At 68.3% G+C, this 52,301-nt stretch carries 65 protein-coding genes (2 of these 65 cut by a window edge); 36 read left to right on the top strand and 29 right to left on the bottom strand.

Features of this window, described 5'->3' with window-relative positions:
• Window positions 1-793 carry the 5' portion of an ABC transporter ATP-binding protein gene (locus ACXC9Q_RS12555; protein WP_457056647.1) on the bottom strand. The gene continues 287 nt to the left of window position 1, outside the view, so 793 of the gene's 1,080 nt are visible here — the first part of the coding sequence; it begins with the start codon at window positions 791-793; the stop codon falls past the left edge of the window.
• 195 nt (window positions 794-988) lie between these two features.
• Here ACXC9Q_RS12555 and ACXC9Q_RS12550 point away from each other — a divergent pair, with 195 nt between their 5' ends.
• Window positions 989-1,552, top strand: coding sequence for an ArsR/SmtB family transcription factor (locus ACXC9Q_RS12550; protein ID WP_328524749.1), 564 nt, complete (start codon window positions 989-991; stop codon window positions 1,550-1,552).
• Entirely contained in the window at window positions 1,545-2,378 is an 834-nt protein-coding gene (locus tag ACXC9Q_RS12545) for an SRPBCC domain-containing protein (RefSeq protein WP_457056646.1), read from the top strand. The genes ACXC9Q_RS12550 and ACXC9Q_RS12545 overlap by 8 nt, the downstream gene beginning before the upstream one ends.
• On the opposite strand, the gene ACXC9Q_RS12540 is transcribed toward ACXC9Q_RS12545, so the two are convergent.
• A complete protein-coding gene (locus ACXC9Q_RS12540) occupies window positions 2,375-3,277 on the bottom strand; it encodes a LysR family transcriptional regulator (RefSeq protein ID WP_457056645.1) in 903 nt (300 codons plus the stop codon). The two genes, ACXC9Q_RS12545 and ACXC9Q_RS12540, sit on opposite strands and share 4 nt — an antisense overlap.
• Before the next feature lie 81 nt (window positions 3,278-3,358).
• On the opposite strand from ACXC9Q_RS12540, the gene ACXC9Q_RS12535 reads away from it, so the two are divergent.
• The 4 genes from ACXC9Q_RS12535 to ACXC9Q_RS12520 all read left to right on the top strand — a co-directional run bounded on the left by ACXC9Q_RS12535 (window position 3,359) and on the right by ACXC9Q_RS12520 (window position 6,931).
• Window positions 3,359-4,588 (top strand): MFS transporter, encoded by a 1,230-nt coding sequence (locus tag ACXC9Q_RS12535; RefSeq protein WP_457056644.1) that lies wholly within the window; start codon window positions 3,359-3,361, stop codon window positions 4,586-4,588.
• Between the two features lie 453 nt (window positions 4,589-5,041).
• On the top strand, window positions 5,042-5,656 hold the full coding sequence (locus tag ACXC9Q_RS12530) for a hypothetical protein (protein ID WP_457056643.1): 615 nt from the start codon (window positions 5,042-5,044) through the stop codon (window positions 5,654-5,656).
• Entirely contained in the window at window positions 5,653-6,420 is a 768-nt protein-coding gene (locus tag ACXC9Q_RS12525) for a coenzyme F420-0:L-glutamate ligase (protein ID WP_457056642.1), read from the top strand. The genes ACXC9Q_RS12530 and ACXC9Q_RS12525 overlap by 4 nt, the downstream gene beginning before the upstream one ends.
• Window positions 6,401-6,931 carry a hypothetical protein gene (locus ACXC9Q_RS12520; protein WP_457056641.1) on the top strand — a complete coding sequence of 177 codons (531 nt, stop codon included), beginning with the start codon at window positions 6,401-6,403 and terminating at the stop codon, window positions 6,929-6,931. Before ACXC9Q_RS12525 ends, ACXC9Q_RS12520 begins: the two co-directional genes overlap by 20 nt.
• Before the next feature lie 22 nt (window positions 6,932-6,953).
• Here ACXC9Q_RS12520 and ACXC9Q_RS12515 read toward each other — a convergent pair whose 3' ends face one another.
• From ACXC9Q_RS12515 to ACXC9Q_RS12505, 3 genes are read right to left on the bottom strand one after another with little or no spacing between them, the layout of a single operon-like run.
• The gene (locus ACXC9Q_RS12515) at window positions 6,954-7,364 is read right to left on the bottom strand and encodes a VOC family protein (protein ID WP_457056640.1); all 411 of its coding nucleotides are present in this window, start codon (window positions 7,362-7,364) and stop codon (window positions 6,954-6,956) included.
• A gap of 13 nt (window positions 7,365-7,377) precedes the next feature.
• The gene (gene helR, locus ACXC9Q_RS12510) at window positions 7,378-9,546 is read right to left on the bottom strand and encodes an RNA polymerase recycling motor ATPase HelR (RefSeq protein WP_457056639.1); all 2,169 of its coding nucleotides are present in this window, start codon (window positions 9,544-9,546) and stop codon (window positions 7,378-7,380) included.
• Window position 9,547: 1 nt separating this feature from the next.
• The gene (locus ACXC9Q_RS12505; protein ID WP_457056638.1) at window positions 9,548-10,750 is read right to left on the bottom strand and encodes a glycosyltransferase; all 1,203 of its coding nucleotides are present in this window, start codon (window positions 10,748-10,750) and stop codon (window positions 9,548-9,550) included.
• A gap of 152 nt (window positions 10,751-10,902) precedes the next feature.
• Here ACXC9Q_RS12505 and ACXC9Q_RS12500 point away from each other — a divergent pair, with 152 nt between their 5' ends.
• Window positions 10,903-11,763, top strand: a complete 861-nt coding sequence (locus ACXC9Q_RS12500) for a phosphotransferase (protein WP_457056637.1) — start codon at window positions 10,903-10,905, stop codon at window positions 11,761-11,763.
• Between the two features lie 9 nt (window positions 11,764-11,772).
• Window positions 11,773-12,462, top strand: coding sequence for a dienelactone hydrolase family protein (locus tag ACXC9Q_RS12495; protein WP_457056636.1), 690 nt, complete (start codon window positions 11,773-11,775; stop codon window positions 12,460-12,462).
• A gap of 21 nt (window positions 12,463-12,483) precedes the next feature.
• Here ACXC9Q_RS12495 and ACXC9Q_RS12490 read toward each other — a convergent pair whose 3' ends face one another.
• Window positions 12,484-13,416, bottom strand: a complete 933-nt coding sequence (locus ACXC9Q_RS12490) for an AraC family transcriptional regulator (protein ID WP_457056635.1) — start codon at window positions 13,414-13,416, stop codon at window positions 12,484-12,486.
• Window positions 13,417-13,506: 90 nt separating this feature from the next.
• Here ACXC9Q_RS12490 and ACXC9Q_RS12485 point away from each other — a divergent pair, with 90 nt between their 5' ends.
• Entirely contained in the window at window positions 13,507-14,352 is an 846-nt protein-coding gene (locus ACXC9Q_RS12485) for an NAD(P)H-binding protein (RefSeq protein ID WP_457056634.1), read from the top strand.
• Window positions 14,353-14,535: 183 nt separating this feature from the next.
• Here ACXC9Q_RS12485 and ACXC9Q_RS12480 read toward each other — a convergent pair whose 3' ends face one another.
• The gene (locus tag ACXC9Q_RS12480) at window positions 14,536-15,348 is read right to left on the bottom strand and encodes an ABC transporter permease (RefSeq protein WP_457056633.1); all 813 of its coding nucleotides are present in this window, start codon (window positions 15,346-15,348) and stop codon (window positions 14,536-14,538) included.
• Window positions 15,348-16,316 (bottom strand): ATP-binding cassette domain-containing protein, encoded by a 969-nt coding sequence (locus tag ACXC9Q_RS12475; protein WP_457056632.1) that lies wholly within the window; start codon window positions 16,314-16,316, stop codon window positions 15,348-15,350. The genes ACXC9Q_RS12480 and ACXC9Q_RS12475 overlap by 1 nt, the downstream gene beginning before the upstream one ends.
• 88 nt (window positions 16,317-16,404) lie before the next feature.
• Here ACXC9Q_RS12475 and ACXC9Q_RS12470 point away from each other — a divergent pair, with 88 nt between their 5' ends.
• Window positions 16,405-17,370, top strand: coding sequence for a helix-turn-helix transcriptional regulator (locus tag ACXC9Q_RS12470; protein WP_457056631.1), 966 nt, complete (start codon window positions 16,405-16,407; stop codon window positions 17,368-17,370).
• Window positions 17,367-17,951, top strand: coding sequence for a YdeI/OmpD-associated family protein (locus tag ACXC9Q_RS12465; protein WP_457056630.1), 585 nt, complete (start codon window positions 17,367-17,369; stop codon window positions 17,949-17,951). Before ACXC9Q_RS12470 ends, ACXC9Q_RS12465 begins: the two co-directional genes overlap by 4 nt.
• Here the strand turns inward: ACXC9Q_RS12465 and ACXC9Q_RS12460 are convergent, their stop codons facing one another.
• The 3 genes from ACXC9Q_RS12460 to ACXC9Q_RS12450 form a co-directional block, all read right to left on the bottom strand.
• Window positions 17,952-18,794 carry a phytanoyl-CoA dioxygenase family protein gene (locus ACXC9Q_RS12460; protein WP_457056629.1) on the bottom strand — a complete coding sequence of 281 codons (843 nt, stop codon included), beginning with the start codon at window positions 18,792-18,794 and terminating at the stop codon, window positions 17,952-17,954.
• A 63-nt stretch (window positions 18,795-18,857) separates the two neighbouring features.
• The gene (pip, locus tag ACXC9Q_RS12455) at window positions 18,858-19,823 is read right to left on the bottom strand and encodes a prolyl aminopeptidase (protein WP_457056628.1); all 966 of its coding nucleotides are present in this window, start codon (window positions 19,821-19,823) and stop codon (window positions 18,858-18,860) included.
• A 52-nt stretch (window positions 19,824-19,875) separates the two neighbouring features.
• Window positions 19,876-20,415 carry a UbiA family prenyltransferase gene (locus ACXC9Q_RS12450; protein ID WP_457056627.1) on the bottom strand — a complete coding sequence of 180 codons (540 nt, stop codon included), beginning with the start codon at window positions 20,413-20,415 and terminating at the stop codon, window positions 19,876-19,878.
• Here ACXC9Q_RS12450 and ACXC9Q_RS12445 point away from each other — a divergent pair.
• Both ACXC9Q_RS12445 and ACXC9Q_RS12440 read left to right on the top strand, forming a co-directional pair.
• Window positions 20,363-20,905 carry a TetR/AcrR family transcriptional regulator gene (locus ACXC9Q_RS12445; protein ID WP_457056626.1) on the top strand — a complete coding sequence of 181 codons (543 nt, stop codon included), beginning with the start codon at window positions 20,363-20,365 and terminating at the stop codon, window positions 20,903-20,905. The genes ACXC9Q_RS12450 and ACXC9Q_RS12445 overlap by 53 nt on opposite strands.
• Window positions 20,906-20,920: 15 nt before the next feature.
• The gene (locus ACXC9Q_RS12440) at window positions 20,921-21,688 is read left to right on the top strand and encodes an SDR family NAD(P)-dependent oxidoreductase (RefSeq protein ID WP_457056625.1); all 768 of its coding nucleotides are present in this window, start codon (window positions 20,921-20,923) and stop codon (window positions 21,686-21,688) included.
• A 31-nt stretch (window positions 21,689-21,719) separates the two neighbouring features.
• On the opposite strand, the gene ACXC9Q_RS12435 is transcribed toward ACXC9Q_RS12440, so the two are convergent.
• The 3 genes from ACXC9Q_RS12435 to ACXC9Q_RS12425 form a co-directional block, all read right to left on the bottom strand.
• Window positions 21,720-22,292, bottom strand: coding sequence for a PIN domain-containing protein (locus ACXC9Q_RS12435; protein ID WP_457056624.1), 573 nt, complete (start codon window positions 22,290-22,292; stop codon window positions 21,720-21,722).
• An 11-nt stretch (window positions 22,293-22,303) separates the two neighbouring features.
• Window positions 22,304-22,834, bottom strand: coding sequence for a helix-turn-helix domain-containing protein (locus tag ACXC9Q_RS12430; protein WP_457056623.1), 531 nt, complete (start codon window positions 22,832-22,834; stop codon window positions 22,304-22,306).
• A gap of 85 nt (window positions 22,835-22,919) precedes the next feature.
• A complete protein-coding gene (locus tag ACXC9Q_RS12425) occupies window positions 22,920-24,440 on the bottom strand; it encodes an LCP family protein (RefSeq protein ID WP_457056622.1) in 1,521 nt (506 codons plus the stop codon).
• Between the two features lie 102 nt (window positions 24,441-24,542).
• On the opposite strand from ACXC9Q_RS12425, the gene ACXC9Q_RS12420 reads away from it, so the two are divergent.
• Window positions 24,543-25,022, top strand: a complete 480-nt coding sequence (locus ACXC9Q_RS12420) for a GNAT family N-acetyltransferase (RefSeq protein ID WP_329482990.1) — start codon at window positions 24,543-24,545, stop codon at window positions 25,020-25,022.
• A 112-nt stretch (window positions 25,023-25,134) separates the two neighbouring features.
• The gene (locus ACXC9Q_RS12415; RefSeq protein ID WP_457056621.1) at window positions 25,135-25,962 is read left to right on the top strand and encodes a DUF3152 domain-containing protein; all 828 of its coding nucleotides are present in this window, start codon (window positions 25,135-25,137) and stop codon (window positions 25,960-25,962) included.
• Here the strand turns inward: ACXC9Q_RS12415 and ACXC9Q_RS12410 are convergent.
• On the bottom strand, window positions 25,953-26,318 hold the full coding sequence (locus ACXC9Q_RS12410) for a VOC family protein (RefSeq protein ID WP_328524724.1): 366 nt from the start codon (window positions 26,316-26,318) through the stop codon (window positions 25,953-25,955). The two genes, ACXC9Q_RS12415 and ACXC9Q_RS12410, sit on opposite strands and share 10 nt — an antisense overlap.
• 61 nt (window positions 26,319-26,379) lie before the next feature.
• A complete protein-coding gene (locus ACXC9Q_RS12405; protein WP_457056620.1) occupies window positions 26,380-26,604 on the bottom strand; it encodes a hypothetical protein in 225 nt (74 codons plus the stop codon).
• Here ACXC9Q_RS12405 and ACXC9Q_RS12400 point away from each other — a divergent pair.
• From ACXC9Q_RS12400 to ACXC9Q_RS12390, 3 genes are all read left to right on the top strand, one after another.
• Complete coding sequence (locus ACXC9Q_RS12400) at window positions 26,603-26,992, top strand: hypothetical protein (protein ID WP_457056619.1); 390 nt, start codon at window positions 26,603-26,605, stop codon at window positions 26,990-26,992. The genes ACXC9Q_RS12405 and ACXC9Q_RS12400 overlap by 2 nt on opposite strands.
• A 46-nt stretch (window positions 26,993-27,038) precedes the next feature.
• Window positions 27,039-27,800, top strand: a complete 762-nt coding sequence (locus ACXC9Q_RS12395; RefSeq protein WP_457056618.1) for an SDR family NAD(P)-dependent oxidoreductase — start codon at window positions 27,039-27,041, stop codon at window positions 27,798-27,800.
• 211 nt (window positions 27,801-28,011) lie between these two features.
• Entirely contained in the window at window positions 28,012-28,242 is a 231-nt protein-coding gene (locus ACXC9Q_RS12390; protein ID WP_012924486.1) for a hypothetical protein, read from the top strand.
• Window positions 28,243-28,470: 228 nt separating this feature from the next.
• On the opposite strand, the gene ACXC9Q_RS12385 is transcribed toward ACXC9Q_RS12390, so the two are convergent.
• The 3 genes from ACXC9Q_RS12385 to ACXC9Q_RS12375 form a co-directional block, all read right to left on the bottom strand.
• Window positions 28,471-28,836 carry a VOC family protein gene (locus tag ACXC9Q_RS12385; protein WP_457056617.1) on the bottom strand — a complete coding sequence of 122 codons (366 nt, stop codon included), beginning with the start codon at window positions 28,834-28,836 and terminating at the stop codon, window positions 28,471-28,473.
• Window positions 28,837-29,024: 188 nt separating this feature from the next.
• A complete protein-coding gene (locus ACXC9Q_RS12380) occupies window positions 29,025-29,546 on the bottom strand; it encodes a BTAD domain-containing putative transcriptional regulator (protein WP_457056773.1) in 522 nt (173 codons plus the stop codon).
• A complete protein-coding gene (locus ACXC9Q_RS12375; protein WP_457056616.1) occupies window positions 29,489-29,953 on the bottom strand; it encodes an AfsR/SARP family transcriptional regulator in 465 nt (154 codons plus the stop codon). Before ACXC9Q_RS12375 ends, ACXC9Q_RS12380 begins: the two co-directional genes overlap by 58 nt.
• Before the next feature lie 76 nt (window positions 29,954-30,029).
• On the opposite strand from ACXC9Q_RS12375, the gene ACXC9Q_RS12370 reads away from it, so the two are divergent.
• The 5 genes from ACXC9Q_RS12370 to ACXC9Q_RS12350 are packed head-to-tail and all read left to right on the top strand — an operon-like array spanning window position 30,030 to window position 32,957.
• Window positions 30,030-30,971: a DUF1905 domain-containing protein gene (locus ACXC9Q_RS12370; protein ID WP_457056615.1), complete on the top strand. Its 942-nt coding sequence runs from the start codon at window positions 30,030-30,032 to the stop codon at window positions 30,969-30,971.
• A 42-nt stretch (window positions 30,972-31,013) separates the two neighbouring features.
• On the top strand, window positions 31,014-31,205 hold the full coding sequence (locus tag ACXC9Q_RS12365) for a hypothetical protein (RefSeq protein ID WP_457056614.1): 192 nt from the start codon (window positions 31,014-31,016) through the stop codon (window positions 31,203-31,205).
• A complete protein-coding gene (locus ACXC9Q_RS12360) occupies window positions 31,202-31,651 on the top strand; it encodes a YdeI/OmpD-associated family protein (RefSeq protein ID WP_457056613.1) in 450 nt (149 codons plus the stop codon). The genes ACXC9Q_RS12365 and ACXC9Q_RS12360 overlap by 4 nt, the downstream gene beginning before the upstream one ends.
• Window positions 31,651-32,007, top strand: coding sequence for a YciI family protein (locus tag ACXC9Q_RS12355; RefSeq protein WP_457056612.1), 357 nt, complete (start codon window positions 31,651-31,653; stop codon window positions 32,005-32,007). Before ACXC9Q_RS12360 ends, ACXC9Q_RS12355 begins: the two co-directional genes overlap by 1 nt.
• Window positions 32,007-32,957, top strand: a complete 951-nt coding sequence (locus tag ACXC9Q_RS12350; protein WP_457056611.1) for a GNAT family N-acetyltransferase — start codon at window positions 32,007-32,009, stop codon at window positions 32,955-32,957. Before ACXC9Q_RS12355 ends, ACXC9Q_RS12350 begins: the two co-directional genes overlap by 1 nt.
• 64 nt (window positions 32,958-33,021) lie before the next feature.
• On the opposite strand, the gene ACXC9Q_RS12345 is transcribed toward ACXC9Q_RS12350, so the two are convergent.
• Window positions 33,022-33,471, bottom strand: coding sequence for a M23 family metallopeptidase (locus ACXC9Q_RS12345; RefSeq protein WP_457056610.1), 450 nt, complete (start codon window positions 33,469-33,471; stop codon window positions 33,022-33,024).
• A 317-nt stretch (window positions 33,472-33,788) separates the two neighbouring features.
• Window positions 33,789-34,457 (bottom strand): excalibur calcium-binding domain-containing protein, encoded by a 669-nt coding sequence (locus ACXC9Q_RS12340; RefSeq protein WP_457056609.1) that lies wholly within the window; start codon window positions 34,455-34,457, stop codon window positions 33,789-33,791.
• Between the two features lie 96 nt (window positions 34,458-34,553).
• On the opposite strand from ACXC9Q_RS12340, the gene ACXC9Q_RS12335 reads away from it, so the two are divergent.
• Window positions 34,554-34,751: a DUF5808 domain-containing protein gene (locus ACXC9Q_RS12335; RefSeq protein WP_457056608.1), complete on the top strand. Its 198-nt coding sequence runs from the start codon at window positions 34,554-34,556 to the stop codon at window positions 34,749-34,751.
• Here ACXC9Q_RS12335 and ACXC9Q_RS12330 read toward each other — a convergent pair.
• Window positions 34,734-36,977, bottom strand: a complete 2,244-nt coding sequence (locus ACXC9Q_RS12330; protein ID WP_457056607.1) for a HelD family protein — start codon at window positions 36,975-36,977, stop codon at window positions 34,734-34,736. The two genes, ACXC9Q_RS12335 and ACXC9Q_RS12330, sit on opposite strands and share 18 nt — an antisense overlap.
• 147 nt (window positions 36,978-37,124) lie before the next feature.
• Here ACXC9Q_RS12330 and ACXC9Q_RS12325 point away from each other — a divergent pair, with 147 nt between their 5' ends.
• The 3 genes from ACXC9Q_RS12325 (at window position 37,125) to ACXC9Q_RS12315 (ending at window position 40,107) form a co-directional block, all read left to right on the top strand.
• Window positions 37,125-38,348 carry a M4 family metallopeptidase gene (locus tag ACXC9Q_RS12325; protein ID WP_457056606.1) on the top strand — a complete coding sequence of 408 codons (1,224 nt, stop codon included), beginning with the start codon at window positions 37,125-37,127 and terminating at the stop codon, window positions 38,346-38,348.
• Between the two features lie 77 nt (window positions 38,349-38,425).
• Window positions 38,426-38,953, top strand: a complete 528-nt coding sequence (locus ACXC9Q_RS12320; protein ID WP_457056605.1) for an NADPH-dependent FMN reductase — start codon at window positions 38,426-38,428, stop codon at window positions 38,951-38,953.
• A gap of 149 nt (window positions 38,954-39,102) precedes the next feature.
• Window positions 39,103-40,107 carry an LLM class flavin-dependent oxidoreductase gene (locus ACXC9Q_RS12315; protein WP_457056604.1) on the top strand — a complete coding sequence of 335 codons (1,005 nt, stop codon included), beginning with the start codon at window positions 39,103-39,105 and terminating at the stop codon, window positions 40,105-40,107.
• A gap of 2 nt (window positions 40,108-40,109) precedes the next feature.
• Here ACXC9Q_RS12315 and ACXC9Q_RS12310 read toward each other — a convergent pair whose 3' ends face one another.
• Window positions 40,110-40,619, bottom strand: a complete 510-nt coding sequence (locus ACXC9Q_RS12310) for an Lrp/AsnC family transcriptional regulator (RefSeq protein WP_457056603.1) — start codon at window positions 40,617-40,619, stop codon at window positions 40,110-40,112.
• A 138-nt stretch (window positions 40,620-40,757) separates the two neighbouring features.
• On the opposite strand from ACXC9Q_RS12310, the gene ACXC9Q_RS12305 reads away from it, so the two are divergent.
• Window positions 40,758-41,912: a trans-sulfuration enzyme family protein gene (locus ACXC9Q_RS12305; protein ID WP_457056602.1), complete on the top strand. Its 1,155-nt coding sequence runs from the start codon at window positions 40,758-40,760 to the stop codon at window positions 41,910-41,912.
• Window positions 41,913-41,981: 69 nt separating this feature from the next.
• Here the strand turns inward: ACXC9Q_RS12305 and ACXC9Q_RS12300 are convergent, their stop codons facing one another.
• On the bottom strand, window positions 41,982-42,554 hold the full coding sequence (locus ACXC9Q_RS12300) for a ClpP family protease (RefSeq protein WP_329482969.1): 573 nt from the start codon (window positions 42,552-42,554) through the stop codon (window positions 41,982-41,984).
• Window positions 42,555-42,679: 125 nt separating this feature from the next.
• On the opposite strand from ACXC9Q_RS12300, the gene ACXC9Q_RS12295 reads away from it, so the two are divergent.
• The 4 genes from ACXC9Q_RS12295 to ACXC9Q_RS12280 are packed head-to-tail and all read left to right on the top strand — an operon-like array spanning window position 42,680 to window position 44,864.
• Complete coding sequence (locus ACXC9Q_RS12295) at window positions 42,680-43,033, top strand: helix-turn-helix domain-containing protein (protein WP_329482968.1); 354 nt, start codon at window positions 42,680-42,682, stop codon at window positions 43,031-43,033.
• On the top strand, window positions 43,034-44,023 hold the full coding sequence (locus tag ACXC9Q_RS12290) for a pyridoxal-phosphate dependent enzyme (protein WP_457056601.1): 990 nt from the start codon (window positions 43,034-43,036) through the stop codon (window positions 44,021-44,023).
• A gap of 41 nt (window positions 44,024-44,064) precedes the next feature.
• Window positions 44,065-44,469: a hypothetical protein gene (locus ACXC9Q_RS12285; protein ID WP_457056600.1), complete on the top strand. Its 405-nt coding sequence runs from the start codon at window positions 44,065-44,067 to the stop codon at window positions 44,467-44,469.
• A complete protein-coding gene (locus ACXC9Q_RS12280) occupies window positions 44,466-44,864 on the top strand; it encodes a GNAT family N-acetyltransferase (protein WP_457056599.1) in 399 nt (132 codons plus the stop codon). The genes ACXC9Q_RS12285 and ACXC9Q_RS12280 overlap by 4 nt, the downstream gene beginning before the upstream one ends.
• Here the strand turns inward: ACXC9Q_RS12280 and ACXC9Q_RS12275 are convergent.
• A complete protein-coding gene (locus ACXC9Q_RS12275) occupies window positions 44,851-45,726 on the bottom strand; it encodes a hypothetical protein (RefSeq protein ID WP_457056598.1) in 876 nt (291 codons plus the stop codon). The two genes, ACXC9Q_RS12280 and ACXC9Q_RS12275, sit on opposite strands and share 14 nt — an antisense overlap.
• Window positions 45,727-45,825: 99 nt before the next feature.
• Here ACXC9Q_RS12275 and ACXC9Q_RS12270 point away from each other — a divergent pair, with 99 nt between their 5' ends.
• The 3 genes from ACXC9Q_RS12270 to ACXC9Q_RS12260 all read left to right on the top strand — a co-directional run bounded on the left by ACXC9Q_RS12270 (window position 45,826) and on the right by ACXC9Q_RS12260 (window position 48,636).
• The gene (locus ACXC9Q_RS12270) at window positions 45,826-46,395 is read left to right on the top strand and encodes a DUF4865 family protein (RefSeq protein ID WP_457056772.1); all 570 of its coding nucleotides are present in this window, start codon (window positions 45,826-45,828) and stop codon (window positions 46,393-46,395) included.
• 69 nt (window positions 46,396-46,464) lie between these two features.
• Window positions 46,465-47,694: an MFS transporter gene (locus ACXC9Q_RS12265; RefSeq protein WP_457056771.1), complete on the top strand. Its 1,230-nt coding sequence runs from the start codon at window positions 46,465-46,467 to the stop codon at window positions 47,692-47,694.
• A gap of 9 nt (window positions 47,695-47,703) precedes the next feature.
• Window positions 47,704-48,636 (top strand): DMT family transporter, encoded by a 933-nt coding sequence (locus tag ACXC9Q_RS12260; RefSeq protein ID WP_457056597.1) that lies wholly within the window; start codon window positions 47,704-47,706, stop codon window positions 48,634-48,636.
• Here the strand turns inward: ACXC9Q_RS12260 and ACXC9Q_RS12255 are convergent.
• On the bottom strand, window positions 48,555-49,250 hold the full coding sequence (locus ACXC9Q_RS12255; protein WP_457056596.1) for a TetR/AcrR family transcriptional regulator: 696 nt from the start codon (window positions 49,248-49,250) through the stop codon (window positions 48,555-48,557). The genes ACXC9Q_RS12260 and ACXC9Q_RS12255 overlap by 82 nt on opposite strands.
• A gap of 48 nt (window positions 49,251-49,298) precedes the next feature.
• Here ACXC9Q_RS12255 and ACXC9Q_RS12250 point away from each other — a divergent pair, with 48 nt between their 5' ends.
• Entirely contained in the window at window positions 49,299-50,210 is a 912-nt protein-coding gene (locus tag ACXC9Q_RS12250; protein WP_457056595.1) for an SDR family oxidoreductase, read from the top strand.
• Between the two features lie 3 nt (window positions 50,211-50,213).
• Here the strand turns inward: ACXC9Q_RS12250 and ACXC9Q_RS12245 are convergent, their stop codons facing one another.
• The 3 genes from ACXC9Q_RS12245 to ACXC9Q_RS12235 all read right to left on the bottom strand — a co-directional run.
• Complete coding sequence (locus tag ACXC9Q_RS12245; RefSeq protein WP_457056594.1) at window positions 50,214-50,855, bottom strand: MBL fold metallo-hydrolase; 642 nt, start codon at window positions 50,853-50,855, stop codon at window positions 50,214-50,216.
• Between the two features lie 149 nt (window positions 50,856-51,004).
• Window positions 51,005-51,991, bottom strand: a complete 987-nt coding sequence (locus tag ACXC9Q_RS12240; RefSeq protein WP_457056593.1) for an Abi family protein — start codon at window positions 51,989-51,991, stop codon at window positions 51,005-51,007.
• Between the two features lie 299 nt (window positions 51,992-52,290).
• Window positions 52,291-52,301, bottom strand: partial view of a LysE/ArgO family amino acid transporter gene (locus tag ACXC9Q_RS12235; RefSeq protein ID WP_457056592.1) — the 3' portion only. It continues 586 nt past the right edge of the window; the window shows 11 of its 597 coding nt (coding positions 587-597); its start codon lies off the right edge, out of view; it ends in the stop codon at window positions 52,291-52,293.

Here is a 52,301-nt window from a genome sequence, read left to right as displayed (position 1 = left end):
TGCGTTCGATCGGTACGACGTAGTCGCCGATCTTGGCGCCACCGTCGGTGATCTCGGCCTCGATCAGGTTCATCGAGGGCGAGCCGATGAAGCCGGCCACGAACTTGTTCTTCGGCCGGTCGTAGAGGTTCAGCGGGGTGTCGACCTGCTGGAGCAGACCGTCCTTCAGGACGGCGACCCGGTCGCCCATCGTCATGGCCTCGACCTGGTCGTGGGTGACGTAGACGGTGGTGACGCCGAGGCGGTGCTGGAGTTCGGCGATCTGGGTGCGGGTCTGGACGCGGAGTTTGGCGTCGAGGTTGGACAGCGGCTCGTCCATCAGGAAGACCTGCGGGTTACGGACGATGGCGCGGCCCATGGCGACGCGCTGGCGCTGGCCGCCGGACAGGGCCTTCGGCTTGCGGTCGAGGTACTCCTCGAGGCCGAGCAGTTTGGCGGCTTCCAGGACGCGCTTGGCCCGGTCGTCCTTGTGGATGCCCTGCATCTTGAGGGCGAAGCCCATGTTGTCCGCGACGCTCATATGTGGGTACAGCGCGTAGTTCTGGAACACCATCGCGATGTCGCGTTCCTTCGGCGGGCTGTTGGTCACGTCGCGGTCGCCGATGTAGATCGAGCCCTCGTTCACCTCTTCGAGCCCGGCCAGCATCCGCAGCGCCGTCGACTTGCCGGAGCCCGACGGTCCGACGAGCACCATGAACTCGCCGTCGGAGATGTCGAGATCGAGCCTGTCCACAGCGGGGGTGTCGGTGCCCGGGTACACCCGGGTGGCTCCCTTGAACGAGACAGTTGCCATGTCGCGCTTCCTTTCCTCCGCCGGCAGGAACGTGCCGAACGATCCTTAGCAAAGGCGCCCAGGGCTGGGTGTCTTGCTTCGGTGATCCATCACCAAAGCACTAGGTACAACGGCCGGGCGCCGATTTACATTCCCGGGTGATGGAACTCGCGCTCATTGACAAGTCGAATTTTTATGTACAAACTTTTTTGTGTGATGCGAGACGTGATGCACCTGGAGCAGCTCGAGCAGGCCGAGGCGCTGTTCAAGCCGCAGCGGATCGAGGTGCTGCGGCGGCTCGCGGAGCCGCACACCTGTGGTGAGGTGGCCGAGCAGCTCGGGCAGACTCCGCAGCGCGTCTACTACCACGTGAAGCGCCTCGTCGACGCCGGGCTGGTGACGCTCGTGGAAGAGCGCAAGGTGCGCGGCGTCCACGAGGGCATCTACCAGGCGACCGCCCGCACGTACTGGCTGTCGCCCCGGCTCGTCGGCCGGATCGGCGGCCTCCGCCGGGCCCGCGACGAGCTGAGCCTCGGCTACCTGCTGGACCTGATGGAAGAAGTCCAGACCGACATCGCCGCGCTGGACCGGGCAGCTCCGGAGCTGCCGTCCATCGGGGTCTCCGGTGAGATCCGGGTCCCACCGGACCAACGGCGGGAGTTCTTCCAGGACCTGCGCACCACGCTGCAGGACCTCTTCGAGCGCTACGGCGGCGCCGAGGGCGACGCCTTCAAGCTGGCCGTGGCCTGTTACCCCAAGGGAGACCAAGATCATGACTGAACCGCTCATTCTGCAAGCCCGCGCACGGGCCGGCATCGACGACGTCCGGCAGGCGCTGACCGACCCCAAGGCCCTCAACGTCTGGCTCGGTGAGCACTCGACCGTCGACCTGCCCGGGACCTTCGAGTTCTGGGGCCGCTACATCCCGGAGGGCGACGCGCCGCACCAGCGAGTCCTGGCGTACGACGACCGCACGCTGCGGTTGGCGTGGTTGCTCGACGGTGTGGAGACCACGACCGAGATCATGCTGATCCCCGAGGGCGACGACTCCACCGTCGTCCGGCTGTCCCAGAGTCACTTCGACTTCGCGGACGCGATCAGTGGCGCGACCATTCGCGGCGTACTGCAGACCTTCTGGTCGCTCACCCTCGCCAACCTGGTCGACTACCTGGACGGGCGCGAGCTGACCACGCGGCCGGACTTCACCTCGCCCGTGTTCACCGGCGAGGCACTGATCGACGCACCACTGGCGCAGGTGTACGCGTCGCTGACCGAGTCCGAGAAGGCGTCCGCCTGGTTCGGCTTCCCGATCGGGATCGAGCCGTACGCCGGTGGCCGGTTCGCGATGGGCGGATTCGACGCCGGCCCGGGCGCGACGGTGGTCGAGGTGGTCGAGGGCCGCACGATGTCGGTCGACTGGGGACCGGCCGGGATCAGCACCTGGGAGCTGGCCGAGTCCGACGGCAAGACCCGGCTCACCTTCGTGATGAGCGGGTTCGACGAGTCCAACCCGCCGTACGGCGCCTGGATCGGCTGGCTCAGCGGGGTCGCGTCACTGCGCCGCTTCAACGAGCAGAAGGACTGGCAGTCGATCTGGGTTTCCTAGAAGTACGGGCCGCCGGGGCGGATCGAGTCCGTCAGGAGATCGAGCAGGGCGGTCACCGCTCTGCTCGATCGCCGGCCGCTGGCCGTGACCACGGACAACGTCCAGGTCAGGTCGGTCCCGGCGATCGGGAGCTGGGTGACACCGGGCGCATTGGCCGGCTCCAGTTCCGGTACGACGGCGACACCGAGGCCGGCACGGACGTAGTCGGGGATCGTGGTCAGCTCCGGCACCTCGACCTGGACCCGCCGCGGGATGCCGGCGTTCTCGAAGGTCCGGTCGACCATGCTGCGGTTCCCGAACCCGAGCGGCATGTCGACGAACCGCTCACCGGCCAGCTCCTCGAGCCGCACGTCCGGCTCCTTCGCGAGCGGGTGCGACGACGGCAGCAGTACGACGAACGGCACCGTGGCGAGATCGCGAATCTCGAGTCCGTACAGCTCCGGCTTCGCCAGGCCGACCAGGGCCACATCGAGTCGACCATGACGTACGTCGTCCGCCAGGCCACTCGATCCGGTCGGCGACGTCGCCACCTGAACGTTGACCAGCGGGTACCTCTGGTGGAACGCCCCCAGCAGCTCGGCGAGGTTGACCAGGTTCAGTCGCGCCAGCGTGCCGATCCGGATGTTGCCGCGGAGACCGGTCGACGCCTCCTCGACCACCGCCCGCGCCCGGTCCAGCGCCTCCAGCGCAGCCTTTGCCTCCGGCAACAAAGCCTCGCCGGCCGCGGACAGTGTCACGCGCCGGGTCGAGCGGTCGAACAACGTGGTCTTCAGGTCCGTCTCGAGGGCGCGGACGGCGGCCGACACCGTGGACTGGACCGTGAACATCCGGTGCGCCGCCCGGGTGAAGCTCAGCTCCTCGGCGACGGCGACGAAGTACTCGAGCTGCCGGCTGTCCACGGGTTAATTATCGAACCTCTCGATAAGAGTGTGCAAGAATTTTCGTTGGATTCGATAGATGAGGCGAGCGATGCTGGGGACATGTCCACCTTGACTGGTTCGCGTGCGCTGGTGTCGACTTCACGCGTGCGGTTCGCTCACGGGCCCGGTTTCTGGGTGATCGCCGCGGCCTTCCTGATCACGATGGCGTTCTCCACGGTCCCGACTCCGCTCTACGCGATCTACCAGCAGCGCGACGGCTTCCCGACGTACATGATCACCGTGATCTTCGCGAGCTACGCGGTCGGCGTAATGGCGTCGCTGTACCTCGCCGGCCACGTCAGCGACTGGCTCGGCCGTCGCCGGGTCGCGCTGGTCGCCGTACTTGTGGAGGCGGTGGCGGCGGCCGTCTTCCTGCTCTGGCAGGACGTGCCCGGTTTGCTGCTCGCGCGCTTCATCTGCGGGGTCGGTGTCGGTGTGCTGACCGCGACCGCCACCGCGCACCTGTCCGAGCTGCGGCAGATCGCGCGCCCCGAGGAGGATCCGAGCCGGTCGGCGCTGATCTCGAGCACGGTGAACCTCGGCGGGCTCGCGTTCGGTCCGCTGGTGGGTGGGTTGCTGGCTGCGTACGTCGCATCTCCGCTCGAGCGCCCGTACGAGATCTTCCTGGTGTTGCTGCTACTGAGTGCGGTGGGGATCGCGTTGGTGCCCGAGACTGTGGAGCGGCTGGAGGAGCGGCCCGCGTACCGGCCGCAGCGGGTGGCGTTGCCATCGTCGGCGAGGCCGCTGTTCTTCGCGTCGGCGATCGGGGCGTTTGCGGCCTTCGCGATCTTCGGGCTGTTCACGTCGCTGGCGCCGACGTTCCTGGCCGGGACGTTGCATCACACCTCGCGGGTGCTTGCCGGTGTGGTCACCTTCGCGGTCTTCATCGCAGGCGCCGCCAGTCAGGTCGTGTTCGTCCGCCTCACCCGCCGGCACCAGCTGCGCCTCGGTCTGGCGGCAATGTCGGTAGGCCTGGTCGGCGTGGCCGTTGGCGGTCTGCTCCCCAGCCTGTGGACCTTCATCCTCGGCGGCGTCATCGCCGGCGCCGGCGTAGGCCTCGTCTTCCGCGGCGCCGTAGCCACCGCCGCCTCACTCGCCGACCCCGGCTCCCGCGGCGAAGTCCTCGCCGCGCTCTTCCTGATCGCGTACGCCGGGCTGGCCATCCCCGTCCTCGCCATCGGCCTGGGCATAGCCCTCCTCCCCGCCGAAGTAGCCCTCCTCCTCTTCACCGCCCTCATCCTCATCCTGGTCAACACAGCAGTCCTCCGCATGCTCGCCGCCAACAAGTAGTCCCGCGTATGGGAAGGTGGTGCCCCCTCGCGGCCTGCTACGCGCGCTCCTGTCGTCGCGTGCTGCGCAGTCCGCCCCACCCGCCCGTCTTTGCGCGGCTCCGCCGCTTCATCGACCACCTGTCGCCAACCGTCCGTTGGTCGGCGAACTGTTGTCGGGGTCGGCGGTGATTCGACGGGTACTGTCGTCCGGCGCTCCATGTCGACGCCGTAGGCGATCTCGGCCAGATCGTGTTGGCTGGACGCCTGAGTGCTCGTGGCCCGGTAGGCATCGACACGCCTGCGGACTCTAGGGGTAGACGAGCGCCAGAGTTCAGGTCAAGCTTGGCGACGGGGTTGGGCGAGATCCGTGGCGGGACGGATCTTGGGACCATCAGGCTGGGGGCAAATTTGGCTGACTTGGGCGTCTGCGTGACCGAAGGGCGTGTGCAGGTCTCAGCTCATGGGTCTGGCAATGCATGAGCAGTTGATCAGCGCGTTGATCGGTTCGGTTTCGGGCATAGCGACGAGCTATCTGGTGTGGTGGTACGTGGCCCGCAGGTTGGTGTCGAAGATCTTGTTCAGCGACGCCATCAGCGTCAGGCCCGACTTCTCGGCACAGGGGATCGCGGAAGGCCTGGTCAAGTACCGGGTGAAGATCCACAATTCCGGACGACGAGCTGCGATCGATCTCACCATTCACGCCATGATCCGGTCGGCTTCGCGGGATCCGGATGCCCCGGACAACGTTCAGTTGATCTCGCTGGGTGTGGCGACCGTACCCGCGCCTCGCCTGGACGCGAAGCGAGGACGCACGATGAACCTCAAGACCGAACTGATCCCTGAGGCTCATCGCCGCCATCTCTCGGAGGCCCACCGGGAAGCGCTCCAGAATGGCAAGCGCGTCCCCCTGGAGGAGATTCTCCAGTGGCTGGGACCAGGCGCCATTGTGCGCATCTGGGTCAGTTGCTATGACGAATTCAGCGGATCCCGGCGGGTGTTCGTGTCCAAGGACTACTCAGAGGCGGACTTCACCTCCCGTCAGTTTGAGAGCAATGGCGTCAAAGTTGCGCTCGGTGGTCCACGGTGACGGCGGACGAAATTGTCCGGCACGAATTGCTCAACCAGGCCCTGAAGGGCCTGTTGGCTGGCCTCGGGCATGGGTCCGGTGCCACGCGAAAGGGATCGCCGATCTCTTTGCGCTCGCCGGTGGAGATAGGGGACGACTTGGTGCGCCCCGAACTGCTGGAGGCGATGGCCGGACGACCGCCAGGGTCGTACCTGGTGGTTGCCTCGAAGGTCGTTTCGCTCGCCGAGCGAAGAGTGATCACCATTCCGCGAAACCCCTTGCCGCCGCGCCGTGCGCCGGAGGTCTTGCTCGAGCGCCTACGAATGGTCGCGATCACTCAGGGAACTGAGGTCACAGTACGCGACGCCATCGGGGCCGACCTTCTAGACGATGATGGGGAGCACTTGACCTTCGCGCTGCTGCCGAGTAATCCGAACCGATCGGCTCATGAATTGGCCGCTGCCATTTGGCGGGAGACGTCGGTTAGCTGCGACGTGATCGTCACCGACACCTCGGCCGGGTGGGCCAAAGGTGTGGACCTGATCGGCATTCCGACCTTTCTTGCGACACCGATCGGCCTGACAGGCGGGTGCGATCTCTACTACGCGCAGCGGCTGGCCGCGACTGCCGAAGTCATTCGGAACGAGGTCCCGCTGACTCCTTTCGTGGTCGTCGATCCGCCGACCGACCGGTCGCGCCTTCGTGATCGCACGGGGACCTTCGTCGGTGATGGCTTCTTCGACTCCAAGGGAACGGAGGTCTACCTTGACAGATCGCGGCCCTGAGCAGATCGAGCTGTTGCGCGACAAGTACGCAATGATCGGCTACCTGCGTGATCAAGGTGTGCGCGAGATGGCAGACATCGACGCGATCGACATCTCGGGAGCGGTGCTGGCCAGCCCGGAGTGGGCCGCCTTCGCGTGGTCGCTCGAGCGCCGTCCGGCGATCTGGAGGTTGATGCTGCTCCGGCCAGGTTCGGAGGGAGCACGGATCAGGGCCGGTGAATCGACGGTGTGGCGCGGGAACCAGGAACTGCTCGAGGACGCGATCAGAACGCGCGCGAATCAGATCCGGATGCTCGCGAAGGAGGTTTCCGCCGAGCTGGAGATCCGCTGGTACGACGGCACACCTGTCTCACGCTATGTCCGGTTCGACGAGCATTTGTTCCAGTCCTACTATCCGGCCGACCGCACCGGGCAGGACCTGCCGCTCGCCATCCTCGGGAGCGGATCGATCCTTGGTGAGCGGGCGCGGAAGGAGTTCACAGTTCGTTGGTCGGAGTCCGCGGTGGCTTGAGCAGAGGACAGTGACAGCTTTGTCAGGGGGTGGCCGGTCGGACATCGGTGACTGCGCCGTCGGGGGTGGTGGTGTAGAGGCCCTCGGAGAGGTCTACGAGGATCAGGGTGTTGCCGAAGGGGTCTTGGACGACCGCGGCTCGGCCTACGGGGATGTCCAGGGGGCCGGTGAGGACGGTGCCGCCGTGGGTGGTGATGTGGGTGAGGGCTGTCGGGACGTCGTCGACCAGCCAGTTGGGTTCGTACGGGCGGGTCGTGGTCAGGACCAACTCGCTGTCGCCGTCGGGTAGTGCCAGGCCGGCTTGGCCGATGGCGTCGTTTCGCCAGAGGAGCCGGTGGCCGAGGGCCTCGCCGTAGAAGGCGAGACCCTCGGCCAGGCTGGGGACTGGAACCTGTACAGCGTCTACTCGTCGCAGAAGACCGTCGCTAGGCATACCCCAGCATCCGTCATGAAGGGCTGGTGAGGATGACTAGTTGTTGGGTGGCTCGGGTCATGGCGACGTAGCGGTCCACTGCGCCTTCGATGCCTTCGCCGAAGGACTCGGGGTTGATGAGGATGACCAGGTCGAACTCGAGGCCCTTGGAGAGTTCCGGGGTCAGGGATCGGACTCGGGCCGTGTCCTGCACGGTCGGGTCGCCGATGACGCAGGCGATGCCTTCGGTGTGGTCGGCGAGCCAGGTGTCGAGGATCGAGTTCAGGTCCGCGGTGCATCCATGGATGACCGGGGCGTCGCCGGTACGGATGGAGGTGGGGACGTTGGCGTCAGGGAGGACGGCCCGGATGACCGGCTCGGCTTCGGTCATGATCTGTTCTGGCGTCCGGTAGTTGATGGTCAGGGACGCCAGGTTGATCCGGTCGAGGCCGACTCGCTCGAGGCGTTCCTGCCAGGATTCCGTGAAGCCGTGCCGGGCCTGGGCCCGGTCGCCGACGATGGTGAAGCTGCGGGACGGGCAGCGGAGCAGCAGCATCTGCCATTCCGCGTCGGTGAGTTCCTGAGCCTCGTCCACGACGATGTGCGCGAACGGGCCGGCGAGCAGGTCCGGGTCCGCGGTGGGGAGCGCGGACACGTCGACCAGGGCTTCCTGGATGTCTTGGCCGCGCAACATCGGCGCCCAGGCGTCGTCCGCGTCGGCGGACTCGAGGATGTGGTCGATGACGTCGGTCATGCGTTCGCGTTCGACTGCGGCAGCGGCCTTCTGCCGGCGCTGTCGCCGAGAGGCCTCGGGGTCGCCGAGTCGCTGCCGCGCCGCGTCCAGGAGCGGCAGGTCGGACACCGTCCATGCTTGCGGGTCCGCGCGCTGCAGCTTCTTGACCTCCTCGGGGTTGAGCCACGGAGCGCACATGCGCAGGTACGCCGGCACCGACCACAGATCTCCGACGAGATCGGTCGGTTCGATCAGCGGCCACGCTCTGCCGAACGCGTCGACCAGATCCTCGTTCCGCTCGAGGGATCTGCGCACCAGGTCGATCGAGACATCGTCGTCCTCGTACTCCTCCTCGTGCTTGTCCAGCAGGATCGTGAGCAGTTCTTCCCAGACCTGGTCGCGCGCCTCGTTGTGTGGCGTCGCGGGGTCCGCTGCTCCGAACGCATCGGCCCAGTCGGCGGGGCTGAGCCGGAGGTCGGACCAGTGGGTCTCGACCGTCATCGCCTTGGTGGGTACCTCTTCGTAAAGCTTCACGGCCGGTTCGATCGCCCTCACCATGTCCGCGGACGCCTTCAGCCGGGCGACGTCAGGATGGGCCTCGTCCGGTGCGGTGGGGCCCTCGGGGAGGAGGTCCCGCAGGGTGCAGGTCTGCACGCCTTCCTCGCCGAGGCTGGGGAGTACGTCGGAGACGTACGCCAGATAAGGCTGATGCGGACCGACGAACAGTACGCCGCCACGCCGATGGCCGAGGCGTGGATCGGAGTACAGAAGGTACGCCGTACGGTGCAGAGCGACGACTGTCTTACCGGTACCGGGACCACCGTCGACGACGAGCGCGCCGCGAGAACCCGCGCGGATGATCGCGTCCTGATCGGCCTGGATGGTGCCCAGTACGTCGCGCATCCGGGGCGACCGGTTGCTGCCCAGGCTGGCGATGAATGCGGACTGGTCGTCGAGCGCCGCCGCGTGCCCGTCGAACCCGTCCGAGGTGAACACCTCGTCCCAGTAGTCGCTGATCCGGCCGCGGGTCCAGCGGTACCGGCGGCGGTTGGCCAGCCCCATCGGGTTGGCGTGCGTCGCTCCGAAGAATGGCTCGGCGGCGGGGGAACGCCAGTCGATCAGCAGCCGGCGACCGGTGCTGTCGGTGAGGCCGAGGCGTCCGACGTACAAGGCCTCGGAGTTGTCCGCGCTGACCATGTGTCCGAGGCAAAGGTCCAGGCCGAAGCGGCGCAGGGTGCGCAGGCGAGTGGTCAGTCGGTGGATCTCCAGGTCCCGGTCCAGGGCCTCCTGTCCCTCGCCGCCCGGCGCCTTGCGGGTGGCGTCGAGGCGGTCGGACAGGTCGGCGATCGTCTGCTCGAGGCTCTCCGCGATGGCCGCGAAGTGCTGCTCGTCGGCGCCGATCAGTCTCGGGTCGGACTTGGCGGCGAGAGTGTCGGGAAGGTCGAACGCACTCGTAGTAACAGGGTTCACGTCAGCAGCTCCGATCTAGCAGCAGCTTCGCGGCCACCGCCGCTCCGTCGGTTCGGATGGTGGCGGCCACAGCGGTGGCTCGTGCGTGGGTGTCGGGGGTCAGCGCCGTCTTCAGCGCGACGGACAGGGATTCGGTGGTCGGAGTCGGTCCCTCGTGGGCCGCCCCGATACCCAGGTCGGCCACTCGGCCGGCCCAGTAGGACTGGTCTCCTGCTTGCGGTACGACGACTTGCGGCGCGCCGGCCAGGGCAGCGGTGGTCGTCGTACCCGCGCCGCCGTGGTGCACGACAGCCGCTACTCGGCCGAACAACTGCTGCTGGTTGACCTCGCCGATGACGAAGCAGTCGTCCTGGTCGTCGACCAGGCCGAGGTTCGCCCAGCCGCGCCCGACGACTGCGCGACGGCCCTGCGCGCGGATCGCCTCGATGGCCACCCCGGCGATGTCCTCCGAGACCTGGCGCATGCTGCCGAAGCCGACGTACACAGGCGGCTCGCCGGCGTCCAGGAAGGCCGTCAGCTCAGCCGGCAGCGGCCGCTCGTCCGGCAGGATCCACGCTCCCGTGTGTACGACGTCCACCTCCGAGGTCTCCTGCCACGGGCCCAGGATCGGGTCCGTGGCCAGCCATGGCTGGTCGGTGAAGGTGAACGTGCGCACGTCGTCCACCAGCGGCAGGCCGATCGAAGCCCGGTGGGCATTGAGCGCCTCGCCGTGCATCTCGTTGAACTGCTTGGCGTTCAGCTCCCACAGCACCCGGTTGTCGGTCACCCCCGGTGGGAAGGTCTGGCCCGGCATCAGCAGCGGGGGCGGCGCGTGATGCGGCGACGGCAGTAGGAACGGACAGAAGGTCACATACACGTACGGGATGCCCAACTTCTCGGCCACCGACCGCGAGGCGAAGTACGCGAACCCGGTCGCCAGGACCAGGTCACACCCCGCGGCAGCCTCGGCGACCGTGTCGAACATCGCGGCGAACTCGGATACCCGCTCCGACGTCCCCGATGCCGTCGACGGCCGCACCATCGAACCCATCCGCGGCCCGACCGGCGTCAGCGGTACACCGGCCCGCGCCAACAGCTCCGCGAAGACCTCGTCCGGCGGCGCGCACACCCGCACTTCCGCGCCGAGCTCCCGCAACTGCACCGCAAGCGCCACCACCGGTTCGACGTCGCCTCGCGATCCATACGTCGACAACACAACACGCACTGCGCAAACCCCCAAGATGTCGATCAATTCCGTCTACGGCCAGCGATTGTCCGGCACAACTGGGGGCTTGCGGCAAGCCCCCCAGTGCGCTATAAGTTAGATATGGCAAGGAGAGACTTCTCCCTGCCTTTCTTCTTGTCACGATCAAGGGGATGAATCGGGTGGTCCAGCCCGCGGATCTCGCGCGGGACTTCGGGGTGCGGGCCGGCGTACTGCGGCCGCATGCAGGCGGGTATGAGAGTGACTGCTGGGTGGCGGACGACGCCTGGTTCGTCAAGCTCTGGAAGCAGCAGGGCCATCCCCGCGGACTGAGTGTGTTGCAGGACCTGCAGGATCTCGGTCTACCGGTGCCGGCGCCGATTCCGGCGCTGTCGGGTGCGCTCTACGCCATCCTGCGTGGAAGGCCGTACGCCGTTTTCCCTTATATTCAAGGGCGTACGGCGAACCACGACGACTGGCGGGTCACAGCACGGGCGCTCCGCCAGGTCCATGAGCTCGGTGACCATCCGGACCTACCGCACGCCACCCTCGACGAGCCTGAGATTCGCGCGTTGGGTGAGCAGCTCGATCATCCCTGGATCGTCGAGCGGCGAGACGAAGTGGCCGCCGCGAGTCACCGGCTGGACGAGACGATCGAGCGGGTGCGGTCGAGGGCGGTGCGTGAGGTCGTCTGTCATCGCGACTTCGGCGGCCTCAACCTGATCCTGGACGAGGACGGCAACGTCGCGGCCATGCTCGACTGGGACCAGGCGGTCATCGGCCCGCGCGAGCACGACGTGTGGATCGCCGCCGAAGGTCCCCACCTCGAACCGTTCCTCGCGGAGTACGGCGCGCGCGACCTCGACCTCGATCACCTCGAGTACGCCCTCCTCGCCCGAGCCCTCCGCGACATGGCTGCCCGCGTTCTGGACGAGGTCGACCGCCCCGGAGTCGGCACGTGGGGCTTCGATCGCCTCGCCCGACTGGACAACGACCTCGAGGTCTTCGGCGCCTACTGCACTGCGGGCTCATAGGATGCGGGCATGGGCGTGACTGTGGCGGTTGGGGAGCAGACGGCGTACTTGGCCCGAGTCGGGCACGCTGGGGTGTTGCTGTTGCCGATGATCACCGGGATCGGGGAACAGATCCGGGAGTGGGCCGACGAGTTGGCCGGGGAGGGGATCACGGCGCTGGTGTGGGATCCCTTCAAGGGCCGGAGCACCGACAACTCGACGCGGGAAGAGCTCAGCGGGCTGTTGCGGAAGATGGACGACGACACCGCGCTGGCCGAGCAGACCGAGTTGCTGGACTACCTGACCGGTGAGCTCGGGTGCAGCAAGGTCGGTGTGATCGGCTGGTGCCTGGGTGGGCGGTTCGCGTTCCTGCTCGGTGCGCGGGATCAGCGGCTGGCGAGTGTTGTCGCGTTCCACCCGACCGTGCCGTCGAAAATGCCGCCGCATCACACGTACGACGCGATCGCGGAAGCCGCCGGGATCACCGCGCCGGTGCTGGTGAGCTATCCGAGCGCGGACACCGCCGTACCGAACGCCGACTTCGAGGCGCTCCAGACGATCCTGCAGGCTCGTCAGACCGGCGCGACGTTCACGCAGTACTTCCCCGGTGCGGACCACGGCTTCTCGGACAAGTCGCGGCACGACAAGGTCGTCAACGCGGACGCGTTCCGGCTGGCGTGGCCGCAGGCGCTCGCCTTCATGAGGTCGACAGTCAGCTAACTGCGCACACGCGTTGAGGGTTCATGCCGCCTGGCGGTGAGCGGTCGGTGTCGTCCCGCGGACCCGCTTGAAGGCGACGCTCAACGCGAACGCGTTCGCGTACCCGACCCGCCGGGCGATCGTCTCGACGGTGTCCCTGGTGGCCCGCAGCTGGTCGGCGGCCAGCGTGATGCGCCACCCGGTGAGGTAGCTCATCGGCGCCTCACCGACGAGCGCGGTGAACCGGCGTGCGAGCGAGGCCCGCGACGCGCCCACCCGGTCAGCGAGCTCGGTGACGTTCCACGGGTACGCCGGATCCTCGTGCAGCAAGCGCAATGCCGTGCCGGCGATCGGATCGGACTGCGCCTGGTACCACCCCGGCGCCTGTGACTCCGGCCGGTCGAACCACGCCCGCAGCGTCGTGATCAACGCCAGGTCGAGCCATCGATCCAGCACGCTCTGCTGCCCCGCCGCGTCCCGCTGGATCTCACTCGACACCATGTCCATCACCGAGCCCGCGACGTCGGCGGCCGGTACGACGAGCACCGGCGGGAGCGCCGTGACGAGCCGGCGGCTGACGTCGCCCGCCACCTGATAGGTGCCGCTGGCAACCATCACGGCTCCCGACGCGCGGCCGCCGTACGTCCGCACCCCGAGCCGGGCGCTGTAGTCGACCGGTGCCCCAGGCAACGGTTCGCACACGCCGCCCGGGTGGATCCGCAACTGTGGCGCCGTCTCGACGCTGTCCCCGACGACGTACGGCGAGGGTCCGGTGAAGATCGCGACGTCACCCTCGGCCATCCGCACCGGCGGGATCCCGCCGCGGGACACCCAGCCCGATCCGCGGACCAGGGTCGCCAGCGCGAGCGGTGCCTCGTCGCGGATCTCCACCGCCCACGGCGGATCCATGATCGTCAGGTTGAAGACGCCGTCCCGGGCGCGGGTCCCGGCCAGCAGGTCGTCGAGCACATCCATGACCCAACCCTACCTTGGCTGAGCGTCTCGAACATTGAATTGCGGCAAACAACCATGGTTCGTCTCATCGGATGCCGGTGGACTAGACCCATGACAACGACACCGATTCTGATCCTGAGTGGTAAAGGCAAGACCGGCCGCCGCGTCGCCGCACAGCTCGAGGCACGGGGCGTCCCGTTCCGGCTCGCGTCCCGGTCCAGCGAGCAGCGCTTCGACTGGTACGACGAGAGCACCTGGTCCGCAACGATCGCCGGCGCCGACACCGCGTACCTGGCACCTCCGGTCGGCCCGAGCGGACTGGCGCAGGCCGGCCGGTTCATCCAGCAAGCGGTCGCCGAAGGTCTTCGCCGGGTGGTCCTGCTGTCCGGCCGCGGCGTCGGCAGCCCCGGTCGCGAGTTCGCCGTGTACGACGGCACGCTCGATCTGGAGCACGCGGTCCAGGCGAGTGGCGCTAACTGGACCATCGTTCAGCCGGCCTGGTTCGCCCAGGGGTTCAGTGAGGACTTCCTGCGGTACCACGTGCTCGCCGGTGAGATCCGGTTGTCCGCCGGCACCGGAGCCGAGGCGTGGATCGACACCAACGACGTGGGAGACGTGATGACGGCGGCGCTGCTCGACGAGGCGTACACCGGCCAGGTCATCGCGATCTCGGGCCCGCGCCCGCTCACGATGGCCGAGGTCGCCGATGCGCTCTCGACCGCAACCGGCCGACCGATCACGTACGTCGACCTCGAGCCCGAGAAGCATGTCGGTGAGCTGCTCGAGCAAGGTCTCACTCAGGAGGACGCCGAGGCCGTCCGCGACTTGTTCGCCGTCATCCGCAACCACCGGTCCGAGTACGTCTCCGACGGAGTCCGGCAGGTCCTCGGCCGCCCGCCGCGCGACTTCGCGGACTGGGCCCGCGAGACCGCGACGACCGGAGTCTGGGCGGCGTAGCGGACGCCAGGCACTCATCAATTGCGGTTTCGCCCACGCTCAGGCACTCGGCCTGAGGGGCATTGATGAGTGCTGGGAGTCCGCCTCCCCGCGCCACCTGAGCGCGGGGGGCGGTGCATCGCTGTCCACTCGTGGTGGGTCAGCTCGTGCGGGCCCAGAAAGAAGAGCCGCTGGCCCAATGGGTCAGGCGGCCGAGCGGAGCATGGACCGGATGCCGACGGTCAGTCCGGCGGCCGCGGTCACGGTCGCGGCGACCCAGCCCCACAGCACCGCACTCGAGAGCACGTCACCGGAGAACAGCGTCCGCTCGGCGTCGACGATGTAGGACAGCGGGTTGAACTTGGCCGCGATCCGCATCCACTCCGGCCCGGTCTCCAGCGGCAGCAGCATCCCGGACAGGATCATCAGCGGGAACAGGAACGTCTGCTGCACCATCCAGAACATCCAGTCCTGCTTGCGGACCGCGATCGCCAGCGCGTAGCTGAACGAACCCAGCCCGATCCCGAACACCGCGAGCAGCGCCAGCCCGACCAGCGCGCCCCCGACATGCAGGTCGAACGCGAACGGCGTCATCACGGCGATCACGATCACCGCCTGGCCGAACAGCGGGACCATTTCCTTCAGCGCCCGGCCGATCAGCAGCGACGACCGCGCCAGCGGCGTGACCAGCATCCGCTCGTGCGCTCCGGTCTGGAACTCGAACAGCAGGTTCGCACCGGTGGTCGACGTACCGAACAGCGTCGTCATCACCAGGATCGCCGGCACGAACCACTGCCAGACCCCGCTGCCGAGCGAACCACCCATCGATCCAGACAGCAGGGGGCCGAACAGTGCGAGAAACACCAGTGGCTGGATCATGCCGAACAGCAAGGTGAACGGATCCCGGAGAACCGGCTTCAGTTCGCGCGTCATCACGACCCGGATGTCGCGCAGCAGGTTCCGAGACGGCTGCTCCGCGGTGACGGTCGCAGTGGTGGAAACAGTGAGGGTCGTCATCAGGCTGCCTTTCCGTTCGAGTCTTCCCGCAGGCTGCGGCCGGTCAGGTTGAGGAACACGTCGTCGAGGGTCGGGCGATGCACCTGCGCCGCCGCGACCGGTACGCCGGTCTGCTGAGCGGCGGTGATCAACAAGGGCAGCGTCGCCGGACCGTCCGCGACCCGGACACTGAGCTCGTCGCCGACGGCAACCACCTCGCGAGCCCCGGGCAACTTCTCCGCCATCGCGGCGAGTTGGGGAAGATTGCCGGGAGCAACAGTCAATGCGAGCCGATCTCCGGCCAGCTTGGTCTTCAGGGTCTCGGCGGTGTCGTCCGCGATCACCTGACCGTTGTCGACGACAACCACCCGCTCGGCCATCGAGTCGGCCTCGTCCAGGTAGTGCGTGGTCAGCACGATCGTCATCGCGTACTGCTCGCGCATCCGCAGGATGTGGTCCCACAGGTTCGCGCGGTTCTGCGGGTCGAGGCCGGTCGACGGCTCGTCCAGGAACAGCAGCGACGGCGCGTGCACCAGCCCCATCGCGACATCCAGCCGCCGCCGCTGACCGCCGGACAGCTCCGACACCTTGCGGTTGACGAGCTCGGTCAGCTCGAGCGCCTCCACCAGTTCGGCGGTACGGCGCTTCGCCGCCCGTCGGTCGAGTCCGTAGATCACGCCCTGGCCGACGAGCTCGTCGCCGACCCGTTGCGAGTGACCCGCGCCGTTGCCCTGACCGACGTACCCGATCCGGCGGCGGACCTGGCTGGGCTGTGCGGTCACGTCGTACCCGGCGACCGTCGCCGTACCGGACGAGGGGGTGATCAGAGTGGTGAGCATGCGCAGGGTGGTCGTCTTGCCGGCGCCGTTCGGGCCGAGAACGGCGACCAGTTCGCCGGGCTCGACGTCCAGGCTGATGCCGCGGACCGCGTGCACGGTCTCGGTACGGCTCACCACGAAGTCCCGGGTGAGCTCTCGCGTGCTGATCACGATGTCTCCTTCAGTCTTGGCTTGATATCGGCGACATTTCCAGCAGAAGAGGACAGGTTCTGGCCGTTACCCGTGGCAATCTGAAGACATGTCCGAGACCTCAGCACGACTCCTTTCGCTGCTGTCCTTGCTCCAGGCCCGCCGCGACTGGCCCGGTGCGCTGTTGGCGGAACGTCTCGAGGTCAGCCCGCGCACGGTTCGCCGCGACGTCGACCGGCTGCGTGACCTCGGCTATCCCGTGCGTGCGACCAAGGGACCGGATGGCGGCTACCGCCTTGACGCGGGGGCGGACCTGCCCCCGCTGCTGTTCGACGACGACCAGGCGATCGCGGTCGCGGTCGCTCTGCAGACCGCGACCACCACAGTCACCGGGATCGAGGAGGGTGCGTTGCGCGCGCTCGCCACGGTCCGCCAGGTGATGCCGGCGCGCCTGCGCCAACGGGTTGACGCACTACAGGTCACGACCGTCGATCGGTACACCGACAGACGCCGTACGACCGTGGACTCGGACCAACTGATCGCGGTCGGGATGGCGGTCCGGGCGCATGAGGTACTGCGCTTCGACTACGCGTCACCGGGTGCGTCGGACGAGTGGGTGCCGCCGCGGAAGGTCGAGCCGCATCACCTGGTGACGTGGGGTGGGCGGTGGTACCTGGTCGCGTGGGACCTGGATCGCAAGGACTGGCGGACGTTCCGGGTGGATCGGATGACGCCGAAGTCACCGAGTGGTCCGCGGTTCACTCCGCGGGAGTTGCCGGCGCCCGACGTCGCGACGTACATCTCGTCGCGCTTCAAGGGGCAGGACCAGACGCCGTACCGCGGCGAGGCGATCCTGCAGGCGAAGGCGTCCGACATCGTCCAATGGACCGGACGCGATGCGATCGTCGAGGAGATCACCCCGACGAGCTGCCGCCTGGTGCTCAGCGCGTGGTCCTGGACCGGACTGGCCGCGACCTTCGGAATGTTCGAGTGCGACCTGGAGTTCGTCGGTCCCCAGGAACTCAAGGACGCCGCCGCCCAGTTGGCTGCCCGCTACCAGGTAGCCGCATCATGACGGCCGAACTGATCGTCGTGGACGCGGAGGCGTGGCGGGTCTGGCTCGGCGAGCACCATCAGTCGTCGGACGGCGTCTGGCTGGTGCTCGCGAAGAAGAACGTGACCACGCCGACGAGTCTCTCCTACGACCAGGCGCTGGAGGAGGCCTTGTGCCACGGCTGGATCGACGGCCGGCGCCGGAGCCGGGACGAGCAGACCTTCGTCCAGCACTACACGCCGCGGCGGTCGCGCAGCATGTGGTCGCAGCGGAACGTCGACCTCGTCGCGCGAATGGAGACCGAAGGCCGGATGCTCTCGGCCGGTCGCGCCGAGGTCGAGCGGGCCAAGGCGGACGGGCGCTGGGACAAGGCGTACGGCGGGTCCAGCCGGTTGGAGATCCCCGCCGATCTGACCGAAGCGCTGGCTCAGGTGCCGCGTGCCCAGGCCATGTTCGAGATCCTCACCAGCGCCAACCGGTTCGCCGTGGTGCATCGGGTGAACAGCGCGAAGCGGCCGGAGACCAGGGCCAAGCGGATCGCGCAATTCATCGAGCAGCTCGCTCGGGGCGAGACGATCTACCCGCAGAAGCGGACGCTCTGATCAGTAGAGCACCGGGTTGAAGGGGGAGGAGATGATGTCGCCGGGCTGGTTGCCGGGCATCCAGGCGGCGAGGTCGGCTTCCTGGTTGGTGTTGACGGGTGGGGAGATCTCCATCGCGGCGTCGACGTAGATGATCGTCATCACCCGGCGCGGTACGTCGGTCCGGTTCGCCGGAGCGTGGTGGAAGGTCCAGCCGAGGTGGTAGCTCACCTCGCCCAGCTCGTACGGCTCGGAGACCTCCGGGAACTTCTGCTCGGCCAGCGTCTGTTGCAGAACCCGCTCGGACTCGTCGCTGATCGGCAGGTTGCGGCCGTGCTCGAAGACGTGGCTGCCCGCGGCGAACGACAGCGGACCCATCTCCATCGGTGTCTCCTGCAACGGCACCCACACCGTCACGCACCGGTCCGTCGAGAACGGCCAGTAGTACTGATCCGCGTGCCACGGGGTGACGCCACCGCCGGACTCCTTGTAGAGCGCCTGATCGTGGTACAGCCGGACCGACTGCACCCCGAGCAGCTGGGCCGCGATCCGGGCCAGCCGTGGCGACGAGACGAATTCCAGGACCCGCTCACTGTCCTGCCACAGGTTCGTCACCTGCAGGAACGCCTTCCCGTAGGTGTCGCGCTCCTCCAGCGGCAGGTCCTGGGTGTTCAGCTCGATCACCTTGCCGGTGATCTCCGGCTCGTACGCCGCGATCGTGTCCGGGCTGAGCACGTTCTTCAGCTTGACGAATCCGTGCTCGGCGAAGTGCGCGATGTCGGACCGGCTGAGGGTGTAGTCGGTCTCGAGCTCCGGGCGGGTCGACCGGGGCGGTGGGGGCGGGAAGGACTCCAGCGCAGTCATGGGACCCAAGCGTTCCGGTGCGCTTTATCGATGTAAAGATCAGTGATCAAATCTTTGCTCGATTCAGTGAACTGATTCAGTACGGTCGGCGAACCGGTCCAATGCCTTGAGGATCAGGTCTCGCGTGCCGAGTCCGCCCGCGCCGTGACCCTCCTGCTCGACCAGGTGCAGCTCGGCATCCGGCCAAGCCCGGGCCATCCGCCAGGCGATGTCCGGCGGGCTGCTGATGTCGAGCCGGCCGTGGATCAGCACACCTGGAATGCCTGCCAGCTTGCCGGCCTCGCGCACCAGCACGTCCTCCTCCAGCCAGGCGGCGTGACCCCAGTAGTGAGTGACGAGCCGGGCCATCCGCAGCCGGAAGACGGGATCGTCGTACCGGGAGTCCGGCCGCCAGCCCGGATGTGTGCGGACATGGGTGTCCTCCCAGTCACACCAGTCGCGCGCGGCCTTGTCCCGGACCGCGGGATCCGGGTCGTGCAGCAGCCGGCTGTAGGCCAGCGCCAGGTTCCCGTCCCGTTGGTCTTCCGGTACGCCGTCGCGGAAGCGGGCCCACTCTTCGGGAAAGATCCGGCCCATCTCCCGAGTGATCCAGTCGACTTCGCGACGGGTCGTGTTGGTGACGCTGAACAGCACGATCTCCGACACCGAGTCCGGGTGTTGTTCGGCGTACGCGAGGCCGAGCGTCGCACCCCAGGACGCGCCGAGCAGCAGCCACTTCTCGATCTCGAGGTGGTGCCGGAGTTGCTCGAGGTCCGCGATCAGGTGGGCGGTGGTGTTGGTGCTGAGGTCCACGTCCGGCTCGGCGGCGTCCGGCGTACTGCGGCCGCAGTTGCGCTGGTCCATCAGGACGACCTTGTACTTGGCGGGATCGAAGTACCGGCGCCACCACGCGCCGGCGCCGGAGCCCGGGCCGCCGTGGATCACCACCGCGGGCTTGCCGTCCGGATTGCCGCAGACCTCCCAGTAGACGCGATGCCCGTCGCCGACGTCGAGCAGGCCGTGGTCGTACGGCTCGGTCTCCGGATACATGCCGTCGCTCCCTGGATCTAACAGTGCTGTTAGATTAAATGTAACAGCGCTGTCAGATTGAGATGATGCCGGTGTAGGTCAACGCGAAGGTGCCGCAGGGGAAGAGGAAGAGCGCCGCGAGCACGATGATCCCCCGGAAGGACTGGCGCGGGCCGATCAAGGTGCCGTACGCCGCGATCAGCACCGGGACCATCACGACCTCCAGGGCCAGCATGCTGCGCGGGATGATCGTGCCGGTCGCGGCCAGGACGACCGAGAGTGCGGCCGCCGCGATCCAGGCGCCGTACCCGATCAGGTACGTCGTCCGCGCGCCGAAGCGGACCGCGATCGTGTGGTAGCCGGCGGCGCGGTCCGCCTCGAGGTCGGCGAGGGTTGTCGGGAGGTAGAGGCCGACCGCGGCGAGGGTGCCCTGCAAGCCCATCAGCCAGGGGAAGTCGCTCAGGTCCGGGTTGATCGCGGCCCAGCCGGCCAGCGGTCCGAAGGCGCCGAGGGCGAGCGCGTTGACGGCGACGTCGAAGCCGGCGCGGGTGCGCGCCGACGTGCTCGCCGCGGTCGAAGCCGAGCTGGCCGAACACGGGTACGACGGCCTCACGATCGACGCGGTCGCGGCCCGTTCCGGCGTCCACCGGACCACTGTGTACCGCCGTTGGAAGACCGTCGCCGGCCTCCTCGTCGACCTGCTCCAGGCCGGACTCGACGACAGCTGGGAGCCCGCCGACACCGGCTCACTCGAGGGCGACCTGGTCAGCCTCAACCGCGAGGTATACGCCGCGCTCGCTGCCCGCCCGTCCGTCACCCAGGCCGTCATCGCGGCCTCCTTCCGCACCCCGGAAGCCGCCGAGGCCCTGACCGCCTTCTGGTCCGACCGCTACACCCGCAGCGAAGCCGTCGTACGCCGAGCGATCGCCCGCGGCGAACTGCCCTCCACGACCAACGCCCATCAACTCCTGATGACCGCAACCGGCCCCCTCTACCACCAGTTGGTCCTCCTCCGTCAACCCATGCCCCGAGCAACCGCCGACCACTACGCGAGAGCCGCCGCCGCGGTCGGTATGTCCGGACTAGGCTCCAGGCACGCCTAGGTTGAGGAGACTGTTTTGACTGGACGGTTGGCGAACGAGGTTGTGCTGGTGACGGGGGCCGCGCGGGGGATCGGGCGGGCGGTGGCGGTCAAGGCTGCGGAGGAAGGAGCCGCGGTGGCATTGGTCGACATCCTGGCCGATCAGCTGACCGCGACGACCGCGGAGCTTGCCGAGACCGGTGCGAAGGTGGCGGCGGCGGTCGGTGACATCACCGATGAGGTGTCGGTCCGCCAGGCGGTGGGCAAGTTGACGGACGACCTCGGGAAGCCGGTCACCGTGCTGGTCAACAACGCCGGCAAGAACGCGTACGCCGACGCGACCAAGATGTCCGTGGCCGAGTGGGACAGCGTGTTCGACGTCGACCTGAAGGGCGCCTGGCTGATGGCGCGTCAGGTGTTGCCGCCGATGATCGAGGGCCGGCACGGCTCGATCGTCAACATCGCGTCGATCCACTCCAGCCTGACCACCGCCGGGATGTTCCCGTACGCCGCGGCGAAGTCCGGCCTGGTCGGGATGACCCGGTCGCTGGCCCTGGATGTTGCCCCGCACAACGTTCGCGTCAACGCGGTCAGCCCCGGCTACATCGGGACCGACTTGCTGGAGGAGTTCTTCGACACGATCCCCGGCGAGCGTGAGAAGGCGCTCGGCGTCCACCCGCTCGGCCGGATCGGCACCCCGGAGAACGTGGCCGAGGTCGTCTGCTTCCTCGCCTCCGAAGCCGCCGCCTTCGTCACCGGCGCCAACTGGTCCGTAGACGGCGGCCTCGGCATCCGCTACGCCTAGCGACCACGCCGACCGGCTCCACTGGTCCGCCTCAGAGCAGCTCTTCCAGCATCGTGACGGCCTCATCCATGCCGTATCGCTCGCGCAGTACCAGCAGGAGATCGTCAACAGACTCTGGCGGATAGCGTCTGCGAGCAGACATCCTGCCCACGGCTCTGAGGGCCCGCTCCGGGCTCACCGACACGGCATCGGCGGCGAACTCTCGGGTGGCGACTGCTTGGATCCCGCGCGGCAAACACCGTTCGGGGAAGTCCTTGAGGTTCTCGGTGACGATCGCTCCGGCACCGCCGGCCAGCGCGGCCGCGACGACGTGCTCATCCGCGAAATCTGGAAGGCCGAAGGTTCCTTCGTACGGTTCCCAGTGCGGGACCTCTGCGTCGTCGAAGGCGAGGCGCATCTGCTCGATCAAGCGGGCAGATTGCGCCTCGGCCTTCGCCGGTGGAACGGATCGCGTGAGGAGCTTCCGTAGATTCGTGTAGCGCAACTCCTCGAGGATCGCGCTGCTCCACAAGGGCCGATACAGGTTCTCCACCGCGAGCGAGAGCAGGAAGTCGCGTTGGGTGCTGGGCCAGAGGACCGAGGTGTCGAGGACTGCGCTGAACACTCCGGCGGCTCTCAGCTGGTCTGGCCGCGGCGCCGGTCGGCGAGCTCTTGGCGGATGGCCCGGAGCTGTTCCTGTACGGCGACTGGGTCGTCCTCGGCGTCGAGTTCGACACCGGTGGCGGCGATGGCGTCGTACTGACGCTGGCGACGGCGCTCCCGGTAATCGAGCAACTCGCGCAGCAGGACCTTCCGCCTGGTGCCGATCCGCTCCGCCGGCAGGTCACCCTGATCGATCAGTCTGACCACCGTCGGGCGGCTGACACCGAGAAGGTCGGCCGCCTGCTGTGTGGTCAGCTTCGAACTCTGGGGTGCGACGGTGACCGCGTGGCCGGCCCTCAACGCCTCGACCACTTGCAGGAGAACCATGTGCAGCGCCTCCGGGACCTCGACCTGATCGCCTTCCTGCGCGCCGGCGAGGAAGTACCGCGGCTCCGGCGACGAGCCCCGTCGGCTTTGGTGTGCCTCGAGAAAGCTGGCGACGGTGGCTAGTTCCTCCGGCTGGTCGGGCAGGTAGGTCTGCTGCTCCAGCGCCTCGGCAGTCATCACTCTCCCGTAAACGAAACGAAACCATGTTCGGAACGTTCGAATAATAGCCCATTGGCCGCCCGCCGCACAATCCCGCGGGCGATCAGCCGGGTGGGCCTGGGTTGTAGGCGCAGGCTGAGGTTAGGTCCGCTGCGTTCGTGGTCGGCTTCGTGGTGGTTGGCTTCGTGGTGGTGGTGTGCCGGGGTGTGGTGGGAGTGCTGCGGGGTTTGGTGGATGGGTTGAGGGCTTGCTGGATGATGGTGCGCATGCCGGCGTAGTTGGGGTTGCGGCCGTTGGGGTAGTTCTTCTTCTTGTCGAGGTCGATGTTGGTGATCTTGGCGGTCTTGACCCGTTGGCCGAGCGTGACGAAGGCGGCGAGCAGATTCTGCGGGATGTCGGTGCGGATCAGTTGCTCGCCGGCCTTGGCGATGGCCTCGTAGTTGGAGAGGACGTTCTGCGGGGTGGCGCGTTCGACGATCGCCTTGACCGTGCAGCGCTGGCGGGCCTGCCGGGCGAGGTCCGCGGTCGGCACCATGTAGCGGCCGCGGGCGAACCACAGGGCGTCGGTGCCGTTCAGCTTCCGGTTCGGGCCCGGCTGCAGGTACCGGCTGGCGGGGATCTTCTTGTCGTCGTTGCCGCCGACCGGGACCGGGTAGTTGATGTTCACCGTGATCCCGCCGAGCGCCTCCACCAACTGTGCGAACCCGGCAAGGTTGATCTGGACGTAGTAGTGCAGCTTCAGCCCGAGCGCCTCGCCGACCGACAGCTTCAGGATGTCGGCGCCCTCGTTGTCCGACGGCCCGATGATGCCGTGGTGCTTGGCCGGGATCATCCGGTACATCGCGTCGAGGTAGTAGTCCGACTGCTCGACCTTACCGTTCGGATCCCAGAATCCGGTCGGGTAGATCTTGTGCAGCGGCGAGTCGGCCGGGAACGGCATCCGCATCCAGTTCCGGGTCAGTGAGATCAGCGCGGTGTCCCCGGTCTTCGTGTCGATGCTCGCGACCATCACCGTGTCGGTGCGCGTCCCCTGCCGGTCCTCACCGTCGTCCGCGCCGAGCAGCAGCACGTTCACCCGCGGCAGTTGCTGCCAGACGTCGTCGCGAGGGGTGATCGTCGGCCGGGTCTGACTCTTCGACCCCTTGCCGGAGAACACCTTCTGGACCAGGCTGCGCTGTGCCATCAGCGTGTCCGCGCCCATCGCCGTACTCGCGACCATCCCGAAGCACACCAGCCCGATCACCAGCGAGCCGAGCACGCGCGACCCCGGTCCGACGGTCAACGGGCGCAACATCTTGTACGACGTGACGAGTACGACGACCCACACGAGGGCGAGCGCGCCCAGTCCCGCGACCATCCACAGCAGCAGCCCGGGATCCAGGGCCCACGTGATCACGTCGTCCCGTCGTCGCAGCCCGACGTACGCGGCTCCGCCGTACAGCGCGATGCTGAGCGTCGTCAGCAGGGTGCCGAGCCGGATCCGGCGGGCGACCAGGTACGCCGTACCGGGCAGGAGCGCACCGAGGATGGCGACCGCCAGCGCGGCGAGGGCGGACCGTTGCCGAGGCTTCGCCCTCCGGGCGCGTCCGGGTGAGGCACGGCGGGCTCTGCTACTCGACGACATGGTCTCCCTCGACGGCCGACGACAAGACAGCGGACGCGTCCCCGGTGCGCGTCCACTCCCTACGATTCACTGACGCGGCAAAAAGTTGGCATGATCGTCCACGTGACCGAAATTCAGGTACGGCGGGCCAAGCCGGACGACGCGGAAGCCCTGGTCCGGCTGCGTGGACTGATGCTCGCTGCGATGGGCAACGATCTCGGTGGACCGGACGCGCCGTGGCGGGAGGCCGCGCGGCAGTGGTTCGTCGAGCAGCTCGCGTCACCGGAGACCTTCGCGGCGTACGTCGTCGACGATCCGGCGGCCGGATTGGTCGCATGCGCCGCGGGCAACGTGTACGTCCACCCGCCGGGCCCGAACGACCTGACCACGCTTCGGGGTCACCTGTACAACGTCAGCACCGAGCCCGACTTCCGCCGCCGCGGCCTGGCCCGGGCCTGCGTGGTCGCGCTGATGGACTGGTTCCGGGACGAGACCGCCGTCGGTCAGGTCGAATTGCACGCGACCGACCACGGCATCGAGCTCTACCGGGCGCTCGGCTTCACCGAGTCGCGCTATCCGACACTGCGCTTCCGCCGGAGCTGACCCACCACGCTGGAACCGCCTGCATCCGTGGGCGGAGAAGGGTTTGTGGGCACAGGGGCAAGTAGTCAGTGAGGACGCGCCCGCCGCGGGTGCGGTGTGAGGAGCTCACCAGATGCGCCGCTGGACTGCTGGCAGGACGATCGGGTGGGCGATCGCGGTCGTGGCCGTGATCGGGGCGCTGTACCAGCTGCCGGCCAGCCCGTTCGCCCGCCACGGCTACCCGGATCGCCGCGCCGCGGAGACCGGCTCGGCCGGCGTCGCGTCGCCGTCGGTTGTTTCGGGACAGACACCCAGCGGCCCGGTCAACCCGTCGTCCTCAGCACCGGCGGTGAAGCCGCAGCCGGTGATCACCTATCCGATGGAAGGGTCCCGCTCGTACGCCGTTCTGCCCGGCAACGCGGCGGTGATCGGGCGGTCCGGGCGGTTGATGACGTTCCAGATCGCGGTCGAGGGTGGGATCACCGGGATCGACCGGGCCGCGTTCGCGCAGTTCGTGCGGACGACGTACGGCGCGCCGCAGGGGTGGGCGTCACACGGGCTGTGGCGGTTCCGGCAGGTCGGGTCGGGGCAGGACCCCGACTTCACGGTGATGCTGGTCACGCCGCAGACACGCGACACGATCTGTGGGGCGGCGCCCGACCGGTACACCAGTTGCCGGATCGGCGATCGCGTCGTTCTCAACGTCGCGCGCTGGGTGCACGGCGTCCCGAACTACGGCGCACCGCTGACGGCGTACCGGCAGTACATGATCAACCACGAGACCGGGCACCGGCTCGGCCGCGGGCACGAGCTGTGCCCGGGGCCTGGTCAGCCGGCGCCGGTCATGGAGCAACAGACGCTGGGTCTGCACGGCTGCACGCCGTACGCGTGGCCGTACCTCGACGGCGCCCGCTACACCGGCCGCCTCGGTCAGTACGACGACCCCGTTCCTCACTCCTGAATGATCGCAATGACGTTGCCGGCCGGGTCTTTGAACCAGGCGATCAGGGGGCCGATCCCGCGGTAGATGCCGGAGTCGTCCTGGTCGTCGTTGTAGCGCTCGAAGCTGACGCCGCGGCCGGTCAGCTCCCGGACCGTCCCCTCGATGTCCGCGACCGGGAAGTTGAGCATCGTGTATTCGGCCGGGACGTGGTCCGACTTCGGGTAGACCAGGATCGGGTTGCCGCCGGCAACCTTCAGCTGGAGCATCCCGTTCGCCTCCCCGACATCCAGTCCGAGCGTCCCGCCGTAGAACGCCTTCGCCGCCTCCAGGTCGTTCACCGAGAACCCGCTGAACGCCTTCGTGTCCTTGAACATCTGATGTCCTCCTCGCTTGCCTGACATCAGGTACGTCGACGCCGTCGGCGTCATTTCGACACTAGTTGTGGAGGGCGACCTGGGGAATGGCCCGGGTGACGGCGGCGGTGACGGTGGCGGACTCGAGCCCGTCCGCGACGGTGTGCAGCAGGCGGACCAGGTGCGCCGCGTCGGTCGGGCCGAGGATGCCGGTGACGACGTCGAGGACACGGACGGTCAGCCCGTCGAGCTGGGACAGACGCGCCTGGCCCAGCGAGGTCACGGTCAGCGGCGTGGTCCGGACCATGCCGAGCGCTGCCCTCCGCGATCGCAAGCTCGGCCTCGGCCGGGGTGATGCCGACCTGGTCGGCGACCTCGTCCGGGGTGGCCCGGCCGTTCCCGATCGCGTTCAGCACGAGCGCGGCCGGCATCTTGATCCCGACCGCGTCCTGCAGACCGAGGATCAGTGGGTGGGCGTGGCCGCGGACGCGTTCCACCGCGTCCAGCAGCCGGAGTGCGTCGCCGACATCGCCGATCAGTTGCTCGGTCTGCACGGCCGCGAGGCCGGTCGGAGCCGATTGGGCGACTCCGTTGGCCGCCCGCTCAGGGACCGCAAGAGCCTTCGTTCCAGCGTCTTCGATGGTCACGTCCCCAGCGTACGGAGTGGTTCTGACAGCTCGGCGTGTCGTTCCTGAAGAAACCCTGTGAATCTGAAGGCATTGATCATCTACCCTCGCGACCATGCAGCTGAGCGGGAAACGAGCGCTGGTGATCGGTGGCGGTGGCGGCGGGATCGGCCGGGCGGTGACCGAGGCCTTCGGCAACGAAGGGGCTGCGGTCGTGGTCGCGGACCTCGATCCACGTCGCGCCGAGGAGGCGGCTGAGGCAGTGCGGCAGCGAGGCGGTACGGCGTACCCGGTGTCGGGTGATGTCCGCTCGCTGGCCGACATCGAGGCGATGGTCGCGGGCGCGGTCGAGAAGCTGGGTGGACTCGACGTGCTGGTCACGGTCGTCGGCGGACAGGTCGCGTTCGTGCCCGCGGTCAAGTTGCACGAGATGGCCGACGAGGACTGGGACACCATCTACGAGGTCAACCTCCGCTACGTGGCGCGGGCGGTTCGCACGGCGTTGCGCGTCTTCCTCGAGCAAGGTGTCGGCACCATCGTCAGCGTCGGCTCGGTCACCGGATTCATGGCCGCTCCGCAGCAGGCGGCGTACGGCGTGATGAAGGCGGGACTGCTCAGCCTGGCCCGGACCGTGGCCGCCGAGTACGCCCGCGACGGCATCCGGATGAACGTCGCGGCGGCCGGCGCGATCGCGACCGCGGTGGCCAACGCGAACGTCGACGCCGAGGTGGTCGACGAGATCCCGGCCGGCCGCTTCGGCCGCTCCGAGGAGATCGCCGCCGCCGTCGTCTACCTCGCGTCGGACGCGTCCTCGTACATGACCGGACAGCAGGTCGTCCTCGACGGTGGCGTCTCCGTCCGCGGCCCGTTCGCCTGAAATCACGACAGTCGAAGACCTGCTCGAAGAATGCGGTTCTGGCTGGTTTCGAAAAAGTTTGCCCGGAGGCGGACAAATCGCGATCGGTGCGTGACTTAGCGTCTCGATCCTCCGTTGGATCTGACGTGACGGTGAACACACGGCGCACCGGCACCGCGCTCGCTCCGCGCTCCCAGGCCGACCATCCCTCGAAGAGTTGCCAGGAGGACCAGTGACAACCGCCACCGCCACCCAGACGTCTGAGCGCCGACGCGTCCGAGTCTGGTTCGGTGAGCACGTGATCGCCGACTACAACGCCGAGCCGGCGTTGGCCGAGCGGTACGCCCACGCCATGAGCCGTCGCTTCGCCGGTCTTCGGGTCACCAACGACCCGATGCCCGCCGTCGACCGGCTCCCCGACCCCCTGCCCGGCGAGCGCATGTGGGACGTAGCCCCCCGCTGAGAAGACCCCGGTACCTTTCGCGTTCCGTTTCTCACCAGACAACCCACCCGGAACACGGCAAGGGTCGAGAACCTCACCTCGATCACTCAAAGGGACCGGACTTGGGCGGCAAGCGAGTGATGGGCGTTCTGCCCCTCGCTTGCCGCCGTTTCTCTCCTGCACAATGCGCCTGACAACTGTAAGACCGCGTCCGCACCGGAACCCCAAGTCCGGTGCGGACGTTTGTCGTCAGAGCCCGGCGAAGTACTCCGGCTTCATCTGGATGAGTTGGACATAGTTGCCGTCGGGGTCGATCAGCGTGGCGAACCAGCCGACGCCGCGATCCTCCGGGTGCACCAGCCACTCCACCTCGAGCGTGCGCAGGTGGGCGGCCGTCGCCTCGATGTCCTCGACGGCGAAGTTCACGATGCACCGGCCGGGCTCGACGGTCTTGGTGGTGACGTCGTCGCGGTGCTCGATGACCAGGCCGAAGCCGCCGAGGTTCAGGTTTCCGTACCCGTCGACCTCGGCGTGGAAGCCGTCGCGGTACCACGCCGTCAACCGGTCCGGGTCGGTACTGCCGAGCAACATGCTGTTCAGAACGGGCCGTGCCACGGTGTCTCCTCTGTCCGTCGAGCTGCCGATCAGCTCACACATCCGGTACGTCGGAGCCGCGCCGGCCGTCTCGACATCAGGGCCGGGTGATGAACTCCGTCACGATCGGTCCGAGCACCTCGGGTTCGACGTCGTGTGGTTGACCAGCCATCGTCAGCCGGCGCCCACCCGGCAGCACCTCGCCGCTGTCACCGCGCCCCCGCCGGTCGTACGTCGCGACCGTGAACCCATCGGCCAGCCACTTCACCAGCGGGATGAACGTCCGCCGGTCGTTCAGCGCTCCACCGACGAGCACGATCGCTGGGCCGCTGTCGCCGTACACCTCGGCGACGATCGGCGTACCGTCGGCCGACCGCACGGTCTCGATCCGCGGGCGCCTTGCCGTAGGCAACGATCTCCGAGGCCGCGCGGCCTCGCCGTAGAGACCGCCCAGGTAGGCGAACAGCTCGCTGTGTCCGTAGAGCCGCGGCTCGGTGTGCTGTGCCAGCCCTTCGAAGTAGCGCTCGTACCGTCGCCGGACCGCCTCGACCTCGCCCGCTTCCTCGAGCCGCTGCAGGCAGAACGCGCAGCCCGAGCTCCTCACGTAGCCGATCCCGCAGGTCGGCGGAGCTCGCCAACGGCTCCGCCTGCCGCCCGGCCTGATGCAAGGCCTTCAGCTGTACGGCGCGCAGCCGCTGGCGCAACGGGTTGCGGGCGACGAGTTCGGCCAGCTCCGCGACCAGTTCGTCGTGCTCACCGAGGACGAACCGCGCTTCGGCGTACGCCTCCCGGTCTGCCGGGCTCGGGCGGCAAGCGCGCGGAAGCGACCCGAGTCGAGCTCCTCGGGCGCCACCGACATCAGATAGCCGGCCGGCCCGGTCCGGACGAGCTGTCGCGCGCCCGGCTCGGCCTCGTCGAGCGCGCGGCGCAGCTGGGACACGCGAGTCTGCAAGGTCGCCGTCGGGTTGACCGGAAGCTCGTCACCCCAGAGGTCGTCGATGAGAGTGGTCGCGGCGACAGGGCGGCCGGCGTGCAGCACGAGATCGGCCAGCAGCGCCCGAACCTTCCGATCCGGGATCCGCACCGCCTGGCCGTCGTCGGTCCACGCCGGGACTGGCCCAAGCACGCCGAAACGCATGCGGGTCAGCCTAAGGCCGGAGCGCCGTCGGCGAATCCGGAAGTGATGTGTCCGGAATGGGGCCTAGCCTTTGGGCATGGATCAAGAGTTCGTCGGCGAGGTGATCGAGTGGCGCGGACCGGCGCCGTACTACTTCGTCCCCGTGCCGGAGCAGGAGAGTGTCGTCCTGCGGGGCGCGGCCTCGGCCGCCGGCTACGGCTGGGGGACGCTTCCGATCCGCGTTCGGATCGGCAGCACCGAGTGGAAGACGTCGCTGTGGCAGAAGGACGGTGGCTACCTGCTTCCGCTGAAGGACGCCGTGCGCAAACCCGCAGGACTGGACGCAGGCGACGCGGTGGACATTCGGCTCACGTTCGACGCGCAGCCCCGGAGGCAGAAGCGGCCGCCGGCCAAGCGGGTGCCGGTTCCCCGCCCGGCGGGCTCGCGGGAGCCGGTCACCGCCGAGCAGCTCACGATCGTTCCAGCCAACGAGGCGGCTTGGGAGGACCTGCAGGCGGTCTTCGGCACGACTGGCGACACCGCACGGTGCTGGTGCCAGCGGTTCCGGATGCTGCCCAAGGAGTCCTGGGCGTCCGAAAGTCCCGAAGAGCTCGCCGCCCGGCTCCGCGACCAGACCGCCTGCGGAAACCGAAAGGCACGGGCGACGAGCGGGCTGGTCGCGTATCTCGACGGCGAGCCCGTCGGCTGGTGCGCCGTCGCGCCGCGGGCGGACCACCCGAGGCTGCTCCGCGACTATCGCGTCCCGTGGCTGGGCCGCACCGAGGACAAGGCGGACACCACCGTCTGGGCCGTGACCTGCTTCGTCACCCGCGTCGGCTACCGGCGCCGAGGAGTCGGTCGCGCGCTCGCCCGCGCAGCCGCCGGGTTCGCCCGTGAACGCGGCGCCCGCGCTGTGGAGGGCTACCCGGACCTCGTGGACGGCGGGTCCGTCGGCACGCTCGCCATGTTCGCCGATGCCGGGTATGCCGAGGTGAATCGGCCGGGCACACGTCGCGCCGTCATGCGTATCGACTTCTGAGTCCAAAGAGTTTCTGAAGTGGCCGGTCGCAGGCTTGCCGGCATGACAACCACAACGAAGCAATCCACAGCATCACTTCTCCTGGCAGGCGCGCTCGCCGGCCCGCTGTACGTCGGCCTGGCCACCGGCAGCGGCACCGCGGTCGTCAACCTGGGCTTCACGGTCGCGGTGATCGTGGGCTGGGCCTGGTTGACTCTGTTGATGGTCCGCACTCGTACGGAGGAGATCCGATGAAGTTCACCGCCGAGCTCCTGTCCACCGGCAAGAACACGGCCGGCTTCGTCGTCCCGGACAACGTCGTCGAGTCCCTCGGCGGCGGCGCGCATCCGAAGGTCAGCGTCACCGTCAACGGCTACACGTTCCGCACCTCGATCGCCCGGATGGGTGGCCGCTATCTGCTCGGTTTCAGCGCCGAACGCCGTACCGAGGCCGCGGTCACGCCCGGCGAGGTGCTCGACGTCGAGGTGGACCTCGACACGGCTCCGCGCGAGCTCGACGTACCCGGGGAACTGGCCGCGGCGCTCGCGGCGGATGCGAAGGCCAAGGAGTTCTGGGAGACGTTGAGCTACAGCAAGCAGCAGTGGCACGTCCTGCAGATGACAGGGGCGAAGACCGAGGAGACCCGGGACCGGCGGATCGAGAAGTCGATCGCGATGCTGCGCGAGGGAAGGGCGCGCTGATGCGCTTCATCGCGGTGTTGCGGACTGCCGAAGCGCACGGGTTCCCGCCGCCGGAGCTGGCCGAAGGAATCGCCGCGCTGGGAGCGGAGGCGGCTCGCCGCGGGGTGCTGATCGACACGGCCGAATTGTTGCCTCTAGCAACGGCAACCCGGGTCGGGGTCTCCGGTGGTGAGCTCACCGTCACCGACGGCCCGTGCGGAGATCCCACCCCGCTCGGCGCGTACGCCGTGTACGAGGTGGCCACTCGCGACGAGGTCATCGACTGGACCAAGCGCTTCATGGACCTCCACCGTCGTACCTGGCCGGGCTGGGAGGGTGAGTCGGAGATCCGCCAAATGGTCGGGCCGGAGTCCTAATGGGCTGGCCCGCTGGAGTGACGACGGGACCGCTCGGGCCTGAGCACCCGCCCGCGGCGGTCGAGGTGGCGAACGCGATCGCCACCGCCGACGACAGCGGCAGGTACGTCACCCTCGACGACTTCGCCGACGAGCTCGACGGTGCGGACTCGCTGGGCGTGTGGCTCGGCGGCCGGCTCGCGGGGTACGGCCTCGTCCCGCCGCCGGACGTGGTCGACGGGCAGCCGATCGTCACGCTCAAGGGCGGCATCGACCCTGCGTGCCGGCGCCGCGGTCTCGGCGGGCCACTCCTCGACTGGCAACTGCAGCGTGCGGCGGAGCAGGGTGAGGTCGTCGACGTCTTGATCCAGCGTGTCAACGCCGGGGGCCTCGCTTTGGTCGCGAGCCGGGGGTTCCGGCCGATCCGCTACTACCGCGTGATGCGGCGCTGGTACGACGATCAGCCGGTGCGGGTGCCGTCGCTGCCCGACGGGTTCGCGATGATCGGATTCGACCCGCGGTACGACGAGCCGCTGCGGCTCACCTACAACGAGATCTTCACCGGCCAGTGGGGATTCCTCCCGAAGAACGCGGAGCACTGGGCGAAGTGGTTCACCAGTCACCACGCCTTCCGTCCGGAGCTGTCGAGGATCGTGGTCGACGGGGATCGGATCGCCGCGTTCGCGCTGGGCTACGAATTCACGGTCGACACCGAACAGACCGGCGTACGCGAGCTGTGGATCGGGCAGGTCGGTGCGCGCCAGGAGTATCGAGGTCGTGGGCTGGCCCGGGCGGCCATCAGCGCCGTACTGCGGGCCGGTCAGGTGGTTGGGTTCGAGCGGTCCGCGCTCGGCGTGGACGCAGACAATCCGACGGGAGCCTCCCGGCTGTACGAGTCGCTCGGCTTCGTGACCGTGACGAGTGAGATCCAGCAGCGGCTCTCGCTCGTACGACGGAGTGCGGAGAGCTGACGTCCGCCGCGCCAATGTCGACCTGATGCCGCTCGGTGGTGCGCTGCTCGCTGTGGCCTTCGTGTCAGCAGTACGTCCGGCAACCACGGTCGACGCCGTACGAGCGTCTGGTCCTGGCAACCAGCGAGACAGGTGAGAGTTGGCCACCGTTGTGCCAGCTGTTGAGGAACGCCTGCGGCGGCACGGCCCCACGCCGGATCCACCACACGCCGGCGGCCGTCGGCCAGCTGATCGCAAAGTGCAGATGCGGCGGCGTGAAGCGAGCACTTCCGGTCTTGCCGGTCCGCGCCAGGACCTGCCCGGCCCGCACCGACACCCCCGGACGAATCCCGGCCTCGATCGCCGACAGATGCGACCCGTAGTACCGCACGCCGTCAACGCCCACGACCGACACCGACAGTCCGCCCCGATCCGCTCCCACATTGGTCTTCGGATCCCACGCGTCCACCCGTGTCACCTCGTCCACCCGCCCATCAACCGGCGACACGAACCGGCACCCGACCTTCGCAAACACGTCCGACGCCGGATAATCATGATGACTCTGCGAAGCATCCCCGCGACACCCGGCGATTGGGAACACGTACCGAATCCGCGCCGCCGAAGGCCGAACCGGCACCGTCGTACGCCGCGTCGGCCCGGCAGTCGGCGTCCGCTCAGGTGTCGGCTTAGCTGTCGGCCCCGGCGTTGTCACGACGCGCGTCGGCGTCGTCACCGGTCCGCTCTGACTGCTCGGCTGCCCACGCTCGAACACCCCGGCCGACGACAGCGCGAAGATCCCGGCGGCCGCGACAACCACCGCACACGTCAGAAAAACCGCCCAGACCCGACCCGTCACGGGAACCAGAAGGCGTTGACCGCCGCCGTCGAATACACCGTCTCGCAGGGAATCCCGTTCTTGTCCGCGTCCATTCGCTGTGGCATGTCGTAGTACCACCAATAGGCGACGGCCTGCGCGTACGTCGCTCCCCGAGCGGCGAGATCCCGGCAGAACAACCCAGCCGTCCACGGCACGACGCCGGTCACCTCACGGCCGTTCCAGTACGCGCCGACGTCGCTGCGCGAATAGACGGTCTCGCACGGGATTCCGTTGCGGTCGGCATCCATCTGGTCCGGCTGGCCGTGCAGCCGCCAGTAATCGATCGCCGCCACGTAGCTGTACCCCTTGGCCTTCAGGTCCCGGCAGAACAGTCCCGCGGGCAACGATCGTACGTCGCCGGCAACCTTCGGTGCCGCGGGTGCGGACGACGTCGTGGTGCCTTCGACGGACGGTGCGACGGTTCGTGGCGCCACAGAGACGGGCGCCGCCGGCGCGGACGCCGGCGTGCTGGCTGCCTGCTTCGACGGATCATCCTTGGTCATCAGCACCAGCAACCACGCTAGCAGGACGAGGATGACCCCGACCGCGACTCCGGCCAACGCTGCCAGGGTCGCGTTGCCGCGTTCATGACCGAGGCGACCGGGCTTGTGACAATGCGTGCGTGAATACAGTTCTCCATTCATGATTTCCCCCCGCTGTCATTGAAGCTCCGGGGGTCATCGGTGTCCACGGTTCATCGGCAGAACTGCTGCTGACGCTCTCCGAGCTACTGTCGACGTATGGGTAGTAAGACCGGAAAGTTCCTCGGGCTCCCCTACGACTGGCGACGCCCGACCGTGGACCGGACGAAGTCCCGCTGGTGGAATCCGGACGACCCGGGGCTGTTCACCCCGAAGGTCCTCGGCTGGGGCTTCTCCATCAACTTCGGCCGCCTCTTCGGCCGACGCCCGCACGACGACTCAGCCCCAGGCAGCTGAGTCCCGGAGTACGTCGGGGAGCGTGCCAACGACTCCGAGTCGTTGGGTGCATCGGGTCAAAGCGACGTACAAGTCGCGCAGACCGCGCGGGGACTCGATCACGATGCCGTCGGGGTCGACGACCAGGACGGAGTCGAACTCGAGGCCCTTCGCCTCGCGCGCGCTCAGGACCGTGACGCCGGCGAGGTCGGTGACCGCCTCCTGAACGAGTTCGAGCCGGCTGCGGGACGTGATGACGCCGACCTGGCCGTACTGCGTTTCCTCGGCGGCGATCTTGTAGACGTACAGAGCCTGCTCGGCGGCGGGCACGTCCGCGTGCCAAGGCTTCACACCGGTGGACCGGACCGAGCGCGGTGCTCGCGCGGAAGGGTCGACCTCGCGCAGTACGTCCTGAGCGAGATCCATCACCTCGGCCGGGGTGCGGTAGTTCAGCGTGAGCTCGGCCAGTCGCCAGCGATCGCCGAAGGTCTCGCCGAGTGCGGCCGACCAACTCGTCCCGCCACCGATCGCGCCGGTCTGCGCGACGTCGCCGACCACGGTCATCGAGCGCAGCGGGCAACGGCGCGCGATCGCCCGCCACGCCATCGGCGTCAGCTCCTGCGCTTCGTCCACGATCACGTGCCCGTACGTCCACCGCCGGTCGGCCGCGGCGCGGTCCGCGAGCGTGCGGTCGTCGTCCGCCTCGAACCGCTCGGCCAGCATCTCGGCGTCGAGGATGTCCTTCGCGGTCAGAACCTCTGATTCGTCGTCATCGTCGAAGTCGGTCGAGCCGGAACCGGACAGCAGGTCCAGCGCCCCCTGCGCGTAGGCGACCGCGCGGGCCCGGGCCGCACGCTCCTTCGCGGCTTCGGTGCCGTCGTCGCCGAGTAACTCCGCGGCTTCGTCGAGCAGGGGTACGTCGGAGGGACTCCAGTCGTCGCCGTACCGCAGGAGGTGCTCGCGGTCGAGTGCGGTCAGCTGCGGTGCCGCCAACGCGAGCCGGTCCTCGTCGCCGTACAGATCCTCGAGGAGTTTCTGCGGACTGAGCAGTGGCCAGAGCTGGTCGAGCAGTGCCTGGACCGCGGGCTCGGCGAGGACTTCCTTGCGCAGTTCCGAGAGCTCGTAGTCGTCGAGCAGGTTCTCGCCGTCGAGTGGATCGGTGCCGATCAGGTCGGAGTACTGGTTCGTCAGGTGGTCGACGATCTCGGTCAGGAAGTAGGGACGGGCCAGGTTGTGGGTGAGGTTCCGGCCCCGGGCGCGCTCGCGGGCCGCGAGGCAGACCTTCGGGTCGAGTTCGAGGTCGGTCCGGTCGACGGTGAGGCGGACCGGTCGGTCCGGGATCCATTGCCTGTCGGCGACCGCCTTGGCGATCACCTCGGCCATCACCACGCGACCCTTCACCTCGGCGCTCTCAGCGGTCTCCGGCCGGGTCGCGGTCAGACCCGGGTACAGCTCGGCGACGGTGACGAGCCGGACGCCGTCCTCACCGAGCGACGGGAGCACCTGGCCGATGAACCGCAGGAACGCCGCATTCGGCCCGACCACCAGAATTCCGCGCTTTTCCAGTTGTTCACGATGCGTGTAAAGCAGAAATGCGGCCCGGTGCAACGCGATCGCGGTCTTGCCGGTGCCGGGACCGCCCTGGACGACCAGGATTCCGGGCAGCTCGGAGCGGATGATCCGGTCCTGATCGGCCTGGATCGTCTGCACGATCGACTCCATCTGACCGGTCCGCCGGGCCTCGAGTGCCTTCAGCAGAACGGCCTCGCCGATCACGCCGGTCCCGGGCTTGGACGCGTCCGCCGCATCCCGCTCCAGATCGAGTTGCTCGTCCTGGACGTCGACCACCTTCCGCAGCCGGGTCTGGATGTGCCGGCGCCGGACGACACCGTGGTTCGCCACCGCGGTCGCGATGTAGAACGGCCGTGCGGCGGGCGCACGCCAGTCGACCAGGAGGGGTTCGTAGTCCGCGTCGTGCAGGCCGATCCGGCCGATGTGCAGGATCTCGCCGTCGGCCGCGTCGAGACGGCCGAAGTACAGGCCCTCCTCGGCGGCGTTCAGCCGGGTCTGGCGGAGCTTGAGGTCACGGATCCGGCCGTCGCGCTGGTGCAGGGCCTGGGCGTTGCGGGTCTGGACCAGTTGCTCGTCCCGGGAGCGCTCCTCGGTTCGCTCGCGCTCGGCGTCCAGCGCGGCGTAGAACGTGGTCAGGTGCGCCTGTTCGGCGTGGACCGGATTCGGCAATTCCAACCCCTCGTGGTAAAATTCATCGCCTTGGCTCCCAGAATGGTTTCTGCATTTCTGGTTGCAGCCACAAATCCTTGAGTTTATCCGCTGTCAGAGGATTTCTGTACTGCGGTCTGTCCCCGGATCCACCCGGTGGGGCACGATCTGAGGATGGTGTCCCACTACATCGTCCCGCCGTACCTGCTCGAGCAGCTCGAGCGCACCGTGGACGACCCCAACCTTCGCGCCAGGTATCGCCAGTCGCTGCAGCACGACGCCGTACTCCGAACGCGGCCCGCGGCCGGCCTCGGCCGGGCGACCGCGGAAGGCGGTCTGCGCCGCGAGGTGTACGACGCGGAGCACGAGACGAACCTGCCCGGCACTCCGGTCCGCGCCGAAGGTGAGGATCCCGTCGAGGACCTGGCCGTGAACCAGGCGTACGACGGGACCGGCGCGACCTGGACGATGTACAACGAGGCCTTCGGCCGCGACTCGATCGACGGCGAAGGTCTCGTGCTGACATCGACGGTGCACTACGACCGCGGGTACGCGAACGCCTTCTGGGACGGTGCCCAGATGGTCTTCGGCGACGGGGACGGGGAGATCTTCGGCAACTTCACCGGCTCGATCGACGTCACCGGCCACGAGCTCACCCACGGCGTGACGCAGTACACCGCGAACCTCTCGTACGAAGGCCAATCCGGCGCGCTGAACGAGAGCATCTCCGACGTGTTCGGCTCACTCGCCAAGCAGCATGCGCTCGGCCAGAGCACCGAAGAGGCCGACTGGCTGATCGGGGCCGGCCTGTTCATGCCCGGCGTCCGGGGCGACGCACTGCGGTCGATGAAGGCACCGGGCACGGCGTACGACGACCCCCGGCTCGGCAAGGACCCGCAGCCTGACCACATGTCGGGCTACATCGAGACCGAGGACGACAACGGCGGCGTCCACCTCAACTCCGGCATCCCGAACCGCGCCTTCTACCTCACCGCGGCCGAGATCGGCGGCAACGCGTACGACGACGCCGGCAAGATCTGGTACACCACGCTGACCTCCGGCACGCTCTCCGAATCCGCCACCTTCGCCGAGTTCGCCGAAGCGACGCAGGCGAGCGCGCGGGACCTGTACGGCGAGGACTCGACCCAACTGGCCGCGGTCACCCACGCCTGGCAAACCGTCGGCGTCCTCCCCACCGACCAACCCACCACCGATCAACCCGACGCCACCAGCCAGCCTGATGCGACCGGCCAGCCCGATGCCACCGGCCAGCCCGACGCCACCGGCCAGCCCGATCTCATGACCGCTGCCCAGACCGAACTGCAGCCCAGCACCCCACCCTCGCTGCCACCCCGTTCCAAGGACGGCGGTTCGTCCCGCGAGAAGCCGACCGACTGACGATGCGGAGCCGCGATCCTCGCACTCATCGCCCAGCGTTTGACCTAAAGTCTTGTTGAGGTACTAGCGTCCTTCGCGTGACTGTTCATCCGCTGCGGCTCGCGCTGCTGACGCGCAACGTGGACGCCGGGCGGTTCGGCACGCTGGTGACGCGGTGGTTCGCCCGCGAGTGTGAGCGGAGTGACGAGTTCAAGCTCGACCTGATCGACCTCAGCGCTGTTCCGCTCGCGGGGCTGCCGGCGCGAATCGAGGACGCGGACGCAGTGGTGATCGTCACAGCCGAGTACAACCACGCGTATCCGGGCGACCTGAAGACCGCGATCGACGCCGTCCGCCGGCCCTGGTACGGCAAACCGATCGCCTTCGTCGTGTACGGCGGCCGGTCCGGCGGACTGCGCGCGGCCGAACAGCTCCGGCTGGTTTTCGCCGAACTTCATGCGATCACCATCCGCGACACCCTCGGCTTCCACGAGGACGACTTCACGCCGGCGGGCGAGCCGATCGATCCGACGACACCGGGCGCGGCCGCCGCACTACTCCACCAACTCGCCTGGTGGGCCCGCCCACTGCGGGACGCTCGCGCCCAGACGCCGTACCCGGGCTGAGCGGATCCCAGGCACTCACCAACCGCGGTTTGGTCGACCCCTCCACGCTCAGCGGGCGCTGGGGAAGCCAACTCTATGAGTGCTGGCGGTCCGCCCCGGAATAGGCCGTGGCCGGACGCGGTTGCTGATTGAACGTGACAGCCGAACCGATGCCCCTGTCCGTGCTCGACCTTTCGCCGGTGCCGACGGGATCGCGGCCGTCGCAGGCGCTGCACGAGACACTCGAGCTGGCCCGCACCGCGGAGGCCGCCGGATACCACCGCTACTGGCTGGCGGAGCACCACAACATCCCCAGCGTGGTGAGCACGAGCCCCGAGGTGATGATCGCGGCCGTCGCCGCCGCCACCTCGAGCATCCGGGTCGGCTCCGGCGGCATCATGCTGCCGAACCACTCACCGCTCAAGGTCGCCGAGACGTTCCGCGTCCTGGCCGGCCTGTACCCCGACCGCATCGACCTCGGCATCGGCCGCGCGCCCGGCACCGATCAGCGCACCGCGCTCGCCCTGCGCCGCAGCCGGGAGACGCTCGGCGCCGACGACTTCCCCGAGCAGTACGCCGAACTCCGCGCGTACGCCGAGGGCTTCCCGACCGGTCACCCATTCTCCCCGATCTCCGCCCAACCGGACGACGTCCCGCTGCCGCCGGTGTGGATCCTCGGCTCCAGCACGTACGGCGGCCAGGCGGCGGCCGCCCTCGGGACCGGGTTCGCGTACGCCGGCCACTTCGGGACCCTGGACCCGGCCGGCGTCATCGCGTCGTACCGCGAGAACTTCCAGCCCTCGGATCACCAGACGTCGCCGCACGCGATCCTCGCCCTGGCCGCGATCGTGTCCGACACCGAGGAGCGCGCCCAGCAACTGGCCCGCGCCAACGCCCTCTCCATGCTCCGCCTCCGCTCCGGCCGCCCAGGCCCCCTCCCGTCCCCCGAGGAAGCCGAGTCCTACCCCTGGTCCGAAGGCGAACTGGCCGCCGTCGAAGAATGGTCCGGCCTGGTCTCGGTAGGCACCCCAGACCAAGTAGCCGCCGATCTCGCCCGCAGAGCCGGATCCGCCGGCGCCGACGAGTTGATCATCACCACCAACATCCACGACCCGGCCGAACGCCGCCACTCGTTCGACCTGCTGGCTCGCGAGTGGGGTCTGAAGCCCCGCTGACCTCAGCGCTCGGCGCCCCGGACGTGCTCGAAGATCAGGCTCGTCTCGGCGTGCACGACAGCCGGGTCGGCGGTCAAGTGGTCCAGGACGAATTCACGCAGCGCGTCCGGCGAGGCGGCTGACACGTGCAGCAGGTAGTCGTTGGCTCCGCTGACGTGGAAGAGGGACAGCACCCCGGGTAGGCCGGGGACTTTGCCGCGGAAGCGGTTGATCTCGTCGCGGGAGTGAGCCCCGATGCGGATCGCGATCAGGGCCTGAAGCGGCCGGCCCAGCGCGGCCAGGTCCACGTCGGCGTGGAAGCCGCGAATCACCCCGCGCTCGCGCAGGGAACGCACCCGGGTCAGGCAGGTGGACGGCGCGATGCCGGTCGCCTCGGCGAGGGCGTTGTTCGGCATCCGGCCGTCGGCGGTGAGCAGCCGGACCAGTTCACGGTCGACCTCGTCGAGCCCGCCCGACCCCGCACCCGGAACTGGCCGCGGGGCCGGTCCCGGCGTCCGACGATCCTTCGGCATGGCACCACTGTAGAGCGCCTCTACAGAATCCACAGCGTGTGGATGAGCCTGTGGATGAACTTTCTTCGGAACTCTTGCACTCCTTCCGCAGAAGATTCCATCCTCGGCCTCGACCGCCAGTTGTGGAGGAGGCCCCCGATGACCCAGCTCGACACCCGGTCCGTGCACGCCGGCCGCGACGACCTGACCGCGCTCGGCGTCCACGTCCCGCCGATCGACCTGTCCACGACCTACCCGCTCCCCGACGTCGGCACCGGCGGGACGTCGTACGACGAACTCACGCAAGGCCGCGGCCCGGACGGCGGCAGCCTCGTCTACCAGCGCTTGTGGAACCCGACCGTCGCCCGCTTCGAGGACGCCCTTGCGGAGCTCGAGCACACCGACGGCGCTGTCGCGTTCGGCTCCGGCATGGCCGCGCTCACCGCCTGCCTGCTCGCCGCTGTCGCCGCGGGCCGGCCGCATGTAGTCGCCGTACGGCCGCTGTACGGCGGGACCGACCACCTGTTATCCACAGGCCTGCTGGGGACAACGGTCACCTGGGCTGAAGTCACCGAGGTCGCCTCAGCCATTCGGGCGGACACCGGGCTCGTGATCGTGGAGACACCGGCCAACCCGACGCTGGAGCTGGTGGACATCGCAGCCGTGGTCGCGGCGGCGGGTGACGTACCGGTGCTGGTGGACAACACCTTCGCGACCCCGGTCCTCCAGCAGCCGGCTCGGCACGGGGCGAGCCTGGTGTTGCACTCGGCGACCAAATACCTCGGCGGGCACGGCGACGTCATGGGCGGCGTGGTCGCGGCCGGCGTGGAGTGGGTCGGCCGGCTCCGGCAGATCCGCGCAGTGACTGGCGGCCTGCTGCACCCGTTGGCGGCGTACGAACTGCACAGGGGACTGCAGACGCTGCCAGTGCGAGTACGGGCGCAGCAGGCGACCGCCATCAAGGTCGCCGACTGGCTCTCCGCCCAGCCCGCCATCGAGCAGGTCTACTACCCCGGGCTGACCGACCCCCAGGCCCTGATCGGCCGGCAACAGTCAGGCCCCGGCGCCATCCTCGCCTTCACGCTGACCGGCGGCCACGAGGCGGCAGCCTCTTTGGCGGGCGCCCTGAAGCTGATCACCCACGCCGTGTCCTTGGGCGGCGTAGACACCCTGATCCAGCACCCCGCCGCCCTGACCCACCGCCTGGTCACCCCCAAGGCCAAGCCCAGCGAAGGCCTCCTCCGCCTAAGCCTCGGCCTCGAAGACCCCGAAGACCTCACCACCGACCTATCCCAAGCCCTTACCCAGCTCTGAAGACCACCTTGGGCACGGGCCAACCGTTTTCGGCGCCGAAATCTGGTTGGCCGGTGCCCAAGGAACCCGCTAGGTGGCGACGGCTACGGGGCGAGTGAGGACTCGGTCGATGATGCCGTAGTCGCGGGCTGCGTCCGGGGTGAACCAGCGGTCCCGGTCGAAGTCGGTGGTGATGGTGTCGAGGGGCTGTCCGGTGCGGTCGGCGATCAGCTGGGCGAGGTCCTCACGCGCCTTGATCGCCTGTTCGGCCTGCACCTTGATGTCGCTCGCCGTACCGCCCATCCCGCCCGTCGGCTGGTGCATCATGATCCGCGCGTGCGGCAGTGCGTACCGCTTCCCCGGCGTACCGCAGGTCAGCAGCACCTGCCCCATCGACGCGACCATCCCCATCGCGTACGTCGCCACGTCGTTGCTGATGAAGCTCATCGTGTCGTAGATCGCCAGTCCGGCCGACACCGAGCCGCCGGGGGAGTTGATGTAGAGCGAGATGTCCGCCTTCGGGTCCTCGGCGTTCAGCAGGATCAGCTGCGCGCACAGCGCGTTGGCGTTCTCGTCCTTGATCTCGTCGCCGAGGACGAGGATGCGCTGCCAGAGCAGGCGCTCGTAGATGTGACGGTCCAGGTTGTTCGGTAGCTCGCTCATGGTCTCCAGCGTGTGGGTGAGCGTCCGGAAACGGTCAGGAATCTGCCCGTGGCAGATCTGCCCGCCGCAGACCCGGCCGGGATGGCACACTCTTTACAGGACATCAGGAGGCGAGGAGGCCAGACGTGTTGCTACGCCAGGTGATCGGGAACGTCTTCCGCCGGTTGCGGCGCGAGCGGGGGATCACCCTGCGCGAGCTCGCCGAGCTGGCGCAGGTATCGGTTCCCTACCTGTCCGAGATCGAGCGCGGCCGCAAGGAGCCGTCCTCGGAGATCCTCGCCGCGATCTGCCGCGCCCTGGAGCTCGAGCTGACCGACCTGCTGGCCGAAGTGCAGTTCGACCTCGCCACCGCGGTCCGCTCGACGCTGCCGGTCCGCCTCCAGACGGCGGCTATCCGGGTCCAGCAGGCGCCCCAGCGCATCGCATCGTCCCCGCACGCGTACTCCGGCACCGCCCAGGCCTTCGCCCTGGTCGCTTAGTTGGCGCGCTGGTACAGCAACCCGTCCGCGAGGTCCTGGCGTACGACGCCTGCACCGGCCGAGGTACTGGCGTTCCACCAGAGCCTCACCGGCTACCGCCCGACCCCGCTGACCCGTGTCCCCTCGCTGGCAGCCGAGTTCGGTGTCGGCGAAGTCCTGGTGAAGGACGAGTCGCAGCGGCTCGGCCTGCCCGCGTTCAAGGCGCTCGGCGCGTGGTGGGCGATCCACCGCACGCTCCAGGACCACTCCGGGCCGGTGGAGCTCGTCACCGCGACTGACGGCAACCATGGCCGTGCCGTCGCGCGCCGAGCCACCATGCTGGGTCTTTCGTCGCACGTGTTCGTCCCGGACGTGGTGAGTGACGCAGCGATCGACGCCATCCGCGCCGAGGGTGCCACGGTGACCGTCGTACCCGACTCGTACGACGCCGCGGTCGCCGAGGCAGCGTCGTACGCGTCAGATACTCGCCTGCTGATCCAGGACTCGGCCTGGCCTGGCTATGAGGTGGTGCCGCAGCACATCGTCGATGGCTACTCGACTCTGTTCCGGGAGATCGACGTACAGCCCGATCTGGTCGTCGTACCGATGGGTGTGGGGTCGATAGCGCAGGCGGCCGTCACGCACTACCGCAGCGGGTCGATCACGCCAGCGCTCCTCGGTGTGGAGCCCGCCAGCGCCTCCTGCGTCACCACCAGCCTCCTGGCCGGTGTGCTGGTCACAGTGCCGACCGGCAAGACCGCCATGGCAGGCCTGAACTGCGGTACGCCGTCCACCCTCGCCTTGCCCATACTGCGCTCAGGACTCGACTACTCGGTCACAGTCGAGGACGACGCGGCGCTCCAAGCCACCGCCGACCTCGGAGCCGCCGGAATCTCCTCAGGCCCGAGCGGAGCCGCGACCCTGGCCGGACTCCGAGCCGCCCGGGACCGCCTGGACCTGGATCCCGACAGCACAATCATCCTGATCAGCACGGAAGCGGCGCTGCCTTAAATCAGGTCCGGTCGGAGAGCGATCGCGCCTAGCCTGACCGGATGCCGAACCACGTGAAACGCCGTGAGCCCGCGGCAGCAGGGTCGATACCGGCGGTGCTGAAGATGTTCGAGTCCGAGGTGCGGTTCTACCGGGAGATCGCGCCGGTCGTTGGTGTCCGCGTTCCGGCCTGTTACCAGGCCGAGGAGAACGCGGACGGGACCCTGCTGGTGCTGGAGGATCTGTCCGCCTGGACGCCCGGCGCAGAGCCGGCGGTGCAGCCGGAGCGGTGGAGCGAGGCCGTGGACGCGTACGGCACCGGCCAGGGACTGGTCGAGGTCATGCCGTCGACGATGGTGCAGGGCTACCTCACCATGGCGGACTATCCGGACGGTTCCGAGGTCGCCGCGGCTTGGAACGCCCGCCTGGAAGCGGCCTCGGCCTTGCTGGCAGCAGGTCGCCTGTGACAGTGCACTACGAGGTGCGGTTCCCGGTTGACGACCGTGACCTGTCCACACTGCACGCGCTGGCGTTCGAGAGTGCGCTCGAGGTGCAGGCGTGGGGTGAGCGGTTGGAGCGGTGGGCGCTGACGTGGGTAGGGGCCTTCAGCAACGATCAGCTGGTCGGGTTCGTGCAGGTGTGCTGGGACGGCGGTGCCCATGCGTTCGTGCTGGACACCGCCGTTCATCCTGACTACGGCCGGCAGGGCATCGGCAAGCAGCTCGTCCTGACCGCGGCGGAGGAGGCGAAGGCGGCCGGATGTGAGTGGCTGCACGTCGACTACGAGCCGCATCTGACCGCCTTCTACGTGGACGCGTGCGGCTTCCGTCCGACGGATGCCGGGCTGCTCAAACTCCGATAGCTGTCAGGCGCTCGGTCGAGATGCAGGAGGTCAGGCAGCGTTCCTTCTGGTCGCCCAGCAGGTCCGCTGTCCATCGGGTGAACCCGCCGTCACCCAGGCCCTCTCCGTCCCGGTCGATGCCGAGCGCCGTGCCGGAGTAGTAGCTGGCGCTCTTGGTGCGTGCCGTGTCCTCGGTGAAGGCGATCTTCAGCGCGGGGCGGACCGTGTCGTCGATCCGCTCGCGGACCGCCGACGGCGTGAACATCGTGAAGGAGAGCTCGGCGGTGTCTCCCAGGACGTCATGCCAGAAGTTCAGGTGATCGATCAGCAGCGCGGCCTCGGTCCGTCCCGAGCCGCTGTCCCGCGCGCTCGACACCAAAGCGAACAGCTCGAAGTGCGCGGTCATCCCCGGCCCGTCGAACGGTTGCGCGCGAAGCACCCGCTGGCACGCGGCCAGGTCGACCCGATCCTGCCCGGCACGACGCCGTACGGCGGCCTCGATCGCGAGCTCGTTGGTCGGGTCGCTGGCGACCTCGGTGCCGCGGATCGTGCCCACCACCTGGTTCTGGTTGATGGTTGCGACCGCTGAACACGTCCCGAGCGGTGTCACCGGAGACAGCTCGACACCTTCGAACCGCGCCGGCAGCCGCTCCCACAGCCGCTGCCGGGTCTTCGCCAGCTGCCGCGGGTCGGCGGGCGACGGTCGCACGAAACGGTCCTGCTGCCACCGCTGCAGCAACCTGGCCGGCGTCACCTTGGCGGCGCGCTCGCGACTCACGTCCAGCAGTACCGACTGCAGTTCGGACGCACTCAACCCGTTGACGAGGGCGTCCCGGCTACCTGCCGGCAGCTTCGCCCAGAACCGTTCGATGACATCGCTCATCGCCCTACTGTGACGGACTCCCCACTGTCGGCGCTCGTCAATTACGTCTGTACCTACTAGTATGTTCGGGATCGACCGAGAGGGTGTGCCGTGGACGCGATGCAGTACGAGATCACCTTGCCGACCGACTACGACATGGGGATCATCCGGCGCCGGGTGGAGACGAACGCGCCCAGGCTGGACGACTTCGAGGGCATGGGACTCAAGGCGTACCTGATCCAGGACCGGGCGAACGGCGCGATGGTCAACCAGTACGCGCCCTTCTACCTGTGGCACGACCAGGCCGGGATGGCGAGGTTCCTGTGGGGCGGCGGGTTCTTCACGGGGATCTGTACGTCGTTCGGACGGCCGCCGGTGCGGCACTGGGCCGGCGTGGACGCGCTGGCTGGTCCGGATCTGGATCAGCCGGCGCTGAGCGCGACCAAGCACACGCAACTGCTGGCGCCCGACGTGGACCCGGCCGAGCCGATCGCAGCGGCGGTGGAGACGCTGCGGCAGACCGCCTCGCTGGACGGCGTCCACACCGCCGCGTTGGCTGTCGACCCGGCGCGCTGGGAGCTCGTCCACTTCACTCTGTGGAGCGGTCCTGAGCCGGGCACGGTGCCGGGGACGCGGTACCAGGTGCTGCACTTATCCACACCCGGGACAAAAGAACTGCTGGCACGCTGAAATCGCCGTATCTTCTTGGACATGAGATACCCGAGCCCGCACCTTTGACGCCCTGACCGACCCGACCGCCTGCCGCGCGGTCTGTCCACGCGCATCGTCGCCTTCGAGGCGCTGCACGACTTCATCCCGCTGTATCCGCTGTACCAGTTGCTGTTCGCCGATCACGGATTGTCGGCGGCTCAGATCTCGACGCTGTTCGTCATCTGGTCTGCGACCGCGTTCGTCCTCGAGGTGCCCTCGGGCGCCTGGGCGGACACGTACTCCCGGCGCAAACTGCTGGTCCTCGGTGCACTGCTCAGCGGGCTGGGGTACGCCGCGTGGATCACGCTGCCGTCGTTCGCCGGCTTCGCGCTCGGCTTCGTCCTGTGGGGCGCGTCGTCGGCGCTGATCTCCGGCACCTTCGAAGCCTTCGTGTACGACGAACTCGCGGCGCGCGACCGCACCGACCGCTACGCGAGCCTCCTCGGCCGGGCCAGGTCCGCGTCGTTCGTGATGAACCTCGCGGCCACTGCCTTGGCCACCCCGCTGTTCAACCTCGGCGGCTACACACTCGCCGGCATCGTCAGCGTGCTCAGCTGCCTGGTGCAGGCGGCGGTGGCGTTGTCGCTTCCCGAAGCCCAGCCGGTGGAGAGCGCCAGAGAGTCCGATGAGCCGGGATCGAGGGCGGCGTTCACCAACTACCTCCACATGCTGCACTCCGGCGTGACGGAGGTGCTGACCAGCCGGCTGGTCAGACGAGCTGTTGTCTTGGTTGCGCTGCTCGGGGGCTTCCTGGCGTTCGACGAGTACTTCCCGTTGCTCGCCCGGGAGGCCGGTGCCACGACCAGCGCGATCCCGCTGCTGATCGCCGGAACCGTAGCAGCACAGGCGATCGGGGGCGCGCTCGCGGGCCCGGCGTACAAGTTGCCAGCAGCAACTTTCGCGGTGGGGTTGGCGGCGACGGCGGTGCTGATCGCGGCCGGATCGCTGAGCCGGTCGGTCTGGGGGTTCCTGCCGATCGCGGTCGGCTACGGTCTCATGCAGCTGGTGATCGTGGTGTCGGAGTCACGGCTGCAGGACGCGATCACCGGTCCGGCCCGTGCGACCGTGACGTCGGTCTCGGGCTTGTTCGCCGAGGTCTTCGCAGTCGCGGTGTACGCGGGGTTCGCAGTGGGTTCGATCTGGTTCCCGATGTCGATCCTGGTCGCTGCGCTGACGATCCCGGTCGTGCTGACGGCGCTCGTCGTACCCTTCGCGCTGCCGCCGCCAGGCGGTGCGGCGCCCGACAATTCGGTGTCCACCGAAGTGAAGGAGATCTAGTGTCACAGCATGAGGAAACAAGGGCTGCTGGCTGCCGGCGCGGCCGCCGTGACGGTGGTGTTGTGGGCATCGGCGTTCGTCGCCATCCGCCATGTCGGTCAGGAGTTCTCGGCCGGCGCCCTGTCCCTGGGCAGGCTGCTGGTCGGGAGTGTGCTGCTCGGCATCTTCGTGTTCACCCGGCCGCGGCGCTGGCCGGCGAAGGCGGACTGGAAGTTCCTGCTGATCTGCGGCCTGCTCTGGTTCGGTGTCTACAACCTCGCGCTGAACGAGGCTGAGCACCGGCTCGACGCCGGGACGACGGCGATGCTCGTGAACATCGGTCCGCTGCTGATCGCACTGCTGGCCGGCGTCCTGCTTCACGAGGGCTTCCCGCGCCAGTTGGTGATCGGCAGTGTCGCCGCGTTCGGTGGTGTCGTCCTGATCGGTCTGTCGTCCTCCTCGGGGAGCGCCGAGACCTGGGGTGTCCTGCTCTGCCTGGTGGCCGCGGCCGCCTACGCCATCGGGGTCGTGTCGCAGAAGCCACTGCTTGCTCGGCTGCCTGCGCTCGAGGTGACCTGGCTGTCGTGCCTGATCGGCGCGATCGCGTGCTTGCCGTTTGCACCGACGCTGGTCCGGGAGACCGCCGACGCGCGCCCGTCGACCATCTGGTGGGTGGTCTTCCTCGGTGCGTTCCCCACCGCGATCGCGTTCACCACGTGGGCCTACGCGTTGGCGCGGACGACGGCCGGTCGGATGGGCGCGACGACGTACCTGGTGCCGCCGTTGACGATCTTCCTCGGTTGGCTCCTGCTCGACGAGAGTCCGGTCTCGCTGGCCTACCTCGGCGGGCTGCTCTGCCTGATCGGCGTCGCGATCTCGCGCTACCGGCGGCGAACCGTGGCCCCCCCAATGCCTGCGGTCACCGTGGACAGTCCGGATTCGAAGCCGCTGTCGAAGTCGTAGGCGAGACCTTCGGGGCCGAGCTCCTGGACGATGCGGGTGAGGATCGGCGCCTTGCCCGCGGGCAGCCCCTCGACGCGGGTCAGTAGATCGGGAGCCAACTCGAAGGTAGCGGCACGGACCGATGCCTCGCCCAAGCTGAATCCGTGGATGAAGTCGATGAGCGTGTTCGCCGACTCGAAGATTTGTCGCGGTGACAGGCCGGCCCGGTCGAGCGCGCGGTAGAACGGCTCCATCGTGACGACCACGACGTCCGACACCGCTGAGGTGTCCGACAGGACCTGCAGTGCGAGGTTCGGGTGCGCCCGGAGCGCGTTGCGGTAGGCGCGCGCCGCGTCCTTCAACTGCTCGTCCCACGGCACGGCGTCGCCTGGGTCCGGGTACTCGAGGCCGGCGAACACCAGCTCGGCCAGCCCGGCCAGAACGGCGGCCTTGTTCGGCAGGTGGTGGTAGAGCGACATCGGGTTGACCGCGAGGGTCGCGGCCAGCCGGCGCATGGTCAGCGCGTCGATGCCTTCGTCGTCGACGATTCGCAGTGCCGCGGTCAGGATGGCCTCCCGGCTCAACCGCTCCTCCCCGGCCCGGGGCCGCCCGGAGCGGTTGCCAGCCTTAACCATACGTCGTATGGTACATAACCATACAGCGTATGGAAAAGGAGTCTGGGCATGAAGCCGTTGGCGGGGAAGGTGGCGCTGGTGACCGGGGCGACCCGGGCGGCCGGGCGCGGGATCGCGGTCGAGCTCGGCGCCGCCGGCGCGACCGTGTATGTGACCGGCCGCAGTACCCGGGCCGCGCGATCCGAGATGGACCGGCCGGAGACGATCGAGGACACCGCGGAGCGCGTCGACGCCGCCGGCGGCCACGGCATCGCCGTACCGGTAGATCATCTGGACCCGCAGCAGGTCCGCGATCTGATCGACCGGATCGAGCGCGAGCAGGGCGCGCTGCACATCTTGGTGAACGACATCTGGGGTCAGCACGGTGAGCCCGAGTGGGACAAGACCGTGTGGGAGAGCGACCTCGAGGGCGGTCTGCTGCTGCTGCAGTTGGGCATTCACACGCACGCGATCACGAGTCACTACGCGCTGCCGCTGCTGATCAAGTCACCCGGCGGGCTCGTCATCGAGATGACCGATGGGACGAACGACTACAACGCCGACCACTACCGGGTGTCGTTCTTCTACGACGTCGCGAAGGGCGCCGTCAGCCGGATGGCGTTCGCGCTCGCCCACGAACTCGACCAGTACGACGCGACCGCCGTACTGCTCACGCCCGGCTGGCTGCGGTCCGAGGCGATGCTCGACGGGTTCGGCGTGACTGAGGCGAACTGGCGCGACGCGACCGAGCGGATCCCCCACTTCGCAATCTCCGAGAGCCCGTCGTACGTCGGTCGCGCGGTGGTGGCCCTCGCCGCGGATCCCGACGTACGCCGGTGGAACGGCAAGTCCACGTCCAGCGGCGAACTCGCCCAGCTCTACGGCTTCACCGACCTCGACGGCAGCAGCCCCGACGCGTGGCGCTACATCGTCGAGGTCCAGGACCCCGGCAAACCCGCCGACACCACCGGCTACCGCTGACACCTACAGCTTGTACGGCGGGCACACCACGTCGCCGGTGCCCGCCGAGGCGACCGGCCGAGCATCACCCGACAGCGCCGCATGCGGATGTGATGCCGCGACCGGGATCCCGAGAGCGGCCGCCATCGCGAGCACGTCCAGTCGCGACGTCACGGCCACTGCCGGATCCCGCTCGTACACATAGGTGAGCTCCGGCCACCGAGCCTGCGCCGGATGCACCAGCACATCACCACCAAGCACCGCTCGCGAGGTCACCACCGACTGATGCCCAGGCGTATGCCCCGGCGTGGGCACCAACCGCATCCCGTGCAGCTCGGTCTCCCCATCCACCACCCGCAACTGCCCCGCGTCCACAATCGGCCGAATCATCCGCTCGTACGTCGTCCCACCCCGCACATGCTCGACCTCATCCCGCTGCACCACGTACTCCGCATTCCGAAACCGCGGCACCGACCCATCCGCACTCCACCCCACATGATCCAGATGCACATGCGTCAACACCACCGCGTCAACCTCATCAGCCCGAACCCCAGCCGCCCCCAGCAACCCAGGCAACCGCCCCACCACCCCCAACCACTCAGCCGCCTCCCCACCCGCCGGCCCCACCCCCGCATCCACCAACACAACCCCCGCATCCCCAGTCACCAAGAAACTATGAAAATGCAGCAACCACCCCGCCTCACAAACATTCCCCGGCACCACTCCAGTGGTCCACTCAGCATGCTCTGCATCCCACCCCGGCAACGCCTCCTCGACGTCTTCCGGAAACACCGCCACCGCATCACACAGCACCGTCACGTCCACCCGTAACCTCCTCTCAAACCGACCCACGGCTGCTCGGCCAACCAGCCGCTGGGGAAGCCCAGCTCTTGAATCCGACGTCCGCAGGCAGGGATCTCGTGGTTGATCAGCTGTCCGACCCTCGTAGCCCACTGCGGACCCGGTCCGATGTGGGCCAGCAGGAATGCGACGACGCACAGCGTCGAATAGATCCGGAAGTGCGACACGTGACGATCGGTCAGATGCCGTAGGTCGGGGATCGAGCGGAGATGGCTCGGCGCGATCTGATCGGCGAGATTCCTGTTCCACAGGCGAGAATGGTGGGCGCACACGTTGCGGATGTAGTTGAGGACCCGCAACCAGTTGGCCAAGGCGCCGCCGTTGCCGTCATCGTGCCGGTCCAGGATCCCAAGCCTGGCAGCGATCTCGTTGCGGTCCTGTGCTTTCAGCCCCTGGAACAGGTAGCTCATCGAGCCGAAATCCAGAATCTCGGTCATCACCCACACCGGGAGCCGGCCGTCGTACTTGTGCTGGAAGTGCAGTACGAAATCCTCCGACGACCTGCCCTGTGCCGTCAGCACCTTGTGCAGCCATCGGTCGTAGGTGCTCGGCCGTCCGCCGCCCGGCTGGGTGAAGCGGCCGTCGAGGTTTCGTCCGTCGAGATGTGCGTAGGCGCCGCGCCGTCCGAGCGTGAAACCGATCATGACGCGAACCCCGATCTCGATGCGCTCGAGAGCGTCGAGGACGTGCAGCTTGAGCCGGCGATCAGCGTCGTACAACTGCACGATCTGCCGGAAGGTGGTGCCTTCGACGAACTCGTCGGCACGGTTCGCGCCGTCCAGTCGGCGGCGGTAGGAGTACCAGTAGCCACTGAGGCGGTAGTACCCGATGACGCTGAGCAGGTGCTCCGCTTCGGCTTCGTCGTCGATGATCAGTCCTCTGCTCTTCAGCAGCCCGACTTGGTCGGCGAAGGCGAGATGAGGCTTGGTGTAGGTAGTCACGGAAGTCCCCCAGGGAAAAGAAAACCAGCCCGTGCCCTGAGGGGCAGAGGGGCTGGCCGTGTTACCGAGAAGAATACATCGATCGCGTGTCCCGCCTGGGGTGAAACCTAGCGCCTGTGGATATCAGGGCAAGAGCGTCCGCGTTCCATCCTGGAGCCGATCGATGCGATCGCGATCAAATGAATCCCCGGCAAAAGGACGACCAGCCCGTGCCCGAGGGGGCAGAGGGGCTGGTCTTGCTACTCACAGTCTATCGGCTTGTGCGGGTAGCGACCAACTTGTCTTCGTGCCTGTGGATATCAGGGGAACA

The sequence above is a fragment of the Kribbella sp. CWNU-51 genome (assembly GCF_054073265.1).
Note: the sequence above shows the minus strand (reverse complement) of the source record. Positions and strands in the feature narration are given on the sequence as shown.

Coding starts and splice junctions, on each gene's coding strand:
- ACXC9Q_RS12255 (WP_457056596.1), bottom strand. CDS start 49,250: ATGGTTAAGGCTGGCAACCGCTCCGGGCGGCCCCGGGCCGGGGAGGAG.
- ACXC9Q_RS12310 (WP_457056603.1), bottom strand. CDS start 40,619: ATGCCGAAGGATCGTCGGACGCCGGGACCGGCCCCGCGGCCAGTTCCG.
- ACXC9Q_RS12325 (WP_457056606.1), top strand. CDS start 37,125: ATGGTGTCCCACTACATCGTCCCGCCGTACCTGCTCGAGCAGCTCGAG.
- ACXC9Q_RS12305 (WP_457056602.1), top strand. CDS start 40,758: ATGACCCAGCTCGACACCCGGTCCGTGCACGCCGGCCGCGACGACCTG.
- ACXC9Q_RS12535 (WP_457056644.1), top strand. CDS start 3,359: ATGTCCACCTTGACTGGTTCGCGTGCGCTGGTGTCGACTTCACGCGTG.
- ACXC9Q_RS12270 (WP_457056772.1), top strand. CDS start 45,826: ATGCAGTACGAGATCACCTTGCCGACCGACTACGACATGGGGATCATC.
- ACXC9Q_RS12355 (WP_457056612.1), top strand. CDS start 31,651: ATGCGCTTCATCGCGGTGTTGCGGACTGCCGAAGCGCACGGGTTCCCG.
- ACXC9Q_RS12250 (WP_457056595.1), top strand. CDS start 49,299: ATGAAGCCGTTGGCGGGGAAGGTGGCGCTGGTGACCGGGGCGACCCGG.
- ACXC9Q_RS12430 (WP_457056623.1), bottom strand. CDS start 22,834: ATGACTGCCGAGGCGCTGGAGCAGCAGACCTACCTGCCCGACCAGCCG.
- ACXC9Q_RS12285 (WP_457056600.1), top strand. CDS start 44,065: ATGCCGAACCACGTGAAACGCCGTGAGCCCGCGGCAGCAGGGTCGATA.
- ACXC9Q_RS12485 (WP_457056634.1), top strand. CDS start 13,507: ATGACAACGACACCGATTCTGATCCTGAGTGGTAAAGGCAAGACCGGC.
- ACXC9Q_RS12500 (WP_457056637.1), top strand. CDS start 10,903: ATGAATCGGGTGGTCCAGCCCGCGGATCTCGCGCGGGACTTCGGGGTG.
- pip (WP_457056628.1), bottom strand. CDS start 19,823: ATGTATCCGGAGACCGAGCCGTACGACCACGGCCTGCTCGACGTCGGC.
- ACXC9Q_RS12470 (WP_457056631.1), top strand. CDS start 16,405: ATGTCCGAGACCTCAGCACGACTCCTTTCGCTGCTGTCCTTGCTCCAG.
- ACXC9Q_RS12400 (WP_457056619.1), top strand. CDS start 26,603: ATGCCGAGCGCTGCCCTCCGCGATCGCAAGCTCGGCCTCGGCCGGGGT.
- ACXC9Q_RS12340 (WP_457056609.1), bottom strand. CDS start 34,457: ATGAATGGAGAACTGTATTCACGCACGCATTGTCACAAGCCCGGTCGC.
- ACXC9Q_RS12530 (WP_457056643.1), top strand. CDS start 5,042: ATGCATGAGCAGTTGATCAGCGCGTTGATCGGTTCGGTTTCGGGCATA.
- ACXC9Q_RS12275 (WP_457056598.1), bottom strand. CDS start 45,726: ATGAGCGATGTCATCGAACGGTTCTGGGCGAAGCTGCCGGCAGGTAGC.
- ACXC9Q_RS12545 (WP_457056646.1), top strand. CDS start 1,545: ATGACTGAACCGCTCATTCTGCAAGCCCGCGCACGGGCCGGCATCGAC.
- ACXC9Q_RS12405 (WP_457056620.1), bottom strand. CDS start 26,604: ATGGTCCGGACCACGCCGCTGACCGTGACCTCGCTGGGCCAGGCGCGT.
- ACXC9Q_RS12370 (WP_457056615.1), top strand. CDS start 30,030: ATGGATCAAGAGTTCGTCGGCGAGGTGATCGAGTGGCGCGGACCGGCG.
- ACXC9Q_RS12410 (WP_328524724.1), bottom strand. CDS start 26,318: ATGTTCAAGGACACGAAGGCGTTCAGCGGGTTCTCGGTGAACGACCTG.
- ACXC9Q_RS12300 (WP_329482969.1), bottom strand. CDS start 42,554: ATGAGCGAGCTACCGAACAACCTGGACCGTCACATCTACGAGCGCCTG.
- ACXC9Q_RS12550 (WP_328524749.1), top strand. CDS start 989: ATGCGAGACGTGATGCACCTGGAGCAGCTCGAGCAGGCCGAGGCGCTG.
- ACXC9Q_RS12395 (WP_457056618.1), top strand. CDS start 27,039: ATGCAGCTGAGCGGGAAACGAGCGCTGGTGATCGGTGGCGGTGGCGGC.
- ACXC9Q_RS12465 (WP_457056630.1), top strand. CDS start 17,367: ATGACGGCCGAACTGATCGTCGTGGACGCGGAGGCGTGGCGGGTCTGG.
- ACXC9Q_RS12375 (WP_457056616.1), bottom strand. CDS start 29,953: ATGCGTTTCGGCGTGCTTGGGCCAGTCCCGGCGTGGACCGACGACGGC.
- ACXC9Q_RS12335 (WP_457056608.1), top strand. CDS start 34,554: ATGGGTAGTAAGACCGGAAAGTTCCTCGGGCTCCCCTACGACTGGCGA.
- ACXC9Q_RS12425 (WP_457056622.1), bottom strand. CDS start 24,440: ATGTCGTCGAGTAGCAGAGCCCGCCGTGCCTCACCCGGACGCGCCCGG.
- ACXC9Q_RS12490 (WP_457056635.1), bottom strand. CDS start 13,416: ATGGATGTGCTCGACGACCTGCTGGCCGGGACCCGCGCCCGGGACGGC.
- ACXC9Q_RS12515 (WP_457056640.1), bottom strand. CDS start 7,364: ATGCCTAGCGACGGTCTTCTGCGACGAGTAGACGCTGTACAGGTTCCA.
- ACXC9Q_RS12315 (WP_457056604.1), top strand. CDS start 39,103: ATGCCCCTGTCCGTGCTCGACCTTTCGCCGGTGCCGACGGGATCGCGG.
- ACXC9Q_RS12460 (WP_457056629.1), bottom strand. CDS start 18,794: ATGACTGCGCTGGAGTCCTTCCCGCCCCCACCGCCCCGGTCGACCCGC.
- ACXC9Q_RS12350 (WP_457056611.1), top strand. CDS start 32,007: ATGGGCTGGCCCGCTGGAGTGACGACGGGACCGCTCGGGCCTGAGCAC.
- ACXC9Q_RS12360 (WP_457056613.1), top strand. CDS start 31,202: ATGAAGTTCACCGCCGAGCTCCTGTCCACCGGCAAGAACACGGCCGGC.
- ACXC9Q_RS12260 (WP_457056597.1), top strand. CDS start 47,704: ATGAGGAAACAAGGGCTGCTGGCTGCCGGCGCGGCCGCCGTGACGGTG.
- ACXC9Q_RS12415 (WP_457056621.1), top strand. CDS start 25,135: ATGCGCCGCTGGACTGCTGGCAGGACGATCGGGTGGGCGATCGCGGTC.
- ACXC9Q_RS12495 (WP_457056636.1), top strand. CDS start 11,773: ATGGGCGTGACTGTGGCGGTTGGGGAGCAGACGGCGTACTTGGCCCGA.
- ACXC9Q_RS12365 (WP_457056614.1), top strand. CDS start 31,014: ATGACAACCACAACGAAGCAATCCACAGCATCACTTCTCCTGGCAGGC.
- ACXC9Q_RS12480 (WP_457056633.1), bottom strand. CDS start 15,348: ATGACGACCCTCACTGTTTCCACCACTGCGACCGTCACCGCGGAGCAG.